This window comes from Peribacillus simplex (assembly GCF_001578185.1).
GTDB lineage: Bacteria > Bacillota > Bacilli > Bacillales > DSM-1321 > Peribacillus > Peribacillus simplex_A.
On record NZ_CP011008.1, the window covers coordinates 5277833 to 5335503 of the forward strand.

At 40.9% G+C, this 57671-nt stretch carries 46 protein-coding genes, 4 tRNA genes and 4 pseudogenes (2 of these 54 running past the window's edge); 7 read left to right on the forward strand and 47 right to left on the reverse strand.

Annotation, left to right across the window (positions count from 1 at the left end; all coding sequences use genetic code 11):
* Nucleotides 1-704 carry the 5' portion of an alpha/beta fold hydrolase gene (locus UP17_RS24775; RefSeq protein WP_061465880.1) on the reverse strand. It extends 103 nt beyond the left edge of the window, so the window shows 704 of its 807 coding nt (coding positions 1-704); the start codon lies at nucleotides 702-704; the stop codon falls past the left edge of the window.
* A gap of 161 nt (nucleotides 705-865) precedes the next feature.
* Between UP17_RS24775 and UP17_RS24780 the strand changes: the two genes are divergently transcribed.
* Together UP17_RS24780 and UP17_RS24785 are read left to right on the forward strand one after the other, a co-directional pair.
* Complete coding sequence (locus UP17_RS24780; RefSeq protein ID WP_061465881.1) at nucleotides 866-2134, forward strand: dicarboxylate/amino acid:cation symporter; 1269 nt, start codon at nucleotides 866-868, stop codon at nucleotides 2132-2134.
* Between the two features lie 136 nt (nucleotides 2135-2270).
* Nucleotides 2271-2930: a lysoplasmalogenase gene (locus UP17_RS24785; RefSeq protein WP_061465882.1), complete on the forward strand. Its 660-nt coding sequence runs from the start codon at nucleotides 2271-2273 to the stop codon at nucleotides 2928-2930.
* An 83-nt stretch (nucleotides 2931-3013) separates the two neighbouring features.
* Here the strand turns inward: UP17_RS24785 and UP17_RS24790 are convergent, their stop codons facing one another.
* The 3 genes from UP17_RS24790 to UP17_RS24800 form a co-directional block, all read right to left on the reverse strand.
* A complete protein-coding gene (locus UP17_RS24790; RefSeq protein ID WP_061465883.1) occupies nucleotides 3014-4213 on the reverse strand; it encodes a class I SAM-dependent rRNA methyltransferase in 1200 nt (399 codons plus the stop codon).
* Between the two features lie 110 nt (nucleotides 4214-4323).
* A complete protein-coding gene (locus UP17_RS24795; protein ID WP_061466333.1) occupies nucleotides 4324-5316 on the reverse strand; it encodes a PTS sugar transporter subunit IIC in 993 nt (330 codons plus the stop codon).
* 609 nt (nucleotides 5317-5925) lie between these two features.
* Complete coding sequence (locus UP17_RS24800; protein WP_061465884.1) at nucleotides 5926-6828, reverse strand: glutamate biosynthesis transcriptional regulator GltC; 903 nt, start codon at nucleotides 6826-6828, stop codon at nucleotides 5926-5928.
* A gap of 155 nt (nucleotides 6829-6983) precedes the next feature.
* On the opposite strand from UP17_RS24800, the gene gdhA reads away from it, so the two are divergent.
* A complete protein-coding gene (gdhA, locus tag UP17_RS24805; RefSeq protein WP_061465885.1) occupies nucleotides 6984-8366 on the forward strand; it encodes an NADP-specific glutamate dehydrogenase in 1383 nt (460 codons plus the stop codon).
* Between the two features lie 240 nt (nucleotides 8367-8606).
* On the opposite strand, the pseudogene rbsD reads toward gdhA, so the two are convergent.
* The 9 genes and pseudogenes from rbsD to UP17_RS24850 all read right to left on the reverse strand — a co-directional run.
* Nucleotides 8607-8914: pseudogene (gene rbsD, locus UP17_RS27155) on the reverse strand (D-ribose pyranase); the annotation flags it as partial.
* Nucleotides 8911-9792, reverse strand: coding sequence for a ribokinase (rbsK, locus tag UP17_RS24815; RefSeq protein ID WP_061465887.1), 882 nt, complete (start codon nucleotides 9790-9792; stop codon nucleotides 8911-8913). The pseudogene rbsD and the gene rbsK, both read right to left, overlap by 4 nt.
* Nucleotides 9789-10772, reverse strand: a pseudogene (locus tag UP17_RS24820) (LacI family DNA-binding transcriptional regulator). The gene rbsK and the pseudogene UP17_RS24820 overlap by 4 nt, the downstream one beginning before the upstream one ends.
* Before the next feature lie 380 nt (nucleotides 10773-11152).
* The gene (locus tag UP17_RS24825) at nucleotides 11153-12964 is read right to left on the reverse strand and encodes an IucA/IucC family protein (protein WP_061465888.1); all 1812 of its coding nucleotides are present in this window, start codon (nucleotides 12962-12964) and stop codon (nucleotides 11153-11155) included.
* Nucleotides 12965-12986: 22 nt separating this feature from the next.
* A complete protein-coding gene (locus UP17_RS24830; protein WP_061465889.1) occupies nucleotides 12987-14315 on the reverse strand; it encodes a lysine N(6)-hydroxylase/L-ornithine N(5)-oxygenase family protein in 1329 nt (442 codons plus the stop codon).
* Entirely contained in the window at nucleotides 14290-14874 is a 585-nt protein-coding gene (locus UP17_RS24835) for a GNAT family N-acetyltransferase (RefSeq protein ID WP_250211731.1), read from the reverse strand. Before UP17_RS24835 ends, UP17_RS24830 begins: the two co-directional genes overlap by 26 nt.
* Nucleotides 14864-16666: an IucA/IucC family protein gene (locus tag UP17_RS24840; protein WP_061465890.1), complete on the reverse strand. Its 1803-nt coding sequence runs from the start codon at nucleotides 16664-16666 to the stop codon at nucleotides 14864-14866. The genes UP17_RS24835 and UP17_RS24840 overlap by 11 nt, the downstream gene beginning before the upstream one ends.
* 2 nt (nucleotides 16667-16668) lie before the next feature.
* Complete coding sequence (locus tag UP17_RS24845) at nucleotides 16669-18189, reverse strand: pyridoxal phosphate-dependent decarboxylase family protein (protein ID WP_250211732.1); 1521 nt, start codon at nucleotides 18187-18189, stop codon at nucleotides 16669-16671.
* Between the two features lie 7 nt (nucleotides 18190-18196).
* The gene (locus tag UP17_RS24850; RefSeq protein ID WP_061465891.1) at nucleotides 18197-19549 is read right to left on the reverse strand and encodes an aspartate aminotransferase family protein; all 1353 of its coding nucleotides are present in this window, start codon (nucleotides 19547-19549) and stop codon (nucleotides 18197-18199) included.
* 773 nt (nucleotides 19550-20322) lie between these two features.
* Between UP17_RS24850 and UP17_RS24855 the strand changes: the two genes are divergently transcribed.
* Both UP17_RS24855 and pepT read left to right on the forward strand, forming a co-directional pair.
* Nucleotides 20323-21804: an alpha-amylase gene (locus tag UP17_RS24855; protein WP_061465892.1), complete on the forward strand. Its 1482-nt coding sequence runs from the start codon at nucleotides 20323-20325 to the stop codon at nucleotides 21802-21804.
* A gap of 179 nt (nucleotides 21805-21983) precedes the next feature.
* Nucleotides 21984-23219 carry a peptidase T gene (pepT, locus tag UP17_RS24860; protein WP_061465893.1) on the forward strand — a complete coding sequence of 412 codons (1236 nt, stop codon included), beginning with the start codon at nucleotides 21984-21986 and terminating at the stop codon, nucleotides 23217-23219.
* A gap of 65 nt (nucleotides 23220-23284) precedes the next feature.
* Here pepT and UP17_RS24865 read toward each other — a convergent pair whose 3' ends face one another.
* Both UP17_RS24865 and UP17_RS24870 read right to left on the reverse strand, forming a co-directional pair.
* Nucleotides 23285-25354: a catalase gene (locus UP17_RS24865; RefSeq protein WP_061465894.1), complete on the reverse strand. Its 2070-nt coding sequence runs from the start codon at nucleotides 25352-25354 to the stop codon at nucleotides 23285-23287.
* Nucleotides 25355-25650: 296 nt separating this feature from the next.
* Nucleotides 25651-27099, reverse strand: coding sequence for a DEAD/DEAH box helicase (locus tag UP17_RS24870; protein WP_061465895.1), 1449 nt, complete (start codon nucleotides 27097-27099; stop codon nucleotides 25651-25653).
* A gap of 295 nt (nucleotides 27100-27394) precedes the next feature.
* On the opposite strand from UP17_RS24870, the gene UP17_RS24875 reads away from it, so the two are divergent.
* On the forward strand, nucleotides 27395-27727 hold the full coding sequence (locus tag UP17_RS24875) for a heme oxygenase (protein ID WP_061465896.1): 333 nt from the start codon (nucleotides 27395-27397) through the stop codon (nucleotides 27725-27727).
* 150 nt (nucleotides 27728-27877) lie between these two features.
* On the opposite strand, the pseudogene UP17_RS29645 reads toward UP17_RS24875, so the two are convergent.
* From UP17_RS29645 to UP17_RS25000, 28 genes and pseudogenes are all read right to left on the reverse strand, one after another.
* Nucleotides 27878-28116 (reverse strand): annotated as a pseudogene (locus UP17_RS29645) (transposase); the annotation flags it as partial.
* Nucleotides 28112-28406: pseudogene (locus UP17_RS28085) on the reverse strand (transposase); the annotation flags it as partial. The pseudogenes UP17_RS28085 and UP17_RS29645, both read right to left, overlap by 5 nt.
* A gap of 169 nt (nucleotides 28407-28575) precedes the next feature.
* Entirely contained in the window at nucleotides 28576-29643 is a 1068-nt protein-coding gene (gene rlmN / locus UP17_RS24880; RefSeq protein ID WP_061465897.1) for a dual-specificity RNA methyltransferase RlmN, read from the reverse strand.
* 60 nt (nucleotides 29644-29703) lie between these two features.
* Complete coding sequence (gene rlmH, locus UP17_RS24885) at nucleotides 29704-30183, reverse strand: 23S rRNA (pseudouridine(1915)-N(3))-methyltransferase RlmH (protein ID WP_061465898.1); 480 nt, start codon at nucleotides 30181-30183, stop codon at nucleotides 29704-29706.
* A gap of 635 nt (nucleotides 30184-30818) precedes the next feature.
* Nucleotides 30819-30980 (reverse strand): CxxH/CxxC protein, encoded by a 162-nt coding sequence (locus UP17_RS27170; protein WP_081108964.1) that lies wholly within the window; start codon nucleotides 30978-30980, stop codon nucleotides 30819-30821.
* 173 nt (nucleotides 30981-31153) lie between these two features.
* Complete coding sequence (locus UP17_RS24890; RefSeq protein ID WP_061465899.1) at nucleotides 31154-32365, reverse strand: S1C family serine protease; 1212 nt, start codon at nucleotides 32363-32365, stop codon at nucleotides 31154-31156.
* A 269-nt stretch (nucleotides 32366-32634) separates the two neighbouring features.
* Nucleotides 32635-33429: an MBL fold metallo-hydrolase gene (locus tag UP17_RS24895; RefSeq protein WP_061465900.1), complete on the reverse strand. Its 795-nt coding sequence runs from the start codon at nucleotides 33427-33429 to the stop codon at nucleotides 32635-32637.
* Between the two features lie 6 nt (nucleotides 33430-33435).
* Nucleotides 33436-34230, reverse strand: coding sequence for a two-component system regulatory protein YycI (locus UP17_RS24900; RefSeq protein ID WP_061465901.1), 795 nt, complete (start codon nucleotides 34228-34230; stop codon nucleotides 33436-33438).
* Nucleotides 34217-35548, reverse strand: coding sequence for a YycH family regulatory protein (locus UP17_RS24905; RefSeq protein ID WP_061465902.1), 1332 nt, complete (start codon nucleotides 35546-35548; stop codon nucleotides 34217-34219). Before UP17_RS24905 ends, UP17_RS24900 begins: the two co-directional genes overlap by 14 nt.
* A complete protein-coding gene (gene walK / locus UP17_RS24910; RefSeq protein WP_061465903.1) occupies nucleotides 35545-37377 on the reverse strand; it encodes a cell wall metabolism sensor histidine kinase WalK in 1833 nt (610 codons plus the stop codon). The genes UP17_RS24905 and walK overlap by 4 nt, the downstream gene beginning before the upstream one ends.
* Before the next feature lie 5 nt (nucleotides 37378-37382).
* Entirely contained in the window at nucleotides 37383-38090 is a 708-nt protein-coding gene (gene yycF / locus UP17_RS24915) for a response regulator YycF (protein ID WP_034316131.1), read from the reverse strand.
* Between the two features lie 279 nt (nucleotides 38091-38369).
* The gene (locus UP17_RS24920) at nucleotides 38370-39788 is read right to left on the reverse strand and encodes a peptidoglycan DD-metalloendopeptidase family protein (RefSeq protein WP_061465904.1); all 1419 of its coding nucleotides are present in this window, start codon (nucleotides 39786-39788) and stop codon (nucleotides 38370-38372) included.
* A gap of 411 nt (nucleotides 39789-40199) precedes the next feature.
* Nucleotides 40200-40272 (reverse strand) — tRNA-Phe (locus tag UP17_RS24925).
* Nucleotides 40273-40303: 31 nt separating this feature from the next.
* Nucleotides 40304-40379 (reverse strand) — tRNA-Asp (locus UP17_RS24930).
* Nucleotides 40380-40401: 22 nt separating this feature from the next.
* Nucleotides 40402-40473: transfer RNA gene (locus tag UP17_RS24935), tRNA-Glu, on the reverse strand.
* 8 nt (nucleotides 40474-40481) lie between these two features.
* A tRNA-Lys gene (locus tag UP17_RS24940) sits at nucleotides 40482-40557 on the reverse strand.
* A gap of 290 nt (nucleotides 40558-40847) precedes the next feature.
* Nucleotides 40848-42140, reverse strand: coding sequence for an adenylosuccinate synthase (locus UP17_RS24945; protein ID WP_061465905.1), 1293 nt, complete (start codon nucleotides 42138-42140; stop codon nucleotides 40848-40850).
* A 288-nt stretch (nucleotides 42141-42428) separates the two neighbouring features.
* Nucleotides 42429-43793 (reverse strand): replicative DNA helicase, encoded by a 1365-nt coding sequence (gene dnaB / locus UP17_RS24950; protein ID WP_061465906.1) that lies wholly within the window; start codon nucleotides 43791-43793, stop codon nucleotides 42429-42431.
* A 140-nt stretch (nucleotides 43794-43933) separates the two neighbouring features.
* On the reverse strand, nucleotides 43934-44383 hold the full coding sequence (gene rplI / locus UP17_RS24955; protein WP_061465907.1) for a 50S ribosomal protein L9: 450 nt from the start codon (nucleotides 44381-44383) through the stop codon (nucleotides 43934-43936).
* Nucleotides 44380-46350 (reverse strand): DHH family phosphoesterase, encoded by a 1971-nt coding sequence (locus tag UP17_RS24960; protein WP_061465908.1) that lies wholly within the window; start codon nucleotides 46348-46350, stop codon nucleotides 44380-44382. Before UP17_RS24960 ends, rplI begins: the two co-directional genes overlap by 4 nt.
* 38 nt (nucleotides 46351-46388) lie before the next feature.
* On the reverse strand, nucleotides 46389-47336 hold the full coding sequence (locus tag UP17_RS24965; RefSeq protein ID WP_061465909.1) for a YybS family protein: 948 nt from the start codon (nucleotides 47334-47336) through the stop codon (nucleotides 46389-46391).
* Nucleotides 47337-47587: 251 nt separating this feature from the next.
* Nucleotides 47588-48850 (reverse strand): group II intron reverse transcriptase/maturase, encoded by a 1263-nt coding sequence (gene ltrA / locus UP17_RS24970; protein WP_061461592.1) that lies wholly within the window; start codon nucleotides 48848-48850, stop codon nucleotides 47588-47590.
* Between the two features lie 592 nt (nucleotides 48851-49442).
* Nucleotides 49443-49682 carry a 30S ribosomal protein S18 gene (gene rpsR / locus UP17_RS24975; protein ID WP_053348323.1) on the reverse strand — a complete coding sequence of 80 codons (240 nt, stop codon included), beginning with the start codon at nucleotides 49680-49682 and terminating at the stop codon, nucleotides 49443-49445.
* A 47-nt stretch (nucleotides 49683-49729) separates the two neighbouring features.
* Nucleotides 49730-50260, reverse strand: coding sequence for a single-stranded DNA-binding protein (ssb, locus tag UP17_RS24980; protein ID WP_061465910.1), 531 nt, complete (start codon nucleotides 50258-50260; stop codon nucleotides 49730-49732).
* Nucleotides 50261-50330: 70 nt separating this feature from the next.
* Entirely contained in the window at nucleotides 50331-50615 is a 285-nt protein-coding gene (rpsF, locus tag UP17_RS24985) for a 30S ribosomal protein S6 (RefSeq protein ID WP_034316153.1), read from the reverse strand.
* Nucleotides 50616-50810: 195 nt separating this feature from the next.
* A complete protein-coding gene (ychF, locus tag UP17_RS24990; protein WP_061465911.1) occupies nucleotides 50811-51911 on the reverse strand; it encodes a redox-regulated ATPase YchF in 1101 nt (366 codons plus the stop codon).
* A 166-nt stretch (nucleotides 51912-52077) separates the two neighbouring features.
* A complete protein-coding gene (locus UP17_RS24995) occupies nucleotides 52078-52275 on the reverse strand; it encodes a DUF951 domain-containing protein (protein ID WP_061465912.1) in 198 nt (65 codons plus the stop codon).
* Nucleotides 52276-52295: 20 nt separating this feature from the next.
* Nucleotides 52296-53132 carry a mechanosensitive ion channel family protein gene (locus tag UP17_RS25000; RefSeq protein WP_061465913.1) on the reverse strand — a complete coding sequence of 279 codons (837 nt, stop codon included), beginning with the start codon at nucleotides 53130-53132 and terminating at the stop codon, nucleotides 52296-52298.
* Between the two features lie 390 nt (nucleotides 53133-53522).
* Here UP17_RS25000 and yyaC point away from each other — a divergent pair, with 390 nt between their 5' ends.
* The gene (yyaC, locus tag UP17_RS25005; protein WP_061465914.1) at nucleotides 53523-54158 is read left to right on the forward strand and encodes a spore protease YyaC; all 636 of its coding nucleotides are present in this window, start codon (nucleotides 53523-53525) and stop codon (nucleotides 54156-54158) included.
* Between the two features lie 282 nt (nucleotides 54159-54440).
* Here the strand turns inward: yyaC and UP17_RS25010 are convergent, their stop codons facing one another.
* The 4 genes from UP17_RS25010 to noc form a co-directional block, all read right to left on the reverse strand.
* On the reverse strand, nucleotides 54441-55142 hold the full coding sequence (locus UP17_RS25010; protein WP_061465915.1) for a DUF554 domain-containing protein: 702 nt from the start codon (nucleotides 55140-55142) through the stop codon (nucleotides 54441-54443).
* 71 nt (nucleotides 55143-55213) lie between these two features.
* Nucleotides 55214-56071 carry a ParB/RepB/Spo0J family partition protein gene (locus UP17_RS25015; RefSeq protein ID WP_061465916.1) on the reverse strand — a complete coding sequence of 286 codons (858 nt, stop codon included), beginning with the start codon at nucleotides 56069-56071 and terminating at the stop codon, nucleotides 55214-55216.
* The gene (locus UP17_RS25020) at nucleotides 56064-56825 is read right to left on the reverse strand and encodes a ParA family protein (protein ID WP_034316249.1); all 762 of its coding nucleotides are present in this window, start codon (nucleotides 56823-56825) and stop codon (nucleotides 56064-56066) included. Before UP17_RS25020 ends, UP17_RS25015 begins: the two co-directional genes overlap by 8 nt.
* A 264-nt stretch (nucleotides 56826-57089) precedes the next feature.
* Nucleotides 57090-57671 carry the 3' portion of a nucleoid occlusion protein gene (gene noc / locus UP17_RS25025; protein ID WP_061465917.1) on the reverse strand. The gene runs 279 nt beyond the window's last position, so only the last 582 of its 861 coding nucleotides appear in the window; its start codon lies off the right edge, out of view; the stop codon is at nucleotides 57090-57092.

Genomic DNA, 57671 nt, shown 5'->3' on the forward strand with positions numbered 1-57671 from the left:
TTCGGAATGTTTTTATGCAAATGTTCCCCTGCAGCTACCGGGATGACTTTTTCAAGCCTTCCAAAACAGAGAAGTGTGGGAACATTGATTTTTGGCAAGAATTCACGATAGTCGACAATCGATTGATCAAATAGAATGGCACTGGCAATGGATTCTGGCATTTTGGTCACTTCCCCGAGCATCCAGCTTGCATCCGCTACAGATAATTCATTTTTAAACATGGAGGCAAGGAAGCTTTGTAAAAATGGGGAACGGTTCGTTTGAATTTCAGTCATGAAGGCAATCAACGTGTCAATATCAAATGCGCCAATTTTAAAGTCGGGCCACTTAAAATCAGAGGCCAATTCATCGACAATCACAGTTGAATGAATATTTCCCTCACCGAATTGCTTGAGATAATCCCAGACGACAAAAGCCCCCATGGACCAGCCTACGAGTATGACATCCTGTAATCCCAGTTTACCAATGAACGCATGGAGATCTTTTGCATAAGCGGAGACTGTATTCCCGTAATGAACATGATTTGACTGGCCATGGCTTCTTAAATCAAGTAAGATCGTTCTATACTTTTCTGAAAAGTACGGAACTTGCCTTCTAAAGAACCGGCTGCTCATCCACACACCATGGATAAAAATAATTGGTCTCCCCTGGCCCTTTTCTTCATAAAACAACCGAACGCCTTCTTCCACCTCAATAAATGCCATTCCATCCCTCCTTCACGATATTTTCAAATCCATTCCCTATTATTTATTGCGTTTCATCTTTTAACATTCCTTCCTATAAAAATATATTGTCAAACATCATCTTAGAGTTGATAATGAAGTATATTTTTATTGTATCTTCATCCTGAAAGGACGGAATTTTTATGAAGAGTTTTATCAAAAACTATCGATCCTCCTTAATACTGCTCACTGCCATTATTATCGGTGGGATAGCGGGCGTCGTTTTCGGTGAGAAAACCTCGGTCATACAGCCGCTAGGGGACTTATTTCTAAATCTTATGTTTACGATCATCGTGCCATTGGTATTTTTCAGCATTGCTTCAGCGATTGCCAATATGAGCGGAATGAAGCGTCTCGGGAAAATCATGGGCAGTATCGTTGTCGTCTTCCTGACAACTGCCGCTTTAGCTGCTGTCATTGGGTTTATTGGGACAACCATCATCAATCCCTTGGAAGGCACAGATACGACAGCCATTAAAGAACTGATGGAAAACAGTTCCTCTGAGGAGCACATCGAGAAAGTTTCTTTCTTCAGTCAACTGGTCAACACAGTAACCGTATCTGATTTCCCAGAACTGTTATCCAGAAGCAATATGCTTCAGCTTATCGTTTTCTCGGTATTAATCGGACTTTCCACTGCATTGGTCGGTGAGAAGGCAAGACCGATTACTGAGTTTTTGACAGCGGGTACAGCTGTCATGATGAAAGTCGTTAAAATCGTCATGTACTATGCTCCAATTGGACTTGGTGCTTATTTTGCTGCGATTATCGGGCAGCTTGGGCCGCAGATTTTAGAAGGCTATGCTCGCACTTTCATTCTTTATCTAGTTTTAGCTTTGATTTATTATTTTGGCTTCTTCACTTTGTATGCCTTTATCGCAGGTGGGAAAGATGGAGTTAACCTATTTTGGAAAAATGCCCTGGCACCTTCCATTACAGCCATCGCAACTTGTTCCAGTGCAGCGTCCATTCCAGTCAATCTGGAATCGGTCAAGAAAATGGGCGTGCCAAAGGATATAGCGGAGACTGTCATCCCACTCGGAGCCAACACTCATAAAGATGGTTCTGTATTCGGAGGGGTATTGAAAATCGTTTTCCTATTCAGCTTATTTGGAAAGGATATGACAAGCATTTCAAGCATTTTAAGTATACTTGCTGTTGCCTTTTTGGTTGGAGCCGTTATGGGCGCCATTCCTGGGGGCGGCATGATTGGGGAAATGCTGATTCTTAGTGTATTCGGCTTTCCTGTTGAAGTTCTGCCGATCATTGCGGTTATATCCACGATTATCGATGCTCCTGCTACACTGCTTAACTCAACAGGAAACACGGTTTGTGCCATGCTTGTCACGCGGCTTGTTGAAGGGAAAAACTGGTTAAAACGAGCATTCGTTAAAGAAAATTCGGCGGTATGATTCTAAGATATAAGAACTGACTCCTGGTTAACCAGGAGTCAGTTTTTTCATTTTCACGAATTTCCTTCAAACCTTTTTTAATTGACAAGGGGTTCCTTACCCTCACATAGAATTAAAGATTGAAGGAGGGAATTAAATGTTAATGAAATGCTTACCTGCTGCCATCCTTTTCACGGGATTATTATATATTTACTTGATACCGGAAGAGCCTTTATCCATAAAAATCATCTTCAAGATCGTTCCCATGTTATTGATTTTACTCTATGCCGGCGCAACAGGGCGAAGGCAGGATCGATACAAATCCTTAATACTTCTTGGTTTATTCTGTTGCATGCTTGGAGATGGATTGTTAATCTGGTTCGTCATCGGGCTTTCCGCCTTCTTGATCGGCCACCTTTTCTATATTTCCGCTTTCTTTAAACTATGGAGCTTTTCATGGCTTCGATTCGCAACGATTTTCCCAATTTGTGTTTACTCCACTTGGATTGGTCGTGAAATTGTACTTTCTTTAATTGAAAAAGGTGAAAATAGCCTCATCATCCCTGTAATCTGTTATGTAACGGTCATCTCCCTCATGGGCTGGGCGGCATTTATGACCGGAAATGCCGCGGCAATCATTGGCGGGGTCCTGTTCGTGATCTCGGACTCCATTTTATCCTGGAACAAATTTATCGATGATGTTGCCATTTCTGGTCCGTTGATCATGCTCACCTACTATGCAGCTCAGTTTTTCATGGCTTACAGCATTCGTATGAAGCCTTCTTTCCATTTATCGAAAGGGTTGCCTATCCAGTGAATCCGAATATCTGTTCGTTCCACATGAAACATTCTCATGAAAAAAGGCATTCACAGCTCTAATGGAACTGTGGACGCCTTTCCTTATCCTTTAATTTTTTTAATGAAGACTACTTTTAAATAATTTCCTTCCTTATATTCCGTACTTGTTTTAAAATCAGCCGGCAATGAGATTTCTTCCATGAGCTCATATTTCCCATTCATCTCCCTGAAGGCAACATCAATGAAGCTCTTGAATTTCTTCATGTCAAACGTACTGCAATTAGTTGATGCGATAATGATGCCATTGTCTTCCGTAATGGAAATGGTATCCTTCAATAGATTCGTATAGTCTTTTCCGGCGCTGAAAGTAAACTTCTTTGACTTGGCAAAGCTGGGTGGATCGAGGATGACCATTTCAAATTTCAAAGCCTTCTTCACTGCATATTTAAAATACTTAAATACGTCCATCACCACGATATTTTGAGCTTCAGGATCTATTCCATTCACACTGAACTGCTCGATCGTCTTTGGTAAACTGCGATTCGCCAGGTCGACACTAGTTGTTTTAACGGCACCGCCTAAAGCGGCAAACACGGAAAATGCCCCAGTGTAGGAGAACATATTCAACACCGTTTTCCCTTTTGCGTATTCATCCCGGATTTTCCTTCTGACATCGCGTTGATCAAGGAAGACACCGACCATTGCCCCATCATTCAGATAGACAGCGAAATGAACTCCATTCTCCTTTACAAGAAGCGGAAATGCCGGCTGATCACCCATGACAAAATCGTCTTCCTCTACATATTGCCCCTTCGTATCAAATCGTTTCTTCTGATAAAGCGACTTTACCTCGACCGTATTCTGCAGTGCCTTAATGATATAGTCTTTAAATGAATAAATCCCTTTGCTGTACCAGCTAATGACATAGTGACCATCATAATGATCGATGATTAAACCGCCAATTCCATCACCTTCCCCATTAAACAAGCGGAACGCTGTAGTCTCCGTATCTTCAAAAAAAGACTTTCGGAATTCATATGCCGCTCGGATTTTGCCATTAAAAAAGGTTTGATCAATTTTTTCATTTTCTCTTCGGGTCAATACCCAGCCATAGCCTTTGTTTTGTTTACCATAATAACCTTTTGCTAGAAAACGGTTATTCTCATCCACCAAACGCACTAAAGATCCCTCTTCCTGAAGGTCATTATGGTTGGCTATCGACTCTTTAACAATCAAGGGAAAGCCCTTGCCGATTTTACTTACGAACTTAGCTTTCACTTTTATATCTATTTCTTTTCCCATATATATCATCCTATCTTTGCAATTGCTTTCTTCCCCATTTTACCCTAATCCCTTTATAAATAAAAACGAGCCTGTTTCCGTCACAAGGCTCGTTTCTCCAAAATCTTTAATTATGATACTTCTAAATGAAGATCTCCCGGTTTTACTTTACCCATCATCTTCAATACTCGATGTAAGGCAAGCGTGATCACAGCTGGCAAGACCATGCCCACTGCCACATAAACCAGGAACGTGTACAACCCTTGACCCGTAATTATAGCAATCGGGGCAATCAATGAACTTAAGCCCATCCCCCCAAGCTCATAAGGTACTTGGAAATCGAATGCCAACGTAGCGATAGGAGCACAAATGATTGCCGCTATAAATGGCGGGACGACATATAATGGTTTTTTGATTAAGTTAGGAAATTGAACTTTCGGCGTAACCACCATCTGTGCAAGGAATCCACCCATATCATTATCTTTATAAGACATGACAGTGAATCCAACAAATTGAACGGTACATCCGATTAAAGCAGCCGCGCTTGAAACAGGATCTAACTGTAGGGCAATAGCAAGAGCAGCGGAAGAAGCCGGTGTCATCAATAAAATGCTCCATACCAATGCAATGACCATGGAACCAATTAATGGAGAACCTTCAACCTGAGCTGTAATTTGACTGCTTAACCATGTCAGGAACGGTGTCGTAACAAGTGCTAGACCATATCCAGAAACCCCACCGACAAGAACAGCAGCCAATGGGATGGCCATGATATCCAACTTTGTTTTGCCTATTAGGCGCTTACCTACATAAGTTGCAATTAAGGCTGCCAGAACGGCACTTAGTGGCTGACCCGTAACAATCGTGAAGGCACCCTCAGCAGTTCTGTTGATGGCAGCACCGCCAACTGCACTTGAGGCCATGGCGCTAAAAATAATTAATGAATTACCTCCAAGCTGATAGGCGATACCTGCTCCTAAAGCTGGGGCTAGCAAGACCTTTGCGGCGCCTCCTATTGCCAGGAGGACCTCCCAATCTAAATATCCCCCTATCGATTCAAACAATAACCCGATTCCTAATGTTACCAAAACTGCGTTGGCTATCCCCGTTGAAGCCTTGTACATTCGATTGCTGATGTACTCTTTCCTGCTCACTTTATCTCCACTCCTTATAAATTATCAGAATATTCAACTTAAAAAAAAAAAAAAACCTATTATTTGGAAGGGTACACCAGTTGATTTTACTTTAGTGTCTTCTTACTAAGTTCACAAGAAAGGCTCAAACAATTCCACAAAATTAATCCCACTAACATAATAAGAGAATAATAATATGAAGTAATTCATATTATAAATACTCATCTATTTCGCCGCTCCCTATAATGTCTGTTCGTATAATAACATGAATTTTCTGATAATGTAAGAAGTATTTTTATTCTAATAAAATAAAAACGCTTACAAAAAGGGGTATATATCACATTTACATACAGTTAGGTCCAATATTGTATTATTTTAATATAAATTAATCCTTTTATTACTAATACACTCTAAAATTCTGGTTTTAAGCCGGAACAGCTTATACATTATTCCAATATAGGTTTTTAGCATTTACAACTACAAATTATTCCTCTTTTTATAAAAAAAGAGAATCCATTTAAATTGGATTCGCCTCTATACTATGGTATAAATGTGATCTTTCATAAAGAATCCCCTCACACCTAGCTTTTAACTTCTCTTCTATTGAAAACCTTCCAAAGTTGCAAAAGTGTCTCTCAGGAATCGATAAAATAGTTTCTCCGTTGGCATTAATTCCCTTTCAGTTGGAATAATAACACCTACAGCCCTAGTTACGGATGGTTCATCCAACGGCAGTCTAACTGTAAAACGAGGCAAGCTGTCAATCAGAGAGATTTCTGGTATTAAGGTTACGCCAAGTCCTGCTGCCACTAGACCTTTAATAGCATCAGTATCTTTTCCTTCAAATGCAACTTCTGGCTCGAAACCGTGCAGTTTACATGCCTTCATAACAATATCACGTAAAACATACCCCTTAGGATATACGATGAACGGATTTCCTTGAAGTTCATTTAAGTTTAATGACTTCTTCAAGGCCAAAGGATGACTTTCTGATAAAAGAGCAACTAAGTTCTCAATAAATAAAGTTTCTCCGTGAATTTTCTTTTCGTTCGCCGGTAGAGGTCCAATTAAGGCCATGTTAATATTTCCTTTTATAACAGAATCGATCAGGTAGCGATATGAGCCTTGTTTCAAAGTGAACTTCGCTTGCGGGTAAATCTCTCTGAAATCAGAAATAACCTTTGGCAATATATAAGAAGCTAAACTACTTGGAAAGCCAATACGAATTGTCCCTTTTTCCGGATTTAAGCTCTCAGCAAGCTCACGCTTTGAACGATCAATTATATCCATAGCTTGTTCCATATTCGCTAAAAATGTATGTCCTATAGGTGTCAGCTTAATCTTCCGGCCTTCGCGGATAAATAAAGGCACACCTAATTCCTCTTCTAAATTATAAATTTGACGACTTACTGCAGACTGGGCAACATGCAAAGCCACTGCTGCTTCCGTCATATGTTCACGCTTTGCGACTTCAATGAAATATTCGATTTGTCTTAATTCCAATGTAAGCTCCTTCTTTCATATCAAAACGGCATGTTATTTATCTAATATTCAGATTGTTTCTTTCAAATTTGAATTATATCATTAAAGTATCACATAAAAACGTATATATATATTCAAATATATTTTCATGTTACCAAAAAAGGGGAGAAAAGTTAATGACAACGTCACATGAAGTTGAGCAAGAGGAAATACAGGTCGCCAAAGAGTTTGTAAGTCAAGTATACGCACAGGTAAAGGAGCGTAATCCTCATGAGAATGAATTCCATCAAGCCGTAAAAGAAATATTCCTTTCATTAGTGCCAGTATTTTCAAAACACCCTATTTATATGAAAAGTGGAATTTTAGAAAGACTTGTTGAGCCAGAAAGAATGATTACCTTTCGTGTCTCTTGGGTTGATGACTTAGGAAATGTACAAGTCAACCGTGGTTTCCGCGTGCAATTCAACAGTGCCATTGGGCCATTTAAAGGCGGTCTACGTTTTCACCCGACAGTAAACTCCAGTATTATCAAGTTCCTCGGTTTCGAGCAAATCTTTAAAAATTCTCTTACAGGACAGCCAATTGGCGGTGGAAAAGGCGGATCTGACTTCGATCCAAAAGGAAAATCAGACGCTGAAATCATGCGTTTTTGCCAAAGCTTCATGTCAGAACTGGCTCGCTATATCGGTCCGGATACAGACGTACCGGCAGGGGATATAGGGGTAGGAGCTAGAGAAATCGGTTATCTATTCGGTCAGTATAAAAAGATTCAAGGCAGCTACCATGCAGGTATATTAACTGGTAAAGGCATAAGTTACGGCGGAAGCTTAGCCCGTACAGAAGCGACTGGATACGGAACAGTTTACTTTGTCGAAGAAATGCTAAAAGACAAAGGTTTACAATTCAATGGCAGCACAGTTGTTATTTCCGGATCAGGCAATGTATCCATTTATGCCATTGAAAAAGCTACACAGCTGGGTGCTAAAGTTGTTGCATGTAGCGACTCTAATGGCTATATATATGACAAAAATGGTCTGAACCTAGATACAGTTAAACGTTTAAAAGAAATAGAAAGAAAGCGTTTGAGCGAGTATGTCGATGCTCATCCCGAAGCTGAGTACAATGAAGGAAGCTATGGAATTTGGTCTGTACCATGCGATATCGCCCTTCCTTGTGCAACACAAAATGAAATTGATGAAGAAGCAGCAAAATTGCTTGTTAAAAACAACGTGAAAGCAATCGGCGAAGGTGCTAACATGCCATCGACTCTTGATGCTATTGACGTATTCCTTAATAATGGTATCCTATTCGGACCAGCCAAAGCCGCCAACGCAGGTGGTGTTGCCGTTTCTGCACTTGAAATGGCCCAAAACAGTGCTAGAATGCCTTGGACATTTGAAGAAGTCGATACGAAACTACAAGGTATCATGAAAAATATTTATAAAAACAGTGTAGAAGCAGCAGAAGCATATGGTGAACCTGGCAACTTAGTTGTCGGAGCCAATATTGCGGGATTCCTTAAAGTAGCAGATGCTATGCTGACTCAAGGCATACTCTAATAATAAGTTAAAAATAGGAGGCGGTCCCAACATGGGCCGTCTTATTTTTGGTAAAAGAGTGATTACATCTTTATACAGGTATCCTTATAGGAGTGAATGTTAAATTATGTAGCATGATTTCATGGGCTAGATTGATATTCTGCTTATTCAACTGGTTAATATGATTTTTACATTGTTAGCCCACCACATTGGCATAAACTAATTTAATGCCAATAAATGAACCATTGATCCCAAAAAGAGGAGTGTTTTAAAATCCACATGGGAAACATATTCAATCGTATCTCCGAATTGCTGCTCCATATATTGATGCTGTTCTGGATTTTTATCCTTCACTTCAGTGGCAGCGATAACTTTTTCAATAACCATATCTTCTGAACGGCTCGAACGACATCTTGAAATGATGGTGTTCCATTCGTCAATGCCAAATCTATCTTGCAAACTCCCACTGGCACCGGCAGCCCGGCATCACCTACGACAATATAATCTGTATGACCAAGGTCTGCTAGGACCTTGGCTATTGAACTATTGATGATTCCTTGACGTTTCATGCTAAGCCCCTTTCGACTTCTTTCCTTTGCGGCATGCCACCTTGAGCACCTAACTTCGTCACGGAAATGGAAGCTGCCCGGTTCGCGAATAACAAACATTCGTCAAAACTTTTTCCTTCCGCAACACCCACCGCAAAAGCAGCATTGAAGGTATCCCCTGCCCCTGTTGTGTCCACCGCTTCCACTGCAAAGCTTGGAACAACCTTTTCTTTATGCCCGTCAAAATATCGGACACCATTTTTTCCTTCTGTAATGAATAATTTATTTGGATACTCAGTCAAGACTTTCGTTCGATCTCTCCCATTGAATAGTATTTCGAATTCATGCTCATTCGGCGTAAGGAAGGATGCCTGTTGAATGACAGCATCGCTTAGCTTGCGGGCGGGAGCTGGGTTCAAAAGTAATTTCTTATGAAGCGTGTTGCACAATTCAGCTAGATATTCCACCGTTTCTTCAGGTATTTCCTGCTGAACCAGCACGATATCCGATTCCTGAATGACCTTTTTCGCCTTTTTTACATATTCAGGAGTAATGAAATCATTTGCACCTTTTACGACAATAATACTGTTATCACCTTCTGAAAGGGTGATGTGTGCTGTCCCGGAAGCGGAACCTGTAACCGGTTCCACATACTCTGTGTTTACATAATTTTTTTTCAGGTTTTCTAATATGATCTCTCCATAGACATCATCACCTACACATCCAACCATCGATACTTGTGCACCAAGACGGGCCGCTGCCACAGCCTGATTGGCTCCTTTCCCTCCAGGAACCGTTATAAAAGACTCTCCTAAAACCGTTTCCCCGGCCATTGGCCGCTTTGCTGATGTCACCACTAAGTCCATTGAGGAACTTCCCACTACTGTAATTCTAATCATGCCTTCTCCGCCTTCCTTCTCGTTGTTTGTCTCTCCACAAAAGAAACAGGGAGCTTTTTGTGCGTTACTTCCAATTTTTCCTGATTGATCCTTTTAATGAGATTTCCGCCGCTTGTGCCCCCATCTCATAGGCTGGCTGCCTTATTGTCGATAATGGTGGGTGCAATAACGATGTAAAAGCGATATCATCATAGCCGATCAATTGTATGTCTTCCGGAATCCGTATTCCCCGTTTTAAAATCTCCTGAAGTGCGGCAGCTGCAACGATATCATTACAAGCTATGATTCCATCCGTTTCCGGATTTTGCTCGAACAGCTGTCCCACACAAATTTGGCCGCCCTGAAAGGTCAGAGTTGAATCCATGACTTGCACGTTCACTTCCGCTTGTTCCAATTCCTCCAATGCAGCCTTATATCGTTCATATACAGGCTTTATTTCGACTGGCCCCCTAATGAGGACAATATTCGTACTGCCTCTATCCAGTAATACGCGTGCTGCCAGCTTACCGCCTGTCTTTTGATCGGAATAAACGGCTGGTAATTTCTCTGCTGTACGGTCGAGAAGGACTACTGGAATATCCAGGTTATCGAAGTTTTCATTTGCTTCTTCACTAGTGGAAGCAATCATGCCCACTACATTATTCTGTAGAAAAGTGTCAATATATTCTATTTCTTTATCTCTCTTTTCATCGCTATTTCCAAAGAAATCGATATCCAAATTGCTGCAGATAATCCTCGACACCTCTTGCCATTTCTGGAAAGAAGGGATTCGTATTGTCCGGCAAGATTAAACCAATCAATTTGGATTTACGTTTGTAGAGGGATCTTGCCACTTCATTCGGTTTATAGTTTAACTTTTCAACAGCTGCCATGACCACCTTTTTTGTGTCCTCATGTGCATAACCACTGCCATTCATCACTCTAGAAACCGTAGCAACAGAAACCCCAGCTTCCTTTGCAACATCCCGAATAGTTGCCAATATATCCACCTCAACACTCTTATGTAACCGTTTACACAACAGCTTATCACCAATTTATATGAACGGCAATTCCTATTCCAAAGATAATTTTTAGGGAGTTTGAACCAAAGAGGATAACACAATCTTTTTGTTAGCTATTATCGCTCTATAAATTTTTTAACAAAGTTGATTGGAACGGGTGTACGAGACTCTTGCGGGAAAAGCGCGTCTAGGGAGACCCGCAGGCGTAAGCCGAGGGCTGACCGCCCGTGGAAAGCGAGTAACTGGAGCGGGAATCAACGGTCAAATTGTAGAAACTATAAAAAACAGTAGACAAACTCGATTTTCATCGAGTTTGTCTACTGTCTGAAACTGGCTCAAAATTCTGAGCAAGCTTAACTTTAAAACATTTTTGCAGGTAACTTTTCAAAAAGTGCATTATTCACATGCCCAAACTCAGATGCATGCGGACGGTCTTCACCATCGCTATAACCATATTGAAGCATCCGATTTCTATTCAGGCATAGTTTTGTCAATTTTGGCGCAAAGAAATTGAATGTATCGAAACGATCCTGTAGCATAGGGAATTTTTTCTGATGTGTATGGATTGTTTGAGCGACACCTTCCCAAAAGGCATTCTCATCCAAAAGGGACCTCTTCATCAGAAGTGTTGACAAGTATCGGAAATGACAGATGAATAGTCCCGTGAAAATGAATTGGACCAGCCCCTCGGGAGTCTCACTTCTTAGTACTTTCCTTAAATCATCAGGAAGGCTGCTTAATTCAGGAAGCGGCTGATCACTGACGTTTACATCATCTACAAAATCCTTGATGGCCAAACGGTGAGGCTTGTAATCCTTCAAGACTAAAATGGTGTTTTGGCCATGCGGCGAGAATACCAATCCATATTGATAGATAAAATGTAATAATGGTGATAGAATGACGTCGAATAATTGAGCTGTCCAGGCTTCTGCAGTCAATCCCGATTTTTCAATTAGGCTTTCCACATATGGTTTCCCTTTGCTGTCCACATGTAAAAGGGACGCAAGCGTAATGGGCTTTTCGCCTTCTTCCATATAACTGTAAATGCTTTCTCTCCAAATACCGCCCAGCATCTCTAAATATTGATAGGGTACATTCTCTAGCTTGGAATAATACGGGTGATCAACATTTAAACTGGCCACTTCACCAGGAAGCACCACTTTGCATTGTTCTTTCAAGAATGAATCATTTTCATAAATGTTCTTTATATACTCTGTGATTTTTGGCGCAATGACCGTGCGTTCCGCTGGTAATCCACGGTAGACTAGCGTATTTAAAATGCTCATTGGCAGCTTGACGTGGTGTTTATTCTTATTCGATACATTAACAAATGTCCGGATGGATTGTTGCGGCAGATACTCATCAGGACCATTTCCTAAAGCTACAATCAGCCCTTTAGCCAAGTCATCGGTAAAATTCTGGATGATTACATTCTTCCACTGCCATTCATGGACTGGGAGGTAGTAATAGTTTTCTGCCTTCAGCCCTTTCTCTGTCAATCTTTTTATAAATGATTTTTGGGTTTCCTCATCTAGTTCATTCTCCATCAATTGCTTATAGGACAACGTTTCGATGGAATTGAACTCACCCCTCGTTTTATGGACCGCAATCCATGATAACTGAACTTCCTTCTGGTTTTCTGGAGCAAACTTCAAGTAATCATCAAAACCGAAACCGATTCTTCCCTTGTTATAAGCGATCCAAGGGTGACCGCTCATTTCTCCTTCAAGTAACGCATAGTCAAGCTCGACTAAATCATCCGCGTCTTGTTCAGGTTTGGATAGCAATTGAAGGTCCGCAAGCAGCGTATGATGGAATTCTTTGATTAAATGTCCTGTTGTTTCTGCAGTCATCCCAATTAACGGCTGAATGTCTAAAATGAATTGAATAGCATCATTGGCCTGTGTAAAACCTTCCGTTTTGCAGACCTGGATCGACTCAGCCTGTACTTCATAGCTGTCAAAAAGACGGGGCGAAGCCAAAAATTGATAAGATTTCCCCTCATTAATCTCTAACTCATATAGGTTTCCTGCTTCATTTTCTTTCAATACAGCTGGATGGATCATATCTTCATACATATACTCAGAAATCATCTTTGCCAGCAGGTTTTGGTTTACTATCGACCAATTTTTTTCAGAAACCGCCTGTTCCACTTCATTCATGAACTGCATATATTGCTCCCCTTTCCTTCTATTAGTAAGCCATGACTGGTGATTTTACACGGAATGACTGAAAAGCACCCTTTGGCTCGGATGGATAAACCTCTTTACCTGCCAATTGATTGATAATAATGGAATTTCGGAATGCCCCTAATCCTAGATCAGGTGCCCCCACGCCATGCGTATGTACCTCGCCATTTTGAATAAAAAGATGATTCGCTGTAGAGATGGTCGTTCCAATCCGATAGTCTTTCGTAATTGCAAGACGGCCCAAATCATCGCGGATTAAAAGCTCTTCCATGGTGTCAAGAAATGCCGGAACGGTCGATTTATAGCCCGTTCCAAAAACAACAGCCTCTGTATCCACATCAAATTCACTTTCTTCCACCCATTGTGAACATTTCAATGTCCAGCCATTTTCAGTTGGCTCTACGGATGCAACTTCCGTCATCGCCCTAAGTTCAATGGAAAGCTCTGCATTTCCAATCGATTTTTCATACATCTTGTCAAAAATCGCCGCAATTGTTGTCGCGCTGATTCCTTTATACAAGAGGTCTTGTTTTGGTAAAATGTCATCCTTCTTTTCCTGTGGCAGCCGATAAAAGAAATCAAGGTAATCCGGAGTGAAGTACTCCAACCCAAGTTTTGAATATTCCATAGGGAAAAAGCCTTTGGACCTCGTATACCAGTTTAGCTGGTAGCCATGCTTCTCCTGCTCATTCAGAAGATCTTCAAAGACCTCGGCCGCACTCTGTCCAGATCCGACAACCGTGATGGATTTTTTCTTCAGGATATTTTCTTTGTTCCGTAAATAATCGGCCGAATGAAGGATGCTCTCTCCTTTATATGGACTAAATGCAGCCGGTACAGTCGGGGCACTTCCAATTCCCATGACTACATGGCGGCTATAATAGACTTCGATCTTTTGTGTTTGTTCATCCCTTACACTGATTCGATAGCAGGTTTCATCTTGATTCCCTATATACTCCACCGCCTCTACCGCTTTTCCAAAACAGCAGCTATCAAGTTGATTGGCAGTCCAGCGGCAATAGTCGTTATATTCTTTTCGTGGAATCAAGAATTTTTCAAGGAAGTAGAAATGATAAAGCCGGTCATGCTGCTGTAAATAATTCAGGTAACTATATCGACTTGTCACATCTGCCATGCTGACTAGATCAGCAAAGAACGGTACCTGCAGCGTTGTCCCCTCCAACAGCATCCCTTCATGCCAATTGAATTCCTGCTTTTTCTCAAAAAAGACGGCATTCAACTCCGGGGTTTTCTCCAAAAGGGCTGCAAGTCCAAGATTAAAGGGACCTATCCCTATCCCTACCAGGTCATAGATAGATTGTTGCTTCTCCATACTTCCACTTCCTCTCGAAATTCTCCCGTGTACATGCCATGAGTAATGCTGTTTTGTCAGGGAGCTCAATTTCTTTAATTGGGGTAAACCCACACTTTTCAAATAGATGAATCATCTTTGCGTTCCGGATATCCGGTTCTGCCATCACCTTTTTTGTTCTAGCAGTAAGTAGTTGGTATTTCACCATTGCACGTAAGAACGGCAAAGCCAGTCCTTTTCCAAGATAATCTGGATCACCAATGAGTAAATGAATGCCTTGATCTCCCTCTTCGGACTGATAATAATCTTCGATGATATCGCCTTTTACCCAATACGATTCCCAATAGCTCATTGGGATTGAGTCCAGGCAGCCTAAATAGAGTGTTTGGTGTGCATCAGCCAATGCCTTTTGCAAATGAACAGCAAATTTTTCTTTTGTGAAATTCAAATTCCAGTATGGTATCACATGATCTTCATGCATCCATTTATGCAGTGTATCTAAATCCCTCTTAAATTCAACTTTGACGAATGAAAGCTGTTGATTACAGTCCTTCAGCATTTCTTCATAACTATTTTTCATGGACGGCTAAAACCCCCTGCGCGAATGGGTTTTCAATGGTCGTATAAACGGATTGCGTCTCAAGTGAACCAACAAGTTCATCCATATCATGAAACCGCGTCAGTAAATTAGCCTTACAAGATAATTCCCGGGCATGAAGCAACCTTGCAATAACTCGATTCAACCCCTCATCCCCGCTTTCCCTGCTGCTTGTTTCCAGTTGTTCCTGAACGAGCTGTAACAGGGTTTTCTCTGATACTAACCCTTCCGTACCAAAATTATTGATCAAGCCTAATAAGTGATTAAAAAAGAAATAGTATTGCAGTCTTTCTTCAGCGACTTCATCAGAACAAATCGTGAAGCTTTTTTCACTTAGTTCAGGCAGGATCTTCAACAGCCTGTCCACTTTGGACTCACAGTAGTAATACCCTTGATTATCGCGATAATAAAAAGTGGATGGATACCCATCTTGAAGTTGAATGATGGAATTTTGTTGATGGGCTTCTAAAACGATTCCATACACTTCAAATAGCCAAAGCATCGGTTTTAATGTCATTGAAAGATAAGTTTTGAACCAATCCTTACTTACCTCTTCGGTACTGCGGTTTTCATCAGCTGATAATTTGCGGATGATCGCTCCAAGCCTTGATGGTGCACCATAGGCATTATCCTGGCACAAGCCTGCAATCAGGCTTGCTTGTTCATTGTTTTCATAAAAAGGGTTTTCCCGGATATCAACATCGAATCCTGATTCTTGTTCTGTTGTTTTGATCGTTAGATAAGCAGGGTCCTTAATAATACGGAAGGAGGGATGCTGTTCTTTTAGCGCGTCTCCCACTTTTGAATCGATTAATTTAGCGATTTCCACACCACGATCAAGTTCTTTTTGCAGATTTGCACGTAACGAATTCGTGATTTTGACCGGAACGGAAAATTTGTACATATATCTCGATGTGGCACTATATACCGTTCTAAAAGAAGAGGTAGCCGTGAATTTTTTCCCAAGCGGTCCCACGTAAATTAGTGTTCCTTGCTCGATAAGCCTTTTAACTTCTTCTTTTTCGATAAGCACTTTTGCCTGGAGCGGATGTGCTGGGATAATGCTATACCGGCTTTCCGTTTGGCAATACGTGTCACGGAATTCACTGGAAATCTCCAAGTCACCGGCTAGTTCCTGTTTAATGATTTCACTTGCCGATCGGACTTCACTAGAATCTTGGATGACGATCGAAGGCTCTGCCAGGAAGTAGTGCAGCTGAAACTCAGCTTTTAATTCGGGTGAATAGATCCATTCATCTTTTTCTGAAATGCCCTGCTTACTTTTCGGCGTCGGATGGAACAGGTGCCCGAATAAAAGCGACTGCTCCGCTTCGATATAGGTGAAATCGGGACTTTGAAGGGCATCAGCGTCTTCGGTCCTGGCTTCGACATACCGTTGAATATTTTGGCTGCTCAGGATGACACGCAGCATCAATTCATCTTCACTATCCGTCCGGCCCTGCTCATTCAATAATTCTTTAGAAACGATCGAGACCATCGTCACATAATCTAATTCACGTACTTGTTTGGATGCATTTTGGTAGTAAATCGGGAATGTAAAAATATGACGCCCCGTTTCCGACCAATATTTAAGCGGAACTAGCAATGCAATATCTTGGGATAAGAGATTACTGACTAATAATGAATCCGGAATAGAACCCTCCAAATCAGGCCAGTTCTTCGTTTCCTCCAAACTGCAATTTCCAGTTTCCCGGAAATAACAATTCAGAAAGCTTTGCATCGTCGCCCTTTCAGCTATCTGCTTACCATTCATCTTCATTCCTCCATCATCTTGAACATTTCACCTAATACTCGGATTTCGTCTAAAATTCCCTCTATGTGTTCAAGCCTTGTCATTGGATTCAATAGTGTCATTTTTAAATACACCCGTCCGTCAAAACGCGTTTTTGCTAAAAATGCCCGTCCGCTTTTCAGTAATTCTTGCTGAATCTGTTTATTTAATAGATTCACTAACTGATCACTTTCTCCCTCGGGATTATAACGGAATACAACCGCATTCAATTCAGGGTCTTTATTTAATACACTGAATCCTTCCGCTTGATCGATCTTCACAGCCACTTCACGCGCAAGATGACAAGTATAGTCAATCATTTCGGCAAAGGTATCCAGTCCGACAACCTTCAATGACATCCAAAGTTTCAGTGCATCGAACCTTCTCGTCGTTTGCACCGATTTATTGACCAAGTGAACCATGCCCTCCGCTTCATCTTCCTGTGGATTCAAGTAATCGGCGTGATGCTGGATATATTGAAATGAGTTGGTATCCGAGACAAGAAAGGCACCACAACTGATGGGTTGGTAGAATAATTTGTGAAAATCAACCGTAATCGAGTCTGCCAGTTCAATTCCGCTGATTAACTCTTTGTAATCCTTACTTAAAATCATCGCGCCGCCATATGCGGCGTCCACATGCAACCATATCCCATTCTTCCTTGCTGCTAGGGATACTTCATGTAATGGATCGATTGAACCGAAATCCGTCGTTCCGCAAGTAGCAACGATAGCAAATGGAAGTAAACCCTGTTCCTCTAAAAGCAGTAACTCGTTGTTTAATTCACCCATAGACATACGATGATTTGAATCCGTTTTAACCGTGATCACTGCCTGTTCTCCAAGCCCCAGCTGTGCCGCTGATTTACGAACTGTAAAGTGGGCAGCCTCGGAGCATAAAATCCGCAATTTTTTCGCCTCGACCGGCAAGCCATGCTGTTGAACATCCACATCCCAGTAACGCTTACAATAAGCGTCCCTCGCCAATAGCAGTCCCATATAATTAGATTGGGTTCCACCGCTTGTGAAAATCCCATCCGCTTGTTCAGGCAACCCTACCTGACTGCACAGCCAATCTATTAAATGCTCTTCAACGAAGGTTGCCGTCGAGCTTTGGTCCCATGAATCCATGGATTGATTTAACGTACCGATAATCATTTCGGCAGCCACTGCAGGTATTATTGTCGGGCAATGCAAATGTCCGATACAAGTAGGGCTGTGTACGTTGATGCTGTCATTAATAACAAACTCTGCAAGCTCAGCAGCTACTGCTTCCATTGTCTCCCCTTTTAGGGAAGCGAGGGTCACCTCGTTTAACCTTGCTTCTATTTCATTCGGTTTTTTTCCAGAGTAAGCCAGATTGTTCCCCTTTAAAAAATTCGTCAGCTTTTTTTCTATGATTTTTAATGACTGGCTATAATTATTGAAACCTTCTTCGTTGTTCAAAAATAATGGAGAATAGGCAAAATCAGTTTTAGTTTGAGTTTTAGTTATCATTTCGATCATTGATCATTCACCCTCTAGCAACAGCTGCACGAACAGCCTGTTCAAAAATTGCAGTTGCTTCATAAAGCTGGGATTCCGTTACGATCAATGGAGGCAAGAACCTCACTACACTTCCATGTCTCCCGCCAACTTCCAAAATCAACCCTCTTTGAAAACATTCCTGCTGAATGGCACTGGCAAGTTCCGAATCAGCTGGATGGCTTCCATTCGCATTTTGCGGTTCTTCATGGTTGACCATTTCCACACCGACCATTAATCCACGGCCTCTAACATCCCCGATTTGCTGAAAATCCTTTTGCAAATCTTTAAGAATATTACTTAAGGTTTCTCCCATTTTAGCGGAATGATCCACAAGATTCGTCTCTTTCATATACTTTAAAGTTGCTGTTCCCGCTGCCATCGCCAATTGATTTCCACGGAACGTACCGATATGTGCACCTGGAGACCATATGTCCAACTCTTTGTTATAAATCACAACCGATAATGGAAGACTCCCCCCTATTGCTTTTGATAAGACCAGAACATCCGGAACGATTCCTGCATGTTCAAAGGCAAACATTTTCCCTGTCCGGCCGATACCGGATTGAACTTCGTCGATAATTAGCGGAATTCCCTTCTCTTTTGTTATTCTTCTGATTTCCTTAAGCCATGGAATTGGAGCGGGAATGGAACCACCCTCTCCTTGTACTGCCTCTAAAATCATTCCTGCTGGTGCCAATAAACCGGACTCAGGATCGTTTAGTAGATTTTCGATATACTGACTACTGATTTTATGGCTCTCTTCTCCGCCAATTCCAAAGGGACAGCGATATTGATAGGGATACGGCAGGAAATGTACATCCGGCATTAACCCTTGTATTTTTTCCTTTGGTTTTGTATTACCGCTGATTGACATGGTTGCATGGGTTGCCCCGTGGTAAGCCCCTTGGAAGGATAAAATGCTTCTGTTGCCTGTGGCTGTTTTAACTAATTTAAGTGCTGCCTCAATGGCATCTCCGCCAGTAGGACCACAGAATTGAATTTTTGCGTTTTTTCTGAATTCTTCAGGCAGGCTTTCAAAAATTTCATCAACGAACTGCTCCTTGATTGGTGTCGTAAAGTCCAATGTATGTAAAGGCCGTTTATCCTTAAGAACTTTTTCCATTGCTTCAAGCACAGCCGGATGATTGTGTCCGAGTGCTAATGTTCCAGCGCCGGCAAGAAAATCAATATATCTTTTTCCGTCCATGTCTGTTAAATAAATTCCCTCCGCTTGATCGATGGCCATGGGTAATCTTCTAGGATAAGATCGGGCATTTGATTCCCTTGTGTTTTGTTGTTCCAGTAATTGATCATTTTTTGTAAGCATGTTCGTTACCATAGTGAGCCTCCATGTATTAAATTAATTGAGAATAATTATCATTATCATGCAATTCATTCTACTGACAATGATAATTATTCTCAATAAGTAAATCCGCTCATTTTTCTTCTAGTAATTTCCAACAAAATTATGAAAAGGCTAAAATTGGGACTTGATCCCTATTTATACATTAAACAGAAAATTAATCTTTAGGTTTTATATAGTTGTGTTTCTAAGCTAAGTGAAGATGAAAATTTTGAAAATGAGGAGTCACCAAAGAATGGTTTGAAGGGTGGCGGGAATGGCTTTTTGACAGTAACCACAACTTAAAAAGCACCTTACATTATTGTTATTTATTAACGTTAGTCATGTTATTCCATAAAGGGCCCTATAATGGAATATGCGAAAGTGCTAAGTTCTTTTAAAATGATATTGTTTAAACAAACTATTACCAGTTTAGAATAATAGGGATTCTTTTTTATTGAATTGGCGTAAAGCCTTCCATTACTTTCGCCGATGACTTTAGACCAAAACCTTAAACTATATCGTTTTCCGCCTTCCTTATACTTTAACCGGATTATTCCGCCACCTTTTATTAATTTTTAGCTGCTAATCAATATAAAATACCCTTACTTGGTATAAAATAGTAAAATAGAGAGGTAAATGAACCTCTATTCAGAGGGATTGTTTACTTGTTTATCATTTGAAATTAGAGGGTAAAGATTTTCACTATTACTTTATCGATCGTTCAGCTTCAATTTTGTCAAAACGTGTCGGTGTCAGGGGGGGAACGGATGAAAAGAAATCATACGATGATGCAATTTTTTGAGTGGCATCTTGAGGCGGATGGTTCTCATTGGGACAGATTGAAATACGCAGCCTCTAAGTTGAAGGATATAGGAATTGATTGCGTTTGGCTTCCGCCAGTTACCAAAGGGCAATCCGTTGGGGATAATGGATATGGAATATATGACGGTTACGATTTGGGGGAATTTGACCAAAAAGGAACCGTTCGTACCAAATACGGGACCAAAGATGAATTGCTGCAAGCAATAGCCACTTGCCATAACTACGGACTTTGCGTTTATATCGATTTAGTCATGAACCATAAAGCAGGAGCTGATGGAACCGAAAAATTTGAAGTGATTGAAGTCAATCCAGACAACCGGATGGAAGATATCTCAGAACCGTTTGAAATGGAAGGCTGGACAAAATTCGATTTCCCGGGCCGTAAAAATAAATACTCTGACTTTAAGTGGAACCATACTCATTTTAACGGTACAGACTATGATGCCGAAAACGACAAAATGGGTGTATTTCGAATCACAGGCGAAAATAAGCACTGGAATCCGCATGTCATCGATGAATTCGGAAACTATGATTATTTAATGTTTGCCAACATCGATTACAGCCTGCCGGAAGTTCGTCAGGAAATGATTAGCTGGGGAAAATGGATGGTTGATACGTTAAAGTGTGATGGTTTTCGTTTGGACGCCGTTAAGCATATCGATTATGAATTCATCAATGAGTTCCTTAAAGAACTCATTCCTTATACAAAGGAACATTTCTTCATGGTCGGCGAATTTTGGAAGGCGGATGTTAAAGCTTGTCAAACATACTTAGAGCACACCAATCATGACCTCAACTTGTTCGATGTTTCCCTGCATTATAAATTTCACGAGGCTTCAAAAGCAGGAGCAGACTTCGACCTCTCAACCATCTTTGATGATACCCTCGTCCAAACCAATCCGGCACAGGCCGTCACTTTTGTCGACAACCACGACTCCCAGCCTCATGAATCACTGGAGTCTTGGGTAAAGGACTGGTTTAAACCATCGGCATATGCACTTATCTTACTTAGACTTTGCGGTTATCCCTGTGTCTTTTACGGGGACTATTATGGAATCGGCGGGCCTTCTCCGGTACCTGGAAAAAAGGATATTCTAGATCGTCTCTTATATGCTAGGTATGAAAAAGCTTATGGAGAACAGACGGACTATTTTGACGATCAAAATACGATAGGCTGGGTCCGGCTCGGGGTTAAAGAGCTAGAAGGCTCGGGGTGTGCCGTCATTATCTCAAATGGAGATCACAACAGTGAAAAAAGGATGTTCGTCGGTGAACATCGAGCTGGTGAAACCTGGAGTGATTTAACCTATCATAGAGATGACCACATTATCATTGAAGCAGATGGTTTCGCGACCTTTCCCGTTCATGGGAAAAGCGTATCCGTATGGGCATTAAATGATGTACCACTTAAAACGACACCACTCTAAAATTAGATAGCAAGGAACAGCATGTCGTTTGGAGATGTGCTGTTCTTTACTGATGACATCGCCCTTGAAAACCCAGGAGTATCATTCCTTCACAATGCAATTGGATCGTTACCCACAGAAAGATAATTTTTCCATTCGAAGCAATCATGGTAAGATAAGGGAAAAGGAGTTGAAGGAACGTGAAAAATGAAATCATTGAAAGATTCACTTCTTATGTTAAAGTGGATACCCAATCGAATGATGCAAATCCCTCATGCCCCTCTACACCCGGACAGTTAACCTTGGCAAATACATTGGTCCAGGAACTTCAATCAATTGGGATGAAGGAAGTCACAATGGATCAGAATGGTTATGTCATGGCTACCTTGCCAGCCAATTCAGATAAGGATGTCCCAACAGTTGGATTTTTGGCTCATATCGATACAGCTACGGATTTCACTGGGAAAGATGTAAAACCGCAGATCGTTGACAACTATGATGGTAAAGATGTTACTTTACATGAAAAATTGGATGTCATCCTCTCACCTGATGATTTCCCTTCGCTTAAGAATTATGAAGGGCATACCTTGATAACGACGGATGGTACAACCCTGTTAGGAGCGGATAATAAGGCTGGCATTGCCGAAATCATGACTGCCATGGATTATTTGATCCAGCATCCGGAAATCAAGCATGGAAAAATCCGTGTTGCCTTTACTCCCGATGAGGAAATCGGAAGGGGACCCCATAAGTTTGATGTAAATGCGTTTAATGCCCAATTTGCCTATACCGTGGACGGTGGACCGCTTGGGGAACTTGAATACGAGAGCTTCAATGCAGCATCGGCCAAAATCCTGATCAAAGGGACGAATATTCACCCTGGTACCGCTAAAGGAAAAATGGTGAACTCGGCTAAAATCGCCATGGAATTCCATAATAAGCTCCCAGTGGCAGAAGCACCGGAATATACGGAGGGTTACGAAGGATTTTATCATCTGATTTCATTTCACGGTGATGTGGAAGAGACCAAGCTTTCTTACATCATCAGGGATTTCAACCGCCAAAAATTTAATGATCGTAAGGAATATATGACAAAAGTCATCGAAGATTTAAAAGAAAAATATGGGCAAAAGCGTATCCAGCTTGAATTACACGACCAATACTTCAACATGAAGGAAAAAATTGAACCCGTGAAGGAAATCGTGGATATCGCCCATGAAGCAATGGAGAAACTCGGTATAAAACCTTTAGTCTCACCTATACGCGGTGGTACTGATGGATCTCAATTATCGTATATGGGATTGCCGACACCTAACATCTTTACGGGCGGCGAGAACTTTCATGGCAAGTATGAATTTATTTCCGTCGACAATATGGTACTGGCCACAAAGGTGATTGTTGGCATTGCCTCGCTCCTTGAAGAAAAAGCGAAGTAGCTTGATACGAAATGACTTTATTGAAAAACCCCCCGACTCCAAGTCTGGGGGTTTTTCATCCAATATTAAGCGCGACTCCAGTGACGGTGCTTGGCAATTGCCTCGATAAAGGCAGTACCACTATTATTATCCGTAACAGCTACAATGCCTGAGGCTGGATCATTGGAAACGATGCCTGCCTTCGATAAGATCTCGGCTCCTTCTTTTCCTGCACCAATCGCTTTGAAATGATTGTAGGCTTCATCAACAAAGTAAATTGGTTCCTTGGATGCCTTTAAAGCCTCGACACTCTCCTGGCCTCCTGCCACATATACAGCATCGAAAAGTACCGAATCGGCTGTCAGGAATGTCTGATTCACCTCGGCCTGCTGCCCTTCAGAACTTGTAATCACTCCAAGATTATAACTGATGATTTGAGCAGTTATACCTGCTGATTTAAAGGATTCCAAAACTTGATTAACCTCGGATCCATTGAAGCCATCTGCAGCCAAGATGGCCACTTTTCTTGATACGGCCGTGTTCACTTTCATTTGCTCCTGGCTTAAAGCCGGAGAAGCTAAATCCATTTTGACTTCACTCTTGTTTGTTGGAGGATTAACTCCCACTCCAAAAGCGATTGTTTTTGCCAGTTCGACATCAACATTGCTGAACATCTCGACAATTTGCTGCTGAACGTCCTTACTTTTCACTTTTCCCACTTCAAAGTGGAAAGCCTGAATAATATGCTCTTTCTCCACTTCCGTCATGCTATTCCAGAATAGTTTAGCTTGGCTGTAATGATCCTTGAAGCTTTCACTCCGTTTACGGACCTTCCTGCCATCGACTTTTTCCTGATAATGTGCATAGCCGCCTTCCTCTTCTGAAGCAGGTTCTGGAGAGTTACCTGCAAGGGAATTTTTGTGGTAGCTGACCGGTCCGGGATTTATTGACATTCGGTGCATGCCATCGCGTTGATTATTATGAACGGGGGCAACCGTCCTATTAATCGGAAGCTCATGAAAGTTTGGGCCTCCTAATCGGGATAGCTGGGTATCGGTGTATGAGAACAAACGTCCCTGAAGCAGCGGATCATTTGAAAAATCAATACCCGGTACAACATGCCCCGGATGGAAAGCTATCTGTTCCGTCTCTGTAAAAAAGTTATCTGTATTTTGATTCAAAACCATTTTCCCGATTATTTTCACCGGGATTTGTTCTTCCGGCCATAGTTTAGTAGGATCAAGGATATCAAAGTCGAATTTGAATTCATCTTCTTCCTTAATCATTTGCACGCCGAATTCAAATTCTGGATAATTTCCAGTATCTATTGCTTCCCACAGATCTTGACGGTGAAAATCAGGATTTTTCCCTGCAATTTTCTGCGCCTCATCCCAAACAAGGGATTTAACTCCCAGTACAGGCTTCCAATGGAATTTAACGAAATGGGCCACACCTTCTTCATTCACAAAACGGAAAGTGTGGACCCCAAACCCTTCCATCATCCGGAAACTTCTTGGTATGGCCCTATCAGAAAGATGCCACATGATCATATGTGCCGTTTCTTCATTGTTGGCGACGAAGTCCCAAAAGGTATCATGGGCAGACGCGGCCTGAGGTATTTCATTATGAGGCTCCGGTTTAACCGCATGAATTAAATCCGGGAACTTAATGGCATCCTGGATAAAGAATACCGGAATATTATTTCCGACCAGATCATAGTTTCCTTCCTCGGTATAAAACTTTGTAGAGAATCCCCTGACATCACGAACCGAGTCTGCCGATCCGCGTGAACCTGCTACCGTGGAGTAACGAACAAATACTGGTGTCTTGACTGAAGGGTCTTGAAGGAACTTTGCCTTTGTATATTCGGCCATCGGCTCATATACCTGAAAATATCCATGTGCTCCGGAACCACGCGCATGGACAATCCGTTCAGGAATACGCTCATGGTCAAAGTGAGTCATTTTTTCACGGAAATGAAAGTCCTCCATCAAAGTTGGACCACGGGTTCCCGCTTTCAAAGAATGTTCATCCTCTGAAATGCGCAAACCTTGGTTAGTCGTCATCTTTTTCCCGTTGTCGTCCACTCGATATTGTTCCAACTGCCGTTGCTTACTTTGTTCATCGATTCTTCCGTTTTCATTTTCTTTTTTCATCCTTTTCATTCCCCTCCATATCTTAGAAATTCAGTTTAATTCGTGTTGTATGTACTTACTTTAAAATTTGAAACAATTGTGTAATCCTTCCTCATATACCACTCTCATTTGACGGCTAAACAGAATTCAGAAAAAGATCCTTCCCGTCTTCAAAAAACAAAAAATCCCCAGTTTTGAATCACTGGGGACGTAACGTAATATTCTTAAGGTCAATTTTTCATTATATTAAAATACAAATAAAAAAAGAAGCGGAAAGACAGATTTTCAGCTTCCCGCTTCTTTTTTATTCGGCACCTTTAGTTCTTAAAGGCCTCTGAAACCTTCAAAAGTTTCCCTTTTACTTTCGTATTTTTCATCACTTTCAAGACAAGCGGTCCCTTTTCATTCAATATTTCCACATAAGAAACATTATCCTGAATCGTAATGATCCCGATATCCTCAGCATTCACTCCATCAATCTTTGCGATAGTTCCGACAAAATCAACAGCCCTGATTTTCTTTTTCTTTCCGCCATTAAAATACAGCTTCATGATTTGTTTATTCAATTTTTCACTTTTATCTTTTTTTATCTTTGGACGAGCTTCCAGTTTTGCTTCGAAATCCATTTTTTTATTGGAGACATCCTCTTTTGATGGAACGGGCATCTTAGGGATTTCAAAACCGATATATCCTTGAATCTCAGTAAGGAATTTGTCTTCGTACGGCGTCACAAAAGTAATGGCTTTTCCTTTTTTACCTGCACGGCCCGTTCTTCCAGTTCGATGTACGTAACTTTCCTTTTCCAATGGCAGGTCATAGTTAATCACATGGGTTATATTGTCGATGTCAATTCCGCGTGCAGCAACATCTGTCGCAACCAAATAGCGGAATTCACCTCTTCTGAATTCATTCATCACTGCAAGACGATCTTCCTGAAGCATGCCGCCGTGAATCATATCACAAGGATATTCCTGATCCATTAGCATTTCACATACTTGGTCGACCCTATCTTTCGTCCGACAGAAAATGATGCAGCTATCGGGGTTTTCCGTGATGGTTACATCTCTAAGCAGGGAAAACTTATCATCCTCTCTCACTTCAATAAGAGCATGTTCAATTTTTTCGGTCGTTAACCCCTTAGCCTTGATTTCAATATCCAAAGGATCTTTCATATACTGCTTACAAAGCTTTTTTATGCTCTCAGGTAACGTAGCGGAGAACAGCATGGTTACTCTTTCTTTAGGAAGCTCTTTAATGATGGCCTCCACTTGATCAATGAAGCCCATATTCAGCATTTCATCCGCTTCATCAATAACTAAATGAGTTAAACGTTCCAGGACGAATGTCCCTTTCTCGATATGATCCAGAACACGCCCCGGGGTTCCAACGACTACATGGCTCTTTTGTTTCAATTCCGCTTTTTGCAAAGCGAATGGATGTTTTCCATAAACCGCCGTTGCCTTTATCCGTTTAAATCTGCCAATATTCGTAATATCCTCTTTTACCTGTACAGCAAGCTCACGTGTCGGTGTTAAAATAAGCGCCTGAGGCTTATTCTCCTCCCAATCGACCATTTCGCATATCGGTATGCCGAATGCAGCGGTCTTGCCACTGCCTGTTTGGGATTTTACGACAAGATCCTGCCTTTTCAATGCCACTGGAATCACTTCGCGCTGTACTTCGGTTGGACGTTGGTAACCCAAGCTTTCTAATGCCCTTACAATTTCATCACTTAATGTATAATCAGTAAAATTCAATTCATTCATATAACAGCCTCTTTTGTTATTTAGTATCTTACATTATTGTTTCCATAATCATAATTTCCTTATACAAGGTTCTATTATACGCGATATGAAACGATAAACCTTGTAATAACCAAATTCAATTGACTTATTTCAATATAATGAATCTTCATCATCATTAAAAAGGTTGGTCATTCCGGATTCAATGATCTTGATTAATCAAAATGGACCCAGCTTCTTTCAATATGCTAAAATATGTATGATATTAAAGCGGAAACAGCGTAGATTAAAAGCCGATATCCAAAAGGAGTGCTGATTTATGATAATCGTAACGAATAGAATCAGAGTCAAAAAAGGTATGGGGGCAGTCATGGCCCCAGGATTCACTGCTCCAGGTCCACTTGATACTACGGAAGGCTTCGTAAAAGTTGAAGTATTATTAACGCAGAACTTATCGGATCACGATGAACTAAGCGTTAACATGTACTGGGAAAGCCTTGATAACTTTACTGCTTGGAGAAATAGCGATGCATTCAAAGCTGCACATAAACGGCCTGAACCAAGTTCCGGTGAAGCTAAAAAAGAATCTCCAATTCTAGGCAGCGAGCTAACTACGTATGAAGTCGCCTCGGTAAAAGAAATAGCTAAATAATAAAATCACACCAAAAAAGGCCGCGAAATATGGAGGCTGCTGAAAAGCTCACGTTTTTCTAACTAGTACGGTAAATCAAACTAAAAAAAGACGATTCTCATTCGATACTTGAATGGAAATCGTCTTTTTTTGCTTCTGTGTGTCACTTTTTTAGGCCATTAATTTCAATACTCTTTTCAAGTTAACGGTGAAAATAGCCATTGCTCCTTGTAATTCCATGCCAAGTAGACCCGAGGACTTTGCAACATCATACCCGTATCTTTGTTTCAATTCACTGTTTTTCGCTTCTATTTTATACCGTTCTTTTGATTTTTCTTTAAAATACTCACTTTCTGGAATGTAGCCTGTTCTGTATGTTCATTGGATTTAATACTGACAAAATAGGTCTTCTGGAGCCATGCCGAGGAAATATTTAAAGGACATGTCATACCTGGAACGCTCAACTATATCCACATCTGATAGGTCATGAATGGTCTTGAGCAGCAAATATTTAAACATACGTATTGGATCGACAGCATTCCTACCGTTATACAAGACAGTAGTTGTCCCTCAATTCTTCCAACACAAAAGACAAGTCAATAAGTTCATTGATCTTGCGTAACATGTTATCCTTTGGAACCACTACATCATAAATGGCCATATATGGACTAAAAACCATAGACGTTTGTTTTTGAATCATCGTACTCACCCACATAAATTTTTTACCTTTGATTATAAAACAAAAAAGGTAGATTTCCTCAGAATAAACGAGAAAATCTACCTCTATTGGTTCGAAGGGACTTTTTCAGTGCCCTCGAAATATCCGGCTTCTTTTTAATGGGGTTTATGGCTTGGTCCCACTTGGTAAATTATTGGGCTTCAGCTTTCTTGATTTGTTTGCTTCTTAGCTGTCCGCAAGCTGCATCAATATCCGTTCCATGTTCTTGGCGGATTTTACAATTTACGCCTCTCTTTTTCAGCGTATCATAGAACGAGAGAACGGACTCTTTTTCACTTCTTTGGTATTGGCTATGCTCATCTACAGGATTATATGGAATCAGGTTGACATAGAGCCGATGTTTTTTGTCATCAAGAAGGTCGGCGAGTTGCTCGGCTTCTTCTTGATGGTCATTGACATCTTTCAATAGGATATATTCAATCGTAATTCTCCTATTCGTTTTCTCTAAATAATAATCAAGAGATTTCATTAATTTTTCTATCGGAATACCTCGGTTTATTTTCATGATTCGTGTCCTAAGTTCATTATTTGGCGCATGTAATGAGATGGCCAAATTCACCTGTAATTTAGTATCGGTGAATTCATAAATCTTGTTGGCAAGACCGCTCGTCGAAACAGTAATCCGCCTAGCAGCGATAGCAAGACCCTTATGGTCCATGAGCACCTTCAAAAAGTCTATCATATTTTCAAAGTTATCGAACGGCTCACCAATACCCATTACAACAACATGGCTTACAACATCCTCTTGTTCCAATTTATCTAGATGCAATTGAACGTTCATGATTTGTTCCACTATTTCCCCGCTGGATAGATCACGGCTTTTGGCCAATAATCCACTGGCACAGAAACTGCAGCCAATATTACAGCCCACTTGGGTGGTGACACAAACCGAAATTCCGTATTTATGTCTCATCATAACCGTTTCGATAAGGTTTCCATCCTGTAATTTAAACAAGAACTTGATCGTACCATCTGCTGATTCTTGCTTAACGTGCTCAGTCAAAGTCTGGATGACAAAGTGCTCTTCAAGTAATTTTATGCACTCTTTATTAACATCCGTCATTTCAGAGAAACTCGTCACACGTGTTCTATAAAGCCACTCCCAGACTTGGGAAGCTCTGAATTTTTTATGGCCATGGTCCAAAAGCCATGCTGTTAATTGTTCGAATGTTAAACCATAAATGGACTCTTTATTCATTCGTTACCCTCTTTTCATTTCATTAAGTTTTAATTTTTAAATTCACCGGGATTAACTCTTTCATTTATGATATGGTTCATTTCTATTTATCCGAAAAGCCCGATATATTTGCTCCAATAGAACTAGTTTCATTAATTGATGCGGAAAGGTCATTTTAGAGAAGGAAAGGGCATAATCACTTCTTGAAACCACCTCAGTGCTAAGCCCAAGAGACCCGCCAATAATAAAGGCAATTTTGCTCTTTCCATAAGTGGCGAGCTGATCGATTTGAGTGGCCAGCTGCTCGGAAGTAAGCTGTTTTCCATTGATTTCAAGCGTTATTACGTAGGTGTCCGGGCTGACTTTGGCCAGGATACGTTCACCTTCCTTTTGCTTTACGATGTCCATGTCCGCAGCACTCAGGTTCTCTGGAGCTTTTTCATCCGGTACTTCAACAAGTTCTATATTAGCATAGGCACTTAACCTTTTTGTATATTCAGCAATTCCTTGCTTTAAGTATTTTTCCTTTAGCTTGCCAACAGTAATAATCGTTATTTTCATATATATCCTCTAACTTTCACTATGTTTTTACTTTCAGTTGTTGGATTTTTGCCTATCTTATATCATACCTTAGAGTGGCCTATAAGCAAAACAAGCATATCCTTGCCAATTTTTAATGAAGGGGTTCCATGGCCCTTAAAGTAAAAACCGCTGCCCCTGAAAGCGGCAACGGTAACCTTCACTATTTACCAGGTAGTGAGTTGTGGTTGATTTCCCCTCCAGATGCTCGCTTTCCGCGGGGCGGGCGGTGAGCCTCCTCGGCGTAAACGCCTGTGGGGTCTCACCTGTCCCGCTGCTCCCGCAGGAGTCTCGCACTTCCGCTCCAATCAACCTTAAATAGTTTCGTTTTAAAAACAACAATCTTTACGAAAAGAGCCTTTATTTTTAATGTTCATCGTTAAAATGTGGATGGTCCTATGTTCAGCTTCGATAAGGATTATGATTGATTTTCCAAGGATCCACTTTCCTAAATGGCCATTATTGTTTATACAAAAATGCTTTTATCTACAATAATTCTACCCTCCAGTTCATTCTTCGGAAAATGTTAAGAACAGGTTAAGAACAGGTTACAAACATGTTATCCACAATAGTTATCCACATATCCACAAAAACTATCCACATCTTGTATGGGAATATTAGTTCCCTACTAGATATATTGCCATGTTTCGACAATATTCACAGGTTGTTGATAACTGTTTTTCTTCAGAAACCAGCGTTAAAACAGGATATGTTTCACATTCGTATACCACTTCATCCAGCGCCATGTCCACGTGTTCCTGACAGCAATATAATTTCATCTTTCATTCCTCCTTTCTCACTCATTACTCCAAGTACTTATTCCCAATTATCCACAAGTTACGTGAAATCTCTAATTTCAGTATATATCCACAGGTAATCGTAACAAAAAATAAGAAAATCACAAGGAAATATAAAAGACAGGAAGCAATGACTGCCCCCTGTCCTTTCCGTTTTAGATTTCGCTGCTTGAAAGCTTGACTTCCGTAGTTTCTTTCTTTCCGTCACGGTAATAAATGATTTTAACTTTATCACCGATTTTCTTATCAATGTAAAGGTATTTCCTTAATTCCACGACGTCATGGATTTTTTCATTATCCATTCCCACAATGACGTCAAATTCCTTCAATCCTGCTCTAGATGCAGGAGAGTTGCTTTGAACGCCTGTTATTGCAACACCCGCAGTAACTTTCCTTGGCAACTTTAATGTATTTTTCTGATGGTATTGGGAAATTTCCTTTACGGATGTTAAGTTCACACCCAAGTATGCACGTTTCACTTCACCAAATTCCTCAATATCATTAATAATTGGAATAACTGAATCAATTGGAATGGAAAGACCGATTCCTTCCACCGCATTTTCTGCTATCTTCATGGAATTTATTCCGATGACCTGCCCTGACATATTAACGAGTGCTCCCCCGCTGTTCCCAGGGTTAATCGCCGCATCGGTCTGGATGACCTCTGCATTCCAATCGACTTGTCCGTCCTCATTGATATCCACCTCTATCGTACGCTCCAAACCGGAGATGATCCCTTGTGTAACTGATCCGGAGAATTGGAGGCCTAATGGGTTACCGATGGCAATCACGGGCTCACCTGGTTTCAATTTGCTGGATTTTCCGAATTCAGCAATGGTTTTGACTTTATCACCATTCACGACAATGACCGCTAAATCGGTCCATGGGTCACTACCTTGTAGTTTAGCTGGCAATTTAGTGCCATCACTTAATGTCACTTCCAATTCATTAGCGCCTTCAATGACGTGGTTATTCGTAACAATATAGGCCTTGCCCCCGTCTTTTTTATAGACGACACCAGAACCAGTGCCAGCTTCGGCTGAACTGTCCTCGGCGTTGCCCCCTTGACCCCAGAAGTTCGTTTTCTGAATGTTAGAGATGCCGACCACTGCGTCGCTGGCCTTATCTACAGCATTGGTGACGGCACTTGTTACATCTACAGTAAGGTTTTCCTGGGACTGCTTAGTGGGCTCACTCCCCGTTGATTTTTCCGTTGTAGTTTCGTTATTTAACAGTCCACTTCCCGGAAAAAATAATAAAATAAGTAAAGCCCCAATGATGGCGCCTCCCAAGCCAGCTAAAAAATAGCTCGTATTGCTCTTTTTCCGTTTATTTTGGTTCTCATCATTCTGATCATAATAACCCAAGACCGTTCCATCCTCTCATTTTAGGAATGAATTATAGCAATTCTATTGTTTGGTATCCTCCCTCAATTATACTCATTTACCGAAAATTTTCTAAAAAAATGTATACTTTTATTTAAAGGGAAATTTAAAATTGACCAGGTTCAGCCATTTTCTTTTTCCTATACAGTTCTAACCAAACGATACCCCTTTTAATCCGAATAGTAACTTATGAATCGAAATTTTAAAAATAAAAAGGAATGAACAAGGTATCCCTCATCCATTCCTTTTATTTATAACGTAACAAGTTCCGTTGGTCTTTTTGGATCAGTGTCATATAAGGAGAATTGATCACCAACGATGATCCCCTTTGTTTTTAAGGTCTGTTCTACCGACATTCTTGCTAGATCCTTCATATTGTTATCAAGACTTAAGTGAGCCAAATAAATCCGCTTGGTCTTATCACCGGCCACTTCACTCATTGCAAGGGCTGCATCTTCATTACAAACATGACCAACATCACTTAAAATCCGGCGCTTAATGCTCCATGGATATTTTCCCATCCTCAACATGGACACATCATGGTTACTTTCGAATACATATGCATCGGCATTCGAGATGATTCCTTTCATCCGATCACTTACATACCCTGTATCAGTGATGACCACTAGTTTTTTGTCTTCATGATGAAAGACGTAAAACATCGGCTCTGCCGCATCATGAGAAACACCAAAAGATTCTATATTAAGACTGCCGAACGTTTTGACCTGTTCCATTTCAAATGTGAATTTTTGTTCGGTTGCAATTTCACCGATTGATCGTTCCATGGCATTCCATGTCTTTGCATTCGCATAGATCGGGAGTTTATGTTTTCTGGCAACCACGCCCAGACCTTTAATATGGTCGCTGTGTTCATGGGTAACAAGGATACCGGATAACTTCGACATATCACGGCCTATATCCTGAAACAATGCTTCCAAAGCCTTACCGCTTAAGCCGGCATCGACAAGGAAAGATTGATCCTCCGTTTCCACGAATAAGGCATTTCCTGTACTCCCGCTTGCGAGAACACTAAAATGCATAGTCATCTATACTCACTCCAGTATTTTTTCTTCTGTATTTAATTCAATGACCTCTCCATCAATAGCATTCACGAAGAGATCCGTTTTGTCATTAAGGACCACCCACCATGTTGGCACAAGTAAATGTGATACAGATGTCGTCTGCAGCGAATTATAAAAACCTAGTTTTACATTCGTGACTTTGCTTTTGGGATCAATATCACCATTATCATATAAAGCTCCAATAGCAGTTAAAGCAGGTATCAATTCCTTGGGTTTATTGAATTTTTTAATCCCCTCTAAATACATCTGTTCATAGGAGACGATTTCACCCTTTTTGTTCAGATATAAAGTGACCTTGCCCTTACTATTGTTATAAAACATCTTTTTATCTTCCACTTGATAGCAGATGATGGTCTGACTGATTTTATCATAGCTCCAAAAGTGATAGTCAGCTCCATTTAATATATACTCCTTCAGGAATATATCAAGGTCTGCAGCATGAATTTCCGCTTTCATGCTAACCGGTGTTTTAAATGTACCTACGAGCTTCTTATCATCGATGATTTTTGCTTTTTGATTTTTCAGGTCCTGTATATCTTTCTTCTCGAAAGTCTTGCTTTGGGCAATTAGGAATTGATCCAACTTTTGTTTCGGAAGTGGGGTTTCTATTGAAATCTCATCTTCTTTCAAGATTTCATCTATAGAAGACTCCGTGAAATTTTCTATTTGGTAGTCATTAATCTTTTCCAGGAATTGATAAAGAAGAAAAATATTCAAAATGAAAAAGACCATGATGAAAATTGACTTTGTATTATTCCAATCCACTTTGATCGCCTCCCGTATCTCCAGGCACAATAAACCATTTATCGCCGATACGATAATACCAAGTGGGTACAAGTGTAACTAGTGTAACAAGTTTGGAATCCAGGGATTTATTCAGTTGATAGCCAATCGAGATGTCCTCCACGCTCTTAAAGTCGATATTATCTTTCGATTTCAACTGATTCAAGACTTCTCTACCACTTGGTAAAGTCTCTACCGATTCTTCTGAAGGGAGGACTGAGGCAAGTGAAAAGTACGGGCGCTCGTAGCTATAAATTTCTTCTTTCCCCCAAATTTGCTCGATTTCAGTCATTCCGGATTCATTGAAGGCCGGATAACCATTTACGAATAAGCGGAATACCACTCGTTGCTCATTCTCCGACATATAAGCAAAACGATAATTATTATCTTCCCAACCAGCATGATCATTGATGAAATCAATGCTCTTTTGCAGAAGGTCACCGGAACTGTCAAATAACTTGTCCTTTTGTGCCGGATTGATATAAGAAATTAGGTAATTCTCTTTATTGATCGTCATCAGTCTTGTTCCATCCGTGTATTCCTCACCGGTCGAAACAGGTTCTTGGCGTACATACTTCGGATCATTAAATAATGCATTTTTTAGGTTTCCAATATCCAAATTGTCAATATAATATTGAAGTTTGTTGACCTCTATGGATTTTTCCGGAACGAACAACGTCCTTTTGCTGTTTATGGTTTCGGCCGTGTATTCAGGGTGCTTACTGTAAGAACCCGTATAAAAATCATCCATGAAATCTCTTAGTCTTTTAGAGTCGACCATACCTTGATATATCTTCTCTTGATCGTAAGAAACAAAATAAACGGCAGATTCATTACCGCTGATATCCTTTTGTTTAATGATGATCCGATCAAATGAAAAGCCAGGCACGTCCTTATCGGTAATATTCAATACCGTTTTATAGAGGGAAATGGGCACATCATCGGAAAATTCGATTTCAATCGACCCATCTTCATGGACAAAGTCATCAAATTTCCTTTGCAGCCTTTTTACGGATATCTCTTTTACGCCGGTAAAACTCCATTGCGAAAATTCTTTTTCCATTTTATTTATTTCCACCGGATTGGAAGTCTGGAAATGTTGCCCATTTCCATGAAAAAGGATACTTACTGGTTTAACTACATCACTAACAATCTGGACATCGCTTTTAATCTTTATATAATTCGATTGGTCACCAAATTTATCATATTCAGGCTCATACGTCCAAATGCTCCAAGTCAAAAAAATGCTTGTCCCAACCAAAATAATCAGTATGATACTTTTTGCACGTTCAAAATTCATGACCAATCATCCTCTTCTTCCTGTTCGTAAGGAAGTGTAAAGAACACCGTAGTTCCTTTTCCATCCACACTTTCCGCCCATATTTTCCCGCCATGCGCCACGACCATTTCTTTTGCGATCGCTAAACCAAGCCCGGTCCCGCCCAAATTCCGCGACCTTGCTTTATCCACACGGTAGAAGCGGTCGAATATTTTATCAATGACGTTTTTCGGGATGCCCACTCCTTGATCTGTAATGCTCACAATGATAAAGCCATCCGAAGCCCTGACGCGGAAAGTCACTTGACCCCCTTCAGGTGAGTACTTCAACGAGTTGGAGATTACATTATAGAGAACCTGGGTGATTTTATCTTCATCAATATCCACGAAATAAGCTTCCTTAGGCACATCACGCTTAAACGTGATGTCATCATTTTTCGTCATTTCAAAACGATCGATGATATGGTCATAGAATTTATTGAAATTCACCCAGCCCGTCTTAAGCCTGTAATCTTTACTATCCATTTTCGAAAGCTGTAACAGATCATTAACAAGCCTGATCATTCGCTCCGTTTCATTTTGGGTAACACTTAAAAAGGATGGAGCGATTTCCTCGTCCTTCCAAGCACCTTCAGCCAATGCTTCCAGGTAACTTCTCATCGTCGTTAGCGGAGTTCGTAGTTCATGTGATACGTTGGCAACAAATTCCCTGCGTTCGCCCTCGATTTTTTCCTGCTCTGTTATATCATGCAAAACAGTAATCAAACCATTAACGAATCCCGTTTCCTTTTGAATGACCGAAAAGTTCCCCCTCAAAATGAAAGGCCGATTTTTTTTGCTGTAATCAAGGATGACGGACTCTCGCTCTTCCAGTAAATCCTCAAATTTAAACTCTTCTTCAAGACCCAAAACCTCGATGATCGGTTGGTTCATGACGGTTTCACGCGAAACATTCAGTAATTGTGCCGCCGGTTCATTAATCAAGTTCACCCGACCGCGCCTATCAGTTGATATTACACCGTCCGTCATATTGGAGAGGACGGATGAAAGCTTACGGCGCTCTCCTTCTGTGCTTGATTGCGACTCTTGAAGCTTTTTAGTCAAATTATTGAAAGTGACGGCAAGCTGGCCAATTTCATCATCGCCATATACCCTTACTTTTCTTGAGAAATTCCCTTTCGCCATCACCAAGGCCTGTTTTCTCATATCCGACATGGGTCGAGTGATCGTTCGTGCGAGCAGGATCCCCAAGATGGCCGTAATGACCAAGGCGATGGCCGTACCCGTCATGAAAATACCATTGATTTCATCCATCTGTTCAAAGACATTCTCCATCTCTGCTATTACATAGACGGCGCCAATGACCTTCCCATTTGCTTCAATGGGTGTCGAAAGAACCCAGAGCCGCCTGCCGGTTTTCTGATCTCGAAATACGTCACTTTCTTCTTTTCCATTAATCAGCGTATTTTTAATAAGGACTTCCGTTGTCTTCTTCCCTACAATATCCTGGTTACTTCGGGCTGAAGTTCCAATCACACGCCTGCTGCGAGTGTCAATGACACGTACTTCCGAAATATCATTCGAAGAATTATCCGGGTCTTTCAATATCATTTCAATCGCTTCTTCGAGGGTTGGATCTTCCTCTCCCCTCTCTTTTTCCATTTCTTCACCAATACTGTAGGTAAGCAGGTTAACGTGACCTTTAATTGATTTCGTGAAGTTCCCGACAAGATTTTCTTCCAATTCCCCAACAAAATATACCCCGATTATCTGCATCGCTACAAAAATGAGCAACACATAAATCAGAACAAATTTAAAATGGATTGAGCGAAAAAAACCAACCTTTTTCATAAGAACTACTCCTGTTCAGGGTTACGCAGGTAATAACCGACCCCTCTTCTAGTTACAATCCAACCAGGATGGCTTGGATTGTCTTCAATCTTCTCACGAAGACGTCTGACCGTTACATCGACTGTCCGTACATCACCAAAATAATCATAGCCCCACACGGTCTGTAATAAGTGCTCCCTTGTCATGACCTGACCGATATGCTTCGCTAAGTAATGAAGCAATTCAAATTCGCGATGAGTTAATTCAATCGTATCGCCCCGTTTGGATACCACATAGGCATCCGGATGGATGGTGAGCGTTCCTATCGTAATTTCCTTCGGTTCATTTTCTTGATCTGGGACCGGGACCGCTTGCTGACGTCTTAAGTTCGCCTTAACGCGGGCAATTATTTCCCGGGTACTAAATGGCTTTGTGACATAGTCATCCGCACCAAGCTCTAAACCTAAGACTTTATCTATCTCTGAATCCTTAGCCGTTAACATGATGATTGGCGTTTCATACTTCTTCCTTACTTCCCTGCAAACTTCCATCCCATCGCGCTGCGGTAGCATGATATCAAGTAAAATCAAATCAGGTTGCCGTTCTTCTACCATTTTGAGGGCTTCATTGCCATCATAAGCACAAAAAACTTCATAGCCTTCCTTTTTTAGATTGAATTGTAATATATCGGCAATTGGCTTTTCATCATCCACTACCAGAATCTTCTTATCCATGTGCTTATCTCCTTTTTAATAACTAAACTGAATCTATTAAAAACCGTGTCCTTATCCGGGACTTTATTCACTTTTCCTTCTGCTTGCACCAATCTAGCATCCCAGTTCAACAAATTTATATATATATACCCAATAAAAGGGACCGAACACCGGAATGAAAGCGAATTGTATCTATTCTACTTTATCATTTTATAGGCATTAAATCACCTTTTTCCTATTATTCTCATCTATCTGTGAAGCAGAAGAAGTCCTCGAATATTTTTCGAAGACTCCCATCGATTACTGACTTATATAGTTTAGCGGATTTACAAGAGAACCGTTTTTATATATTTCAAAATGGAGGTGGACACCTGTGGAGTGCCCTGTTGAACCCATCATGCCAATTTTCATGCCCTTCTCAATCTTTTGTCCAGCTTTTACATTTATTGAATCCAAATGGGCATATACTGTCTTATACCCGTTATTATGATTGATCGTTATCTTATTTCCATACCCTCCGGAGTTTCCAGCAGTCTCGATTATCCCATGATCCGCTGCCGTTATGGTCCTGGTGGTTGGCCGGGCAATATCGATACCTTTATGAAGTTTCCCCCAGCGCTGCCCCTGCTTGCTGGAAATATAGCCCCCATCTGCAGGCCATGAATATGTACCGCTCCCCTGGGAAGGAACGACCTTCGTGCCTTTTCTAGTGACTTCCATTTTGGCTTTTTCCGTGTTTTCTTTTTTTACGATCGTTTCACTGATTTTCTTACCATTTGTTTCAGATACTGCATATGTGAATGCCTGAACCCCCTCATTGCCAATTTGTTCAGTAATGAGTTCACCCTTGGGAAGTTCGTCATCCTCCTTCACTTTCTTTTCGAAAGGAATCCTCTCTTCCTTTAATACTTCTCTTTCCACCATTACGTTCACATAGGGCGTAGGCTGGGTCACATAGAGATGCTCGCCCTTTTTAAGCCCTTTGCCCTCATCCTGTCCTGGATTTAGCTCTAACAGTTGATCCAGGTCCATATCATGCTGATTGGCAATTGCTTCAAGATCCTCATCTTCCATAGCCTCATAAAGCGTCTTTTCTTTCTTTCCTTCTTCTATCATGGAAAGGGTATCATCGACGGTCTTGATTTCAGCTGGATCGATCATTGATTCTTTAAACGTAACGGGAAGTGAAAACTTGATGTCCAGAATTCTACTTCCTGGTTCTTTTAACGGTTTTGCACCCGTTTCGTTTCCTTTTTTACCTGTTTCATATTCAGCGTATTCCTCTTCATTTACATATAATAACTTGATTTTTTCCAAAACGTCCTCAGCATCATCCCTTGACGCAACATAAGCGACCGCCTGATTATCTATGTCGATTTCATACGCCTTTGCTTTCACATTGAGCTTTTCTTGAATATGCTTTACAGCCTGATCTTCTTTTACTTCTTCATCAAATACCTCTTCAGGTACATATGACAGCTGCGACTCCCTATCGAATGTATAGTCTGGATAATCTCTCTGTGCTGCTTTTACCTTATCGGCTACGATCTCCTCTATTTCCGTTTCATCCGTCACACTTCCGACGAACTCATCATTAAGATAAACATGCTGAATGGTGTCAGTTTTCGATATCCCTGCGGCCGTTGCCATATTTCCAGCAAGCAATAAAATGACCGAAACCATCAACAGGATGATCCCCTTACCTTTTGAGCTAAACATATATTGTCCTCCTTAACGGCTCAGTCACCAATTAAGAAACTAATCAAATTTATTTTGAGATTTATTAGTCCAATTTAAATATCCACTTGCATATGACTGATTTCTATTATGATTTTTCACTCATAACTCTACCATAATAAAAAAAAAAACAAGAAACAGTCGTGATAATGTAATAGAACTGTATAAATGGTGACAACAAGTACCAATAAATATGCTAATGAGGAAGATTCGATACATTTCGAAATAAGGAGTGGACGTAAGCCCCGTAAGGATAAAAGCGGTTTATATGCCAATTTGGGTGAAATTGGTATGTTACAAATCGTTAACAATTCATTAACAAGATTTCATTTATAATACATCTGGATGTAAAACAAAAAAAACGCCCTAAAGGAAAGGCGTTTTTAAAAAGGATGGCTCAGGACGGAATCGAACCGCCGACACAAGGATTTTCAGTCCTTTGCTCTACCGACTGAGCTACTGAGCCAAATATTCTATTTTAGAACAAAAAAATAAAATGGCGGTCCCGACGGGAATCGAACCCGCGATCTCCTGCGTGACAGGCAGGCATGTTAACCGCTACACCACGGGACCAGTAAAGAATTATATAAAGAAGTGACCCATACGGGATTCGAACCCGTGTTACCGCCGTGAAAGGGCGGTGTCTTAACCGCTTGACCAATGGGCCGAAAAAAATGGTGAGCCATGAAGGATTCGAACCTTCGACCCTCTGATTAAAAGTCAGATGCTCTACCAACTGAGCTAATGGCTCGTTCTAATGAAATGTAACTTTTCAGGATGTTTCACGTCTCAATGCAGCTACTCGCTTGATGTTGTTAATGCTTGTTCTATTGTGACGACGCTTTTGATAATATCATGGTTATCATAGTTTAGGCAATAGTTTTTTTGAAATAAAATTATTTTTTTTTATCTTTTTCCTTTATCCTACTGTTTCAATCCATTCTTCCAATATCCCAGGTCTCTCGATTGTGACATCAGAATGCAGTGATTGATTCCAATAATGAAGAAGAGCCGGCTAAAAAGCCAGCTCCATTTCATCAATTACGCTAGACGCCAAGGGCTTCTCACGATATTTGTTTGGTTGCGGTCAGGACCGACAGAAAAAGTAGTCAAAGGAATGCCTACCAATTGAGATACGCGCTCTACATAGTGGCGAGCGTTCTCTGGAAGCTCATCCAATGATTTGCATCCTGTGATGTCTTCTGACCAGCCTGATAGCTCTTCATAAACTGGTTTACATTCGCCAATCGCTTTTAATGTTGCTGGAACCTCATGAATGATTTCGCCTTTGTATTCATAAGCTACACAAATTTTGACCGTATCAAGACCTGATAACACGTCAATCGAGTTCAATGATAAATCGGTAATCCCGCTGACACGGCGTGCATGGCGAACGACAACTGCATCAAACCAGCCGACACGGCGCGGCCTGCCTGTAGTTGTACCATATTCACGGCCAACTTCACGGATTTGGTTACCGACTTCATCATGCAATTCTGTAGGGAAAGGACCATCGCCCACACGGCTTGTATATGCTTTACATACTCCAACCACATGATTGATTTTTGTAGGACCTACGCCAGAACCGATCGTAACGCCACCTGCAACAGGATTAGATGAAGTGACGAATGGGTATGTTCCTTGATCGATATCAAGCATCACACCTTGTGCCCCTTCGAATAATACCCGTTTTCCTTCATCAAGTGCATCGTTCAATACAACGGATGTATCACAAACATATTTCTGCACTTGTTGTCCGTACTCATAGTATTCATCCATGATATCTTCGATTTTGAAACCTTCCGTTTCATAGAAGCGTTCGAACATACGGTTTTTTTCGACAAGATTTTGAGCCAATTTTTCCTCAAAAATTTCACGGTCCAAAAGATCTGCCATACGGATTCCGTTACGAGCAGCTTTGTCCATATAAGCAGGGCCGATTCCTTTTTTTGTCGTTCCAATTTTATTAGCGCCTTTACGGTCTTCTTCGACTTCATCCAATTTGATATGGTAAGGAAGAATGACATGTGCACGGTTAGAGATACGAAGATTATCCGTACTCACTCCATGACTATGTAAATAAGCAAGCTCCTCTACAAGAGCTTTTGGATCAACCACCATACCATTTCCAATGACACAAATTTTATCACTATAAAAAATCCCTGACGGAATTAAATGCAGTTTATAGGTAACGCCATTAAATTTTATTGTATGCCCTGCATTATTCCCACCTTGATAACGAGCGATGGCTTCCGCATTCTGGGATAGAAAATCTGTTATTTTACCTTTACCTTCGTCTCCCCATTGTGTACCGACTACTACAACTGATGACATCTGAATAAAGCACCTCCAAAGGTTCACGTAATACCGATTATTTACCGGTTCTTATCAAACAAACCTATTTTATCAATAATCCAAAGTGGAAGTCAATACAAAATCCGAACGTTACACATTTCAAAAAATACTTCGTTCGTAAATATGAAAAAAATCTTTCCGTTTTCAAAATTGGTTTTGGATTGTCAATCCTTATTCTGCCCTTTGATTTCTTTTATTATTATCACCAGTCCCTTTCTTTTTCCAAAATAAAAACAGCCCGCCATTGCATGAATGGCAGGCAGTTCCCTATGCGCCGGGAGACATCGAATCATCATCGAAGCGGCGTTCGAGGTTAACGAATTTATTATATTCTTTCACGAATGCAAGCGAAACCGTGCCTACTGGACCATTACGCTGTTTCGCTATAATGATTTCAATGATATTTTTATTCTCGGATTCTTTATCATAATAATCATCACGGTATAAGAATGCGACGATATCGGCATCTTGCTCGATACTCCCGGATTCCCTGATATCAGACATCATCGGACGCTTATCCTGGCGCTGCTCCACTCCCCGCGATAGCTGGGAAAGGGCTATGACGGGCACTTTAAGTTCACGAGCGAGCGCTTTAAGTGAACGTGAAATCTCGGATACCTCTTGCTGACGGTTGTCGCCTGAACGACCATCACCTTGAATTAACTGCAGGTAATCGATCAATATCATCCCAAGCCCATGTTCCTGCTTCAAACGACGGCATTTCGAACGAATTTCACCAATCCTCACACCTGGCGTATCATCGATATAAATGCCGGCATTCGACAAGCTTCCCATCGCCATCGTCAATTTACGCCAATCCTCATCCGTTAAGGAACCTGTCCGTAAATTCTGAGCGTTGATATTTCCTTCAGCACAGAGCATACGCATAACGAGCTGCTCTGCACCCATTTCAAGACTGAAAATCGCTACATTCTCCTCCGTTTTGGTCGCAACGTTTTGAGCGATATTCAATGCAAAAGCGGTTTTACCAACCGAAGGACGGGCACCCACTATGATGAGGTCATTACGTTGGAACCCTGCTGTCATTCGATCCAGTTCAGCAAACCCTGTCGGTATTCCCGTGACATCCCCTTTACGGGTAGTCAAAATTTCTATGTTATCGTACGTCGCAACCAATACATCCTTAATATTTTGAAAAGACCCGGAATTCTTACGCTGGGCCACTTCCATGATCGTTTTTTCTGCTTCCCCGAGCAGCTCCTCGACCTCGTCCTCGCGACTGTAGCCTTCCTGAGCGATGTTGGTCGCTGTCCTGATCAAACGACGCAGCAATGACTTCTCCTCGACGATGCGGGCATAATATTCAATATTGGCCGCGGTAGGTACCGATCCGGCCAATTCACTTAAATAAGAAACTCCGCCAACCTCTTCAAGGTTTTTTGTCGCAGCCAATTCCTCTGTCACCGTGATCAAATCGACAGCTTTTCCTTCGTCATTCAAATTAAGCATCACATTAAAGATTTTTTGATGAGAGCTTCTGTAAAAATCCTCCGGAATCAAAACTTCCGATGTAACGGTCAATGAAGAGGGCTCAAGAAAAATGGCCCCTAGCACAGCCTGTTCGGCTTCTATATTTTGAGGGGGAATCCTATCCTGAAATTGTTCTATCATATCTTAAAACCTCCCATTCTAAGAGGATACCATTTATATGTTTCTAGTAAAAAAGAAAAAAGTGAAAGGACAACATGCCCAATCACATTTTTCGTCTATCTCTATTTTATCAATTTTTCACAGATATGAAACAGCTAAAATTAGTTAATTTCTTTCACATGCACAGTCAGTGTCGCAGTGACTTCAGGGTGAAGCTTGACTGGAAGCTTTGTATGCCCTAAAGTGCGGATGCCTTCAGCAAGTTCCATTTTACGTTTATCAACCTTGATACCGTGTTTTTTCTGAAGCTCCGATGCAATTTGTTTAGTCGTGATGGAACCGAATAAACGCCCGCCCTCACCGGCTTTGGCAGATAGTTCAACCGTTAGTTTCTCCAGCTGCACTTTCAATTCTTCAGCATGCTGCAGTTCTTCTGCTGCAAGTGATTCTTCTTTATTTTTCTGGGCTTCCAATGTTTTTACATTTGTATTATTTGCTTCAACGGCCAATCCTTGTTTTAGCAGGAAATTATGTGCATAACCATCTGCAACATTTTTAACTTCCCCTTTTTTCCCTTTACCTTTTACGTCTTTCAGAAATATTACTTTCATTCTTTTTGTCCCCCTTCTAAATATTCATCTATAGCTGTTTTTAATCGACTTTCTGCTTCATCAATGGAGCATGCCTGTTGAGTGGCGGCATTTGTTAAATGTCCGCCTCCATTTAACATTTCCATGATCACCTGTACATTGATATCACCAAGGGATCGCGCACTTATGCCTACTGTATCATCAGATCGCTTAGCCATTACAAAGGAAGCAACAACGCCATCCATGGTCAATAGGGTGTCCGCAGCCTGAGCAATGAGCACCTGATTGTGGACCTGATCGGTTTTTGCCGAGGCAATTGCAATTCCCTTTTTATAAAAGATAACTTCTTCAATGAGCTTCGACCGTTTAATATAGGTGTCAACGTCTTCTTTTAAGAACTTCTGGACAAGTACCGTATCAGCTCCATGTGCCCTTAGATAAGAGGCTGCATCGAAAGTACGTGAACCTGTTCTTAAAGTGAAGCTTTTCGTATCGACAATGATACCTGCAAGTAGCGCCGTTGATTCCAGCATATCTATCTTACTGCGTTTCGGCTGATATTCAAGCAGTTCGGTCACAAGTTCTGCTGTTGAAGACGCATATGGCTCCATATAGACGAGCAACGAGTTTTTGATGAACTCCTCACCCCGGCGATGATGGTCGATGACTACAACCTTATCGATCCTATTCAATAACCGCTCTTCAATTACCATAGAAGGTTTATGTGTATCGACCACAACCAGCAATGTCTCATCCGTAATCATTTCAAGAGCATCATCAGGAGTTATAAACCGGGCATAAAGCTCTTCTTTATTTTTGATTTCCTCCATTAAACGGAGTACACTGCTATCAAGCTGCTGGGTGTTAATTACAATATAGCCTTCACGTTCATTCATTTGGGCAACTTTCAAAATGCCGATGGCTGAACCGATTGCGTCCATATCCGGGTTTTTATGGCCCATGACAATGACTTTATCACTATCAAGGACTATATCCTTCAATGCATGGGAAATCACACGTGCACGGACCCTCGTGCGTTTTTCCATCGGATTGGTTTTACCGCCATAGAATTTCACTTTTCCATTCGCTTGCTTGATGGCTACCTGATCACCGCCCCGTCCTAAAGCGAGATCCAAGCTGGACTGTGCAAGTGTACCTAGTTCCGGTAAGGATGACACTGCCGAGCCGACCCCGATGCTCAAGGTCAATGGTACATTTTGCTTGGCCGTCGTTTCCCTGATTTCATCCAAAATCGAGAATTTTCCCTTCTCAAGTTGCTGAAGGATATGCTCATTAAAGACAGCGATGAATCGCTCCGAGGAAACCCGTTTAAAGAAAACGCCATTATCCCTTGCCCATTTATCAAGAAGTGAGGTAACCAAGCTATTAATGCTGCTTTTACGCTGATCATCCATACCCTGTGTCAAATCATCATAGTTATCAAGGAGAATGATCGCAATTGCCGTTCGCTCATCTTCATATAGTTTCTCGATTTCCACTTGCTCCGTCACATCAAAAAAGTAAAGAAGCCTTTCCTCTCGCTTATGGACCACTTTGAATTTCCGATCGTGGAGCGTAATTGTCTCTGTCTCGATCTCTTGCTTAATTAACGGAACGATCGAGTCCGCAACATCGTATAGCGATCTTCCTGCCAAGGAGTCTTCACTAAAACACGAAGCCAGGAATGGATTGGTCCATTCAATGTAATAATCCTCATTAAAGAGCATGATCCCAATTGGCATTTCCAATAACGCTTCCTCACCGACCTTTTTTAAACGGTAAGATAAAGTCGTTATATATTCTTCTGTCTTACGTTGCTTTTTTTCTACCATTCTTAATGTTAAATAAAATAAACCAGCAAGAATCAATAAACCAACAAGTGCAATAACCCAATTATAATAAGCCAGTACGCCCAAAAGTAACACGCCCGCGGCCAGCATCCCATACACTGGGGACTTAATCGAGTATTCTTTCAAATAAGATGGCATAGTTTCAGCTCCTAAAAGCATCTGTTTTACAAAAAAGTCTATTCCTTTTTCTTGATCGTCTCCCTAAAAGGAAATCCTAAATCTATTATACCTAAAAATCGTACGGCCGTTGTAATAATCGGAATCGGCAGAAGCAAAGAAAAAACCACGATTAAAACAGGTATGGCTTTAGCCCATGACTTCACATGAGCGATATAAAATATCAGGGAATATCCTTGTAATAAAATGAAGAACTGCAGGATGAAAAATAGGTTCGATATGGCCATATATACAAAACTATTCTTGTCCGTATTCACAAAAAGAGCAAGAAGCATCGTAATTAAATAATACCATAAAAGGCTTTTCGGGAGTCGCAGATCTCGAAAATGAGGCCATTTTATCGTCTTATCGCTGAACCTCTTCACAATGGGATGTGCAGCGAAGAAAATCAACAAAACCATGCTGACTGATATCAACACGAACAAACTTGGCATCAGCGTGTTTATCATGTCGATTGATTCATACATCTGCTTTTTGACTTGTTCCGTCGGTGCCTGTCCTAAGGAATCCATGATGTCGATTGTTTTTTTTATAGATCCTTCAGCCATATTCATCGATTCTTCTATGTAATTAACATCCGTTATTAACACTGAAGCTGCATATATTAATAAAATCCCTCCCAGGAAGACAAGTACTGCACTTATGAACATTGGTGCCATCGGTTTGTCCTTTTTCAAAAAATAGCCGATCGCAATTCCCGTTGCCCCCATAAGCAAGGTAAGCGGGACAGACAATATCGTCCCGATGAGGATCGACAATAGTGAAGCAATGAATAGGTAACCGAGGCTCCACGATAACTTTTGTTTGATTGTGACCAGTATGAATGGAATGGGTAAAAAGAAAATAGTGAAGATACCCACTAGCGGGACTCGAATGGTGATGAACAGTAAAATGCAATATAGTGCCAAAAGGGCTCCACCCTCCGCAATTCGTCTCCCGTTATTCATTTTTTCACCCCCCCGTTAATATTAAAATTAATGTCTTATCTTCATATTGTATCCGTTACGGCCAGGATATTTCAAACATCACATTATTTTTTGTAAGGAAAACTCCTTTTTAAATTCCTTTTAAAAATAAAAAAACCGCAATTCAGCGGTTTTTCAGCATAAGATCCTAACTTATAATCGAGTAGGAGGAGGCGCCTAGCCTCCGACCTCTCACACCACCGTACGTACCGTTCGGTATACGGCGGTTCAGTTTAAGTCTGACGTAGTTTTGTATATCGTTCATATAGATTTACTAACCCATGATGGAGCCAATAAACATTATTAAGGGTTTTGTCTAGAATAGGACTATGCGCTATGCGCCAATAACCCTTTCTGCTATTTCCCCATTCATATGCTTTTCCAAATGGGACGCCTAATCCTTTGAGTTTCCTCACCCTCGTTCTTGGTAATTTCCATTGCTTCCATAGGCACATTCTGAGTCTTCTTCGAATCCATGAATCTAAATTCTTCAATACGTTCGGAGTATCAATGAGGGCGAAATACCCCATCCAACCTCTAAGGTATTGCTTTAACTTATTTATTCGGAGTTCCATGGGTATCGGTAATTTTCTCGAGGTCATTTCCCTGATTCGTTTCTTTACCCTCTTCACCGTTTGTTTAGCCAGTAGAACCTTCGGGTTCTTCTTTGACTTCGTGAAACTAAAACCGAGAAACGTTCTGTTCCAAGGGCGATCATACTTCGACTTCTCGTAGTTGACCTTTAGCTTCAGTTTATTTTCAATGAAGCTTGAGATATTTCCCATTGCACGTTTGGCGGCTTTTCGTGTCTTCACAAAGATAGTACTGTCATCCGCATACCTTACGAATCGAAGATTGCGTTTCTCTAGTTCTTTATCTAAATCGTCTAACATGATATTAGATAATAAAGGACTTAACGGACCTCCTTGCGGAGTTCCCTCCTCACTTTTATGAAAAAGTCCGCCTATCATAATGCCTGCTTGAAGGAATTTACGAATCAGTTTAAGAACTCGTTTATCTTCAATTTTCCGCTCTAACATTCCCATGAGCTTGTCATGATTCACTTTATCGAAGAACTTCTCCAAATCCATATCCACTACCCATGTATAACCTTCGGTTATATAGGACTTTGCCTTTCGAACCGCCTGGTGCCCTTGTTTGTTAGGGCGAAATCCATAGCTATTCTCCGAAAAGGTTGAGTCATATATCTTGGTCAATATTTGGGCAATGGCTTGTTGAATGAAACGGTCTAGAACGGTTGGAATACCCAAAAGCCGAACTCCGCCGTTTGGTTTCGGGATTTCGATACGACGGACGGGCTTCGGTTGATAGGTACCCTGTAAAAGGGCAGTTTTCATGTTGTACCATTCGGTTACGAGGTGCGGTCTCAGGTTTTGGACCCGCATTCCATCTACACCATGGCTTCCCTTATTTCTTTCTACACGCTTCAATGCCTGTATTAAGTTTTCCCTCTCTAGTATCTGTTCCATTAACATCGTTGATATCCTTTCTACGTGGATAAATGGTCTATTTGTGCCTTTATCTGCTCCACCCTTTTGAAGTTCCCCGTGTATTCACCACTTCTTCCTTCAAATAAGTTCCGTTAGGAATTGTTTGCTTCTTCACAGATAACGAACGCCTAGTATTCATCCTCCTTAATCTGTTCGGTCCTTCCTTGTCTTCTCGAGTAGACAAGTACTATGACCTCTGCTGACTTCTGATGATTCAGCTGTCCATCACTGGAAAGGTTACCAAGTGTACTTGGCTGTCATCAGACCTCCCCGGGTAAGAGTGCAATCTTTCCCTCCATCTATCTGCTTCATTTACTCTGTACCACCTTCGGCAGTAAGGACTTTGTTTTGTTTCGCAAACTCATCCAATGATACCTAGCCTTATATGAAGTTCGTGTTCCTCAGACCGGAGGTTTGCCGCTTGCTTCCTTCAGATTCCACGTCACCGTGGACACCCTTGCATTAAGCTAACCACTACTACTGCCTTCATGATTCGGGACTTCCACCCTATAGATTGCACCCATGCCGGGCGCACAAAAAAGGCACATTAAGGAAAACTCCTCAATGTGCCAATTTATTATTCACCAGATACATATGGAAGTAATGCCATAGTACGTGAGCGTTTAATAGCAATCGTTAATTTACGTTGATATTTAGCGCTTGTGCCAGTTACACGACGTGGTAAAATTTTACCGCGTTCTGAGACGAATTTTTTAAGAAGATCTGTATCTTTGTAATCAATTTTAGTGATTCCGTTAGATGTGAAATAACAAACCTTTTTACGCTTACCGCGTCCTTTACGTCCACCCATTGCCATAATAAATTTCCCTCCCTGCTTTTTAAATTTTCATTTTAAACGGCTGTTTAAAACGGAAGATCGTCATCTGAAATGTCGATTGTTTTACCGTCATTTGCAAATGGATCATCATCTACACGAGTGTAGTTGTTATTGCTCCGTTGATTCTGATTAGGATTTTGTCCATACGAATTGTTGTCATTTCCGTTATTATTGTTACCATAACTTTTTTGACCTCCACCGTAAGAACCGCCTTCATTTCTTTCACCCGCTGAACTGCTTCGTGGTTCAAGGAATTGAACGCTCTCAGCCAGAATCTCCGTCACATATACGCGTTTGCCGTCTTGTCCTTCATAATTACGTGTTTGGACACGTCCATCCACGCCAGCTAAACTGCCCTTTTTCAAGAAGTTAGCTACATTTTCTGCCGGTTTACGCCAAACTACACAGTTAATGAAATCCGCTTCACGTTCACCTTGCTGATTCGTAAAACCACGATTCACAGCTAAAGTAAAGGTAGCTACGGGAACTCCATTAGGTGTATATCGCAATTCAGGATCTTTAGTTAAGCGTCCTACCAAAACTACGCGATTCATCATCAGAATCAACCCCTAGGTTTCAAACTTGTTTCACGTGAAACAAGATTAGAATTTATATTAAAATATTGGATTAGACTTCTTCTCTAGTAGCCATGTGGCGAATAATGTCTTCACTGATTTTAGCAAGACGATCGAATTCTTGAATCGCAGCACTTTCAGCGTTAACTTTAAGAAGCATGTAGTAACCATCACGGAAATCATTGATTTCGTATGCAAGACGGCGTTTACCCCATTCTTTTGCTTCTACTTCCGCACCATTATCAGAAAGGATTGTGTTGAAACGTTCAACTAAAGCTTTTTTAGCTTCTTCCTCAATGTTTGGACGGATGATATACATAATTTCGTATTTTCTCATCACTGTCACCTCCTTTTGGTCTAAGCGGCCCAATTGGGCAAGGAGCAATTATTTATAATTACTCACAAGATAAAATTATAGCATAGTTAAAGTGGCTTTGCAACGAACGGTTCGACTTATTACAATTAATTGAAATCTAATGGATTAAAGGCTCAAAAAAGACCCTGCATTGGGAAAATGCAGGGTCTTTTTAACTTAAACGTTGAAACGGAAATGGATTACATCGCCATCGTTAACGATGTATTCTTTTCCTTCTAATCGAACTTTTCCTGCTTCTTTTGCAGCACTATGACTACCCGCTTCAAGCAAATCGGTATAAGAAACGATTTCGGCACGGATGAAGCCACGTTCGAAGTCCGTATGAATGACACCTGCACATTGAGGGGCTTTCATACCTTTACGGAATGTCCATGCACGCACTTCCTGTACACCAGCTGTAAAGTATGTTGCCAATCCGAGAAGATTATATGAAGCACGGATCAACTGGTCAAGACCCGACTCTTCAATGCCAAGTTCAGATAGGAACATTTCCTTTTCTTCACCTTCAAGCTCTGCAATTTCTTCTTCGATTTTGGCACAAATTACGATTACTTCTGCATTTTCCTTCGCAGCATATTCACGAACTTGCTGAACATATTCATTATCGTCAGCATTAGCCACTTCATCTTCGCTCACATTCGCCACATAAAGAGTCGGCTTCGCCGTAAGCAAGTGCATGCCCTTCACCATTTTTTGCTGTTCCTCGGTAAATTCAACTGAACGGGCGGGCCTTTCATTCTCCAATGCTTCTTTTAAAGCCACAAGAATTTCATGTTCAGCCACTGCGCCTTTATCTTTTTGCTTGGCCATTTTTCCGACACGGTCGATGCGTTTGTCAACGGATTCCAAATCGGCCAGGATCAATTCAAGGTTGATGACTTCGATATCATCGATTGGATTTACTTTTCCAGAAACATGAGTAATGTTATCGTCTGCGAAACAACGGACAACCTGACAAATTGCATCCACTTGACGGATATGGGAAAGGAATTTATTACCGAGACCTTCTCCTTTACTGGCCCCTTTTACAATTCCGGCGATATCCGTGAATTCAAATGCTGTCGGAACCGTTTTTTTTGGTTTGACCAATTCTGTCAATTTTTGCAGACGGTGATCTGGCACTTCAACAATCCCTACATTTGGGTCAATCGTACAGAAAGGATAGTTGGCAGATTCCGCACCTGCCTGAGTAATTGCATTAAATAAAGTGGATTTACCTACGTTAGGCAAACCTACTATACCAGCTGTTAAAGCCATTTATATTTCACTCCTTCAAGATAATTCGTACATATGGGAAAAAGTCTGATTTTCTATAAAAACCATCCAATTACCTAAACCTTTCCCAATTATAGATTTCGCTTCCTAAAAAGACAAGTAAATCATGAGAAACTCAGGACTGCCTTCACTCAAAAAAAAAGCATGATCACTCCTCATGCTTTTGTAGAACTTTTTTCATTTTCTTCGCGAATTCACGTCGAGGCAGCATTACGCTATGACCGCAGCCTTCACATTTTATCCGGATATCCATACCAAGTCGAATGATTTTCCACTTATTTACTCCACAGGGATGTGGTTTTTTCATTTCCACAATATCCTTAAGCGCAAACTCTTTTTCTTCCATAACCATGAGCCCCCTAATTCCTATGACTCGCTGCCATTGTACGTAGATTTAATCCCACTTAAATCAAGCGCAGCACTTATTTCTTTTCTTAATATTCTACTCATTTCGACATGATGCATCGGTTTTGTTTCAGCAGTGACCCGAAAGACAACTTCATCAGGACTTATCGCTTCAATTCCTAAAAATTCAGGTGCTTTGACTAAGAAGTCATATTTGCCTTCCATATTATTCAAGGTTTGAATGAGTACCCTCTCAGCAAGTTCTACTGATCCATCATTAGGTATAGCTACATCCACAACAGCCTTACTATTTAATATAGAATAATTTGTAACTTGAACAATACTACCATTAGGTATGAGGTGCAATTCTCCTGAGCTACTTTTAATCTTTGTTGTACGAAGCCCAATTTCGAGAACTTCACCCTCAAATGTATTAATTTTAATATAGTCCCCAACCGAGAAGTGATCTTCAAAAATCACAAAGAATCCTGTGATAATATCTTTTACCAAACTTTGAGCACCGAACCCAACTGCCAAACCAAGTATCCCAGCTCCAGCCAGCAAAGCCTTTACATCAAATCCGAAAATTTCAAGAATCATTACCAAGGCAATAAAATTAATAACATAAGTGACTATATTTTCCAGTAACTTAATGAGTGTCGTTTCTCTGCGCTCTGAAACGCGAATAGGACTTCTTAAGCGAACCGCGAAAAATTTACTTATGACCGTCTTTCCTATTCTAATAATAATACGTGATAACAGGAGAACAAGGAAGATTTTAATGATTCCTTCCCCTAATAGTAACCATAATTTTTCATCCATTACCTCTTTTGTAACGTTATCATAAATGCGTTCCATCTTTTCCTCCTGGCTAATCCAAAATTCTGCAAAACTTTTATATTTTCTCTATGACTTTACCATACCGACTTATTTCTCTACCCCTCACGCTGTGAGATAACCCGAATAGGAGAAGTTTTCTCTATTTTATCAATAAATAAGGGTTTCTGTACAAAAAAAATATGGGTATATAGGTAAAAGAAATAGAAGTTTTTTCCGAGTTAATCCAGTAATTTGTTACTAGAATGTATAAATGAAAGCAATTGGTAGAGGAAGAAAAGTCAATCCATTTCCCCTTCACCTGTTTGCAAGTTCTACAAAAATTTCCCTCATCTGTTACGTTAAATACCGTATATTTTTTCCTTTTTATCCGTATACTGTAATACCAAATAAAGTAAAGGAGTTGAGCCGATGAATCTGAATTCTAGTCTATTTAATAATAATAAAAATAGATTGAGCCGCATCCTGCATGAAGATACGGATGCATCCAAACAAATTTCCCAGGAATTAATCAACCTTCTACCAACTGGAAAGCTTCAAACAATCGTCATCGTCTGTATAGGCACAGACCGTTCTACAGGCGATTCCCTCGGACCACTTGTCGGCACTCTGCTAAGTGAAAAAGCTGAAAACAGTTCTTCATCGTTCCATGTTTATGGTACTTTAGATGACCCTATACATGCGATGAATTTATCGGAAAAATTAAATGAAATAAAAAAGATTCATACCAATCCATTTATAGTCGGAATCGATGCTTGCTTAGGGAAGATGAAAAGTGTCGGTATTGTCCAAATCGGTCAAGGACCAGTGAAACCAGGTGCTGGGGTCAATAAAGATCTTCCTTCCGTTGGAAATGCCCATATAACAGGAATCGTGAATGTAAGTGGCTTCATGGAGTTCATGGTCTTGCAAAACACTCGTCTTAATCTTGTGCTAAAAATGGCCAAAACCATCGCCGAGGGGATTTATGAAGCACAAAATCATTATCCAGTAAAACCTTCCATCACTCCTTTCACATTGTCATTCAAGCAAGAAAAAACCCTTTGATCTGTTTTGCTGATCAAAAAAATGAAGGAAGGGATTATTCCCTTCCTTCTTTTATTTAGGCTGTTTTCACATACTATGTTGCTATTTACCAGGTAGTGAGTTGTGGTTGATTTCCCCTCCAGATGCTCGCTTTCCTTGGTGCGGGCGGTGAGCCTCCTCGGCGTAAACGCCTGTGGGGCCTCACCTGTCCCGCTGCTCCCGCAGGAGTCTCGCACTTCCGCTCCAATCACCCTTAAATAGTTTCGTTTTAAAAACAACAATCTTTACGAAAAGAGCCTTTATTTAAAAATAATACATGATTGTAACTAAAATGGCGGTGATCATTATGCCAGGAAGCAGATTAGCCACCCTTATTTTGGTGACACCGATAATATTCAAACCAATTGCTAAAATCATGACTCCCCCAGTTGCCGTCATTTCCAGTATGAAGGAATCCATTAAAGCAGTTGGGATCAGCGTATTAATCTGTCTTGAAAAAATTGCTATCAAGCCCTCATAAAGAATGACCGGAAATGCCGAAAAAAGTACTCCTATGCCAAGCGTACTGGCGAGGACCAGTGCTGTAAATCCATCGATGATCGCTTTTGTTATCAAAACGTCATGATCATTCCGGATACCGCTATCCATGGCACCGATAATGGCCATCGCCCCAATGCCAAATATGAGCGTAGCCGTTACAAACCCCTGGGATATCGAAATTCCTTCTTTCGCTTTCATCCTGCGTTCAATCCAATTGCCTAAAGAATTAAGCCTAGCCTCAAGATTCATCCATTCCCCAAGGACAGCCCCTCCAACAATACTTAAAATGACAATAAGAAATTGATCACTTTTAAGCCCCATCTGCAAGCCTAAGACCATGACGGCTAAACCAATTCCACTCATGACCGTTTCTTTTATCTTTTCAGGTATATGTTGCAAAAACCTTCCCAAAATCGAACCGATTAAAATGCAGGCACCATTCACCAAAGCCCCTAATAATACCATCTCATTCACCTAATTTTCCACAGTAAAAAATAGATTAAACCTCTGATGCCACTTTTTTTCATAAAGGCTATCTAAGAGGAAATGTTCTCTTGATCGATCAAGTCCAAAATTCTCTCCAGATCTTCTTTTGAAAAGAATTCGATTTCTATTTTCCCTTTTTTCTTGCTTTGTTTTATCGTTACACTCGTTCCCAGTCTTTCACGCAGACTTGATTCGCGTTGCTTTATGAATATATCTTTTTTATCTTGTTTCTTAGGTTTGGTTTCACGTGAAACGGTATCATTCAATTGATGTATATATTGCTCCAGCTGTCTGACATTCATTCCTTCTTTGAGGATTTTATCCACTACTGGCTTAAGCATCTCTTTTTTCTTTAAACCCAGTAATGCTCGGCCATGCCCCATGGAAATTTCCCCTTCGGAGATATAACTCCTAATCCCTTCAGGCAAAGATAGCAATCTTACATAGTTCGCGATATGGGGTCGGCTTTTACCCAACCTATTGGCCAGCTGTTCCTGGGTGAAATTCAATTTTTCAAGAAGTGTCTGATAAGCGGCAGCTTCCTCAATTGGATTTAAATCTTCCCGTTGCAGGTTTTCCAAAATCGCCAGTTCCATCATCTGCTGTTCATTCAATTCCCTCACAACAACCGGAACTGTCTTTAAACCAGCTTCCTTGGCAGCACGATAACGCCTCTCCCCAGCAACGATTTCATAGCCCTTAATACTTTTCCGGGCAATAATCGGCTGTAATATCCCATGTTCCATGATAGATTGCTTTAATTCTTCTATAGCTTCAAGTCGGAAGCTCTTTCGGGGCTGATAAGGATTTGGCCTTAATTCCCTTAATTTGATTTCACGCACGATTTCATCTTTACTTATATCCCCAGTGAAAAGTGCGTTAAGTCCTTTGCCAAGTCCTTTAGCCATTTGATACCACTTCCTTTGCCAGTTCTAGATAGACCTCCGCTCCTCGTGACTTTGGATCATATATAATTATTGGTTCTCCATGGCTCGGTGCTTCACTCAAACGGACATTGCGAGGGATGATGGTTTGATAGACTTTATCCTGAAAGTATTTTTTGACCTCTTCTATAACCTGGAGACCTAAATTTGTCCTGGCATCCAACATCGTCAATAGCACACCCTCGATTTTCAAATCATGGTTCAAATGCTTTTGGACGAGACGGACCGTATTCAAGAGTTGACTCAGGCCCTCCAATGCATAATATTCACATTGTACAGGAATCAAAACTGCATCTGCTGCCGTTAATGCATTAAGCGTAAGCAAGCCCAATGATGGAGGACAGTCAATCACGATGTAATCATATTGACTTTGCACCTCTTCTAATGCCCTTTTTAATCGGACTTCCCTTGAGATGGTTGGAACAAGTTCAATTTCAGCACCTGCAAGTTGAATTGTCGCAGGTATAGCATATAAGTTTTCTACCTTTGTTTCCATGATGACGGTACTGGCTTCGACATCATCAACCAATACATCATAAATACATTGTTCCACATCCGCTTTATCAATACCTGCACCGCTAGTCGCATTTCCCTGCGGATCGATATCGACCATTAAGACTTTCTGTCCTATGTATGCAAGACAGGCACTTAGACTGACAGAAGTTGTCGTTTTTCCAACACCGCCTTTTTGATTGGCAATGGCGAGAATCTTACCCACGAATTCACCTGCTTTCAACTATCTTCATCACGCTATATCTATTAACTTTTACCGTAAATCCATTTATTTCTTTCTATTTTATCATGAATGTTACTGGAAGAAATCGTTTTCTGAAATTCCTCATAAAATTTGAAATTTATCTAAACAGCATGAAAAAACCGAGAAAAATTGAATCATTTTTAGGGTGTAAAATGCGAGTTTTTGGCAACAAAATAAAAAAAGCTTGGTAATCGGAGACTACCAAGCAGGGTTAAGGATAGGGAATCAAGTTTTTTTCTTAGGTATTTTAATCGTGAACTGATAATACTCCTCGAACTCTTCTTCCTCTGCATCCAAATTTATTCCATTGTCTGTAACCATACTGAGTGATTGGCGTATAGTATTCACGGCAATCCTCATGTCTTTACTAAACGCTTTTCGCTTAGGTTTCGGCTTCTGCACAGTACCCGTCAAGAGCTTGACGACCATCTCTTCGGTCTGCTTGACGTTTAACCCTTTTTCGATGATTTCCAAAAGCAGTTTGAGCTGCTTTTCAGGACTCTTTAACGGTATCAACGAGCGGGCATGGCGTTCCGTAATTTGCTTTTGAAGAAGAGCATCTTGAACTTCCTGGGGCAGCTTAAGCAACCGAAGCTTATTTGCCACGGTAGATTGTCCTATTCCCAGTCTTTGTGCCAGAGCTTCTTGGGTTAGACTATGCAGCTCCAATAGTTTGCCGTAAGCCAAAGCTTCTTCAATTGGTGTCAGTTCTTCTCGCTGAAGGTTTTCTATCAGCGCAACGGAAGCCGTTTCTGTATCGGTGAAATCTTTGATTATTGCAGGTGCCAATACCCAGCCAAGCTTTTG

Excerpts from the sequence above, each read along its gene's own strand:
- UP17_RS25010 (WP_061465915.1), bottom strand. The coding sequence starts at position 55,142 with ATGGTATTATTAGGGGCTTTGGTGAATGGTGCCTGCATTTTAATCGGT.
- UP17_RS24965 (WP_061465909.1), bottom strand. The coding sequence starts at position 47,336 with ATGAATAACGGGAGACGAATTGCGGAGGGTGGAGCCCTTTTGGCACTA.
- rlmH (WP_061465898.1), bottom strand. The coding sequence starts at position 30,183 with ATGAAAATAACGATTATTACTGTTGGCAAGCTAAAGGAAAAATACTTA.
- UP17_RS27170 (WP_081108964.1), bottom strand. The coding sequence starts at position 30,980 with ATGAAATTATATTGCTGTCAGGAACACGTGGACATGGCGCTGGATGAA.
- rplI (WP_061465907.1), bottom strand. The coding sequence starts at position 44,383 with ATGAAAGTAATATTTCTGAAAGACGTAAAAGGTAAAGGGAAAAAAGGG.
- UP17_RS24945 (WP_061465905.1), bottom strand. The coding sequence starts at position 42,140 with ATGTCATCAGTTGTAGTAGTCGGTACACAATGGGGAGACGAAGGTAAA.
- UP17_RS24895 (WP_061465900.1), bottom strand. The coding sequence starts at position 33,429 with ATGACTATGCATTTTAGTGTTCTCGCAAGCGGGAGTACAGGAAATGCC.
- gdhA (WP_061465885.1), top strand. The coding sequence starts at position 6,984 with ATGACAACGTCACATGAAGTTGAGCAAGAGGAAATACAGGTCGCCAAA.
- UP17_RS24835 (WP_250211731.1), bottom strand. The coding sequence starts at position 14,874 with ATGAAAAATAGTTATGAAGAAATGCTGAAGGACTGTAATCAACAGCTT.
- UP17_RS24850 (WP_061465891.1), bottom strand. The coding sequence starts at position 19,549 with ATGGTAACGAACATGCTTACAAAAAATGATCAATTACTGGAACAACAA.
- UP17_RS24920 (WP_061465904.1), bottom strand. The coding sequence starts at position 39,788 with ATGTTTAGCTCAAAAGGTAAGGGGATCATCCTGTTGATGGTTTCGGTC.
- ltrA (WP_061461592.1), bottom strand. The coding sequence starts at position 48,850 with ATGTTAATGGAACAGATACTAGAGAGGGAAAACTTAATACAGGCATTG.
- UP17_RS24825 (WP_061465888.1), bottom strand. The coding sequence starts at position 12,964 with ATGCAGTTCATGAATGAAGTGGAACAGGCGGTTTCTGAAAAAAATTGG.
- UP17_RS24855 (WP_061465892.1), top strand. The coding sequence starts at position 20,323 with ATGAAAAGAAATCATACGATGATGCAATTTTTTGAGTGGCATCTTGAG.
- UP17_RS25000 (WP_061465913.1), bottom strand. The coding sequence starts at position 53,132 with ATGGAACGCATTTATGATAACGTTACAAAAGAGGTAATGGATGAAAAA.
- yyaC (WP_061465914.1), top strand. The coding sequence starts at position 53,523 with ATGAATCTGAATTCTAGTCTATTTAATAATAATAAAAATAGATTGAGC.
- UP17_RS25015 (WP_061465916.1), bottom strand. The coding sequence starts at position 56,071 with ATGGCTAAAGGACTTGGCAAAGGACTTAACGCACTTTTCACTGGGGAT.
- UP17_RS24875 (WP_061465896.1), top strand. The coding sequence starts at position 27,395 with ATGATAATCGTAACGAATAGAATCAGAGTCAAAAAAGGTATGGGGGCA.
- UP17_RS24865 (WP_061465894.1), bottom strand. The coding sequence starts at position 25,354 with ATGAAAAAAGAAAATGAAAACGGAAGAATCGATGAACAAAGTAAGCAA.
- rpsR (WP_053348323.1), bottom strand. The coding sequence starts at position 49,682 with ATGGCAATGGGTGGACGTAAAGGACGCGGTAAGCGTAAAAAGGTTTGT.
- UP17_RS24830 (WP_061465889.1), bottom strand. The coding sequence starts at position 14,315 with ATGGAGAAGCAACAATCTATCTATGACCTGGTAGGGATAGGGATAGGT.
- UP17_RS24790 (WP_061465883.1), bottom strand. The coding sequence starts at position 4,213 with ATGGGAAAAGAAATAGATATAAAAGTGAAAGCTAAGTTCGTAAGTAAA.
- UP17_RS24905 (WP_061465902.1), bottom strand. The coding sequence starts at position 35,548 with ATGAATTTTGAACGTGCAAAAAGTATCATACTGATTATTTTGGTTGGG.
- rlmN (WP_061465897.1), bottom strand. The coding sequence starts at position 29,643 with ATGAATAAAGAGTCCATTTATGGTTTAACATTCGAACAATTAACAGCA.
- UP17_RS24840 (WP_061465890.1), bottom strand. The coding sequence starts at position 16,666 with ATGAATGGTAAGCAGATAGCTGAAAGGGCGACGATGCAAAGCTTTCTG.
- UP17_RS24995 (WP_061465912.1), bottom strand. The coding sequence starts at position 52,275 with ATGGAAGAAAAAGAGTTTGCGCTTAAGGATATTGTGGAAATGAAAAAA.
- walK (WP_061465903.1), bottom strand. The coding sequence starts at position 37,377 with ATGAAAAAGGTTGGTTTTTTTCGCTCAATCCATTTTAAATTTGTTCTG.
- dnaB (WP_061465906.1), bottom strand. The coding sequence starts at position 43,793 with ATGATAGAACAATTTCAGGATAGGATTCCCCCTCAAAATATAGAAGCC.
- rbsK (WP_061465887.1), bottom strand. The coding sequence starts at position 9,792 with ATGATTAGAATTACAGTAGTGGGAAGTTCCTCAATGGACTTAGTGGTG.
- UP17_RS24785 (WP_061465882.1), top strand. The coding sequence starts at position 2,271 with ATGTTAATGAAATGCTTACCTGCTGCCATCCTTTTCACGGGATTATTA.
- UP17_RS24795 (WP_061466333.1), bottom strand. The coding sequence starts at position 5,316 with ATGTACAAGGCTTCAACGGGGATAGCCAACGCAGTTTTGGTAACATTA.
- yycF (WP_034316131.1), bottom strand. The coding sequence starts at position 38,090 with ATGGATAAGAAGATTCTGGTAGTGGATGATGAAAAGCCAATTGCCGAT.
- UP17_RS24780 (WP_061465881.1), top strand. The coding sequence starts at position 866 with ATGAAGAGTTTTATCAAAAACTATCGATCCTCCTTAATACTGCTCACT.
- rpsF (WP_034316153.1), bottom strand. The coding sequence starts at position 50,615 with ATGAGAAAATACGAAATTATGTATATCATCCGTCCAAACATTGAGGAA.
- ychF (WP_061465911.1), bottom strand. The coding sequence starts at position 51,911 with ATGGCTTTAACAGCTGGTATAGTAGGTTTGCCTAACGTAGGTAAATCC.
- UP17_RS24845 (WP_250211732.1), bottom strand. The coding sequence starts at position 18,189 with ATGATCGAAATGATAACTAAAACTCAAACTAAAACTGATTTTGCCTAT.
- UP17_RS24870 (WP_061465895.1), bottom strand. The coding sequence starts at position 27,099 with ATGAATGAATTGAATTTTACTGATTATACATTAAGTGATGAAATTGTA.
- ssb (WP_061465910.1), bottom strand. The coding sequence starts at position 50,260 with ATGATGAATCGCGTAGTTTTGGTAGGACGCTTAACTAAAGATCCTGAA.
- UP17_RS24960 (WP_061465908.1), bottom strand. The coding sequence starts at position 46,350 with ATGCCATCTTATTTGAAAGAATACTCGATTAAGTCCCCAGTGTATGGG.